Genomic DNA, 57,671 nt, shown 5'->3' with positions numbered 1-57,671 from the left:
AGCTATGTTCGGAGATAACCTGTCCTTCATTTCTGATACGACCATTGCGGCCTGTAACGGGCAGGGCTGTGCCATGAGAGATAAGTTCCGGGCTAACTTCAAGATTGCGCTGCCGGCAGCGCTGGCGGCCATGGTGGTGATTTTTCTTATGACTTCCGGAAATGTGCCGGAAGGGCGGATTGTACAGGATTATAATCTGATTCAAGTGATTCCTTATCTGCTTGTTCTGGTGGGAGGAATCATCGGCATCAACGTCTTTGTGGTTCTGCTCATTGGAATTGTATCGGGAGCTTTCATCATGCTGGTGACGGGCAATGTTTCCGGTGTGGATCTGCTGACCAACATGGGTTCAGGAGCGGCCGGTATGTATGAGACGATCATGGTGACTATTCTGGTGTCAGCTATCGGAGGCCTGATTGGAGAATACGGGGGATTTGATGCGCTGCTGCATTTTATAAAAAGAGTTTTCCGGAGCCGGAACGGCGGAAAGCTGGGGATCGGTCTGCTTGTGGGGGCGCTTGATATCGCAACTGCCAATAATACGGTAGCTATCGTTATGGCCAATCCCATAGCAAAGGATATGGCGGAAGATTATGGAATCAGTCCGCAGAATACGGCGTCAATTCTTGATACATTTTCCTGCATCTTTCAGGGAGTGATTCCTTACGGAGCCCAGATGCTCATCGCTCTGTCTGCATCGGCGGAGCTGGGCAGTGAATTATCGGCTTTTGATGTGATGCCTAATCTGATTTATCCATATATGCTGCTGATCAGTTCATTGATTTTTATGTTTTTAGTGCCGGATAAAAAGAGACCGGAAAAGGCTGAGAAATAAGAATTGTCTGAAAAACAGTTGCAAAACCGGTAAAAAGTAGTATAATAAAAATGTTTGTAATAATAAAAACGGGGAGCTTGCGTATCAAGCAGGCTGAGAGGAGACTGAATCGTCTCGACCCTTTACCTGATTTGGATAATGCCAACGTAGGGATATACAGGCACGAAGAATTTCGGCGGATATGTCAGTTTGGCATATCCGCCTTTTGGCGTCCCGGAGGGCAATCAGGCATATCAGAGAACAGGAGGAAATGTAATGCTTGGAAAATGTTTTGACAATGTGAGAAAGACCGTTCCGCTGGTTCACAATATTACCAATTATGTGACGGTCAATGATGTGGCGAATGTACTGCTGGCATGCGGAGGCAGCCCGATCATGTCTGATGAACCGAGGGATGTGGTGGATATCACTTCCATCTGCGGCGGTCTGAACATCAATATCGGTACCCTGAATGAAAGAAGTATTCAGGGAATGTTTGCTGCCGGAAAACGGGCCAATGCTCTTGATCATGTGGTTCTGCTGGACCCGGTGGGCGCCGGAGCCAGCGCGCTTCGTACTGATACTGCGGTGGAACTGATGAAGGAGCTGGAACTTAGCGCCATTCGGGGAAATATTTCAGAAATCAAGACGCTGGCCCATGGCAGCGGAACTACAAAAGGAGTGGACGCCGATGTGGCGGATGCCGTGACGGAAGATAATCTTGAAGAAGCGGTGGCATTTGTTAAAGAATTTGCGAAAAAGGCGGAATGTATCGTGGCGATCACCGGCGCCATCGATCTGGTCAGCGATGGCGAAGTCTGCTATGTGATTCGAAACGGCCGCCCGGAAATGGGCAGAATCACCGGAACCGGATGCCAGCTTTCCGGCATGATGACCGCATTTCTGGTAGCGAATCCGGATAACCAGACAGAAGCAGCTGCAGCTGCCGTCTGCGCCATGGGACTGGCCGGGGAGATCGGATGGAGCCGGATGCAGGAAGGGGATGGAAATTCCACTTACCGTAACCGGATTATCGATGCCATCTACAATATGAACGGAGACACCCTGGATAAAGGCGCCCGTTTTGAAATCAGATAGGGAGGACAGCTATGAGATTCGATAAAAAAGACCTGCTTTTATATGCGGTTACCGACAGAAGCTGGCTGGGAGGCCGCACGCTGTATCAGGATGTGGAAGCAGCAATAAAAGGAGGGGCTACATTTATTCAGCTTCGGGAGAAGAATCTGGATGAGGCGCATTTTCTGGAAGAAGCCAAAGAAATTAAAGAACTTTGCAAGAAATATCAGGTTCCTTTTGTGATCAATGATAATGTGGACATTGCTCTGGCTATGGATGCCGACGGCGTTCATGTGGGGCAGAGCGATATGGAAGCGGGAGCAGTGAGGGAAAAACTCGGTCCTGACAAGATTATCGGCGTGTCTGCCCAGACGGTGGAACAGGCACTTCTGGCGGAGCAAAAAGGCGCGGACTATCTGGGCGTGGGCGCGGTATTTCCGACCGGTTCCAAAGATGATGCCGTGGAGGTCAGTCACGAGACATTGAAGGCCATCTGTGAGGCGGTGAAGATTCCGGTCATTGCCATCGGCGGAATCAGCACAGGAAATGTGATGGAATTGTCCGGCAGCGGTATCTGCGGCATAGCGGTGATCAGCGCTATATTTGCAAAACCGGATATCGAGGCGGCGGCAAAAGAGTTGAAGGAACAGACGGAGAAGATGTTAAATGACAGGAGCAATATTTGATGTGGATGGTACTCTGCTTGATTCCATGCCTATCTGGGAAGACGTCAGCGTCCGCTATCTGAAGAGTCTTGGCGTGGAGGCGGAGAATAATCTCCCGCAGAAACTGGAACGGATGTCCGTGGAGGAAGGAGCGGCCTACATAAAAGAAAATTATGGGCTTAGCGAGACGGAAGAAGAAATCGCAGCCGCCACATTAAAAATCGTGGAAGATTTTTATTATAACGAGGCTCCTCTGAAGCCGGGAGTGAGAGAATATCTGGACAGGCTGAGGGCAGAAAATATTCCCATGGTGATCGCCACCTCCAGCGGGAGACCCCATGTGGAAGCGGCTTTGCGGCGTCTGGGAGTCCTTGACTATTTTGGCAAAATATTTACCTGCTCAGAGGTGGGCGAAGGAAAGACCCGCCCGCTGATTTATGAGAAAGCAGGAGAATACATCGGCGGAGACTTCAAAGATATTTATGTGTTTGAAGACGCGATCCACGCACTGGAAACAGCGAAGCAGGCGGGGTTTTACACGGTGGCGGTGTATGATCCTTCTGCTGATAAGGACTGGAAACAGCTTCAGGAGGAAGCCGATATTTCAGTGACAGACATGCGCCAGCTGATAGCAGATAAAGAAATTTGATGAAAAAAATGCGGTATGAAGTGTGAGCAAAAAATGCCCTCAGATTCCGCATAAAGAAAATAAAAAACGGCGGCACATTGGGGGCACCACCTTGTGTCGCTGCCTGTATCCGGCTGAGCGGTGGCTTTAAAACAGCGCCGGCAGCCGGAAATGCAGGGAATAAAATTAATGCGAAAGAAGGAATGAAAAATGAGAACAGCATTAACAATCGCCGGAAGTGATTCCAGCGGAGGCGCCGGCATTCAGGCAGATATCAAGACAATGATCTGTAATGGGGTATATGCCATGAGTGCAGTCACTGCTCTGACCGCACAGAATACCACCGGCGTAACAGGAATTATGGAAGTAACTCCGGAATTTCTCGGAGAACAGCTTGACAACATTTTTAGAGATATCCGCCCGGATGCAGTAAAAATCGGGATGGTTTCTTCTGCGGCTCTGATTAAAATGATCGCAGAAAAATTGAAGGAATATCATGCAGATAATATTGTGGTGGATCCGGTGATGGTTGCCACCAGCGGCGCAAAGCTCATTGAAGACGACGCTGTGTCTGCTCTGAAAGAATATCTGCTTCCCATGGCCGCTGTGCTGACTCCAAATATCCCGGAGACGGAAGTGCTTTCCGGCACACCGGTAAAAACGGAGAAAGATATGATTACGGCGGCAAAAACCATCAGCGAAACCTATCACTGTGCCGTCCTCTGTAAAGGCGGCCATCAGTTAAATGACGCCAATGATCTTCTGTACCGGGACGGCTCCTGTCAGTGGTTTTATGGAAAACGGATTGACAATCCGAATACTCACGGTACGGGGTGTACTCTGTCCAGCGCTATCGCGTCCAATCTGGCAAAAGGATTCTCTCTGGATGAGTCCGTGGAGAGAGCGAAACAATATATTTCAGGCGCGCTGGCGGCGATGCTTGATCTGGGGAAAGGCAGCGGGCCGATGCATCACGGATTTGATCTGAGGAGCGCATTTATTGAAGAAAGCACAGAAAATGTTGCCAAAGGTAACGCAAATCAGAAAACGACAGGAGGGCAGCAGTGATGGAAACAAAACGAACGGGAATTTTTGAAAATGGTTTGATCTGGTTCGGGGCGGCGGTCTCCCTGGCGGAAATCCTCACGGGAACATATATTGCGCCGCTGGGATTTCAGAAAGGACTGACAGCCATCCTGGTGGGACATCTGATTGGCTGCATCCTGCTGTTCCTTTCCGGCGTTATCGGGGGCAGTGTCAGAAAGAGTGCTATGGAAAGCGTGAAAATGAGTTTCGGACAAAAAGGAAGTCTGCTGTTTGCGGCATTGAATGTGCTGCAGCTGGTAGGGTGGACGGCCATTATGATCTATGATGGCGCCATTGCGGCAGACGGTATCATGCACACCGGCCGCTGGGTGTGGTGTCTGGTCATTGGAGCTCTGATTATTCTCTGGATTCTGGTGGGCGTCACCAATCTGGGAAAAATCAATACAATCGCCATGGCAGCGCTGTTCATTTTAACTATTGTGCTGTGCAAGGTGATTTTCTTTGACAGCGGGATGGCAGGAGCCGCCGTGGACGACGGTTCCATGAGTTTTGGAGCTGCGGTGGAATTATCGGTGGCGATGCCGTTGTCCTGGCTGCCGCTGATCAGCGATTACACAAGAGAGGCCGAAAAACCGGTGAAGGCAACGGCGGCCAGCGCCATTGTCTATGGACTTGTGAGCTGCTGGATGTACATAATCGGCATGGGCGCCGCTATTTTTACCGGGGAATATGACATTGCGCTTATTATGGTAAAAGCTGGTCTTGGTATTGCGGGTCTGATTATTGTCATTTTCTCCACTGTGACCACCACATTTCTGGACGCCTACTCTGCCGGCGTATCTTCGGAGACGATTTTTTCAGGAGTCAGAGGAAAATATGCGGCAGTGCTGGTGACGATCATCGGTATCATCGGAGCCATCGTATATCCCATGGATAACATTACCGACTTTCTCTATCTCATCGGCTCTGTATTTGCTCCAATGATCGCTGTGCAGATTGCGGATTTCTTCTTTCTGAAAAGAAATGCGGAGGCAAAAACTGTGCAGACCGCAAATCTCATAGTCTGGGCAGTCGGATTTATTGTATACAGAATACTTATGCGCATTGATCTGCCTCTGGGCAACACGCTGCCGGACATGGTGATCACGATTCTGCTCTGCCTGATCGCAGCAAAATGTACGGGCAGACGCCGGGAAAAATAAGAAAATGTTCTTGACGGCGGCAGAATATCTATATTATAATAAATGCCGGAAATAACATATTGCTAAAACCTACTGTGGATTTTTCTGGATTATGCCATTTTTCGCCACACAATCATTGAGAGGATGATTGTGTGGCGTTTTCTATTGTAAGGATATACATACAAAGAGGAGGAGATGAAAGATGAACGAAACATTTATGAAAGAAAAACCAGTGCTTCCACTGCTGCTATCCATGTCCCTGCCTATGGTCATTTCCATGCTGGTCAACTCTCTTTATAATATCGTGGACAGCTTTTTTGTGGCACAGATCAGTGAGGATGCCATGACGGCATTATCGCTGGTTTATCCGGTACAGAACTTCATCAATGCCGTGGCCATCGGTTTTGGTGTCGGCATCAATGCAGTGATCGCCTATCACCTGGGGGCACAGGAACACGAGAAAGCAAACCGTGCCGCCACCTGGGGATTTGTTCTGTCTCTGGTACACGGGGCGGTGATGATGGTCGGATGTATCGCCATCATGCCGGCGTTCCTTCGGATGTTCACCACGCAGGAACAGGTCATCGATTATGGGATCCGTTATTCACGGATTGCGTTTGCATTTTCTCTTATTATTGTTACCAGTCTTGCCTTTGAGAAAGTATTTCAGTCTGTAGGCCGGATGAAAGTAACCATGGGAGGTATGCTGGCAGGCTGTGTGACCAACATCATCCTGGACCCGGTGTTGATTTTCGGAATCGGGCCGTTTCCGGCCATGGGCATTGAGGGCGCGGCTCTGGCTACGGGTATCGGTCAGGTGCTGACAGTGGTTATTTATCTGGTCATTTATCTGGTTCGTCCGATACCGGTTCGCCTTGGCCGGCAGTACCTGACCCGCGAAAATGGACTGTTTATGCGCCTGTATTCCATCGGAATTCCGGCTACGCTGAACCTGGCGCTGCCGTCTCTGCTGATCTCTGCCCTCAACGCCATCCTGGCGGCCTACGGACAGATTTATGTGGTGATCCTCGGCATTTATTATAAACTGCAGACTTTCCTGTATCTTCCGGTCAACGGCATTGTGCAGGGAATGCGGCCGATCATCGGCTACAATTACGGAGCAAAAGAACATAAGCGCGTCAGCCAGATCTACCGGATCACGCTGACCATCAGCGCTGCCATCATGCTCGTCGGCACGATCATCTGCCTGGCGGTTCCGGGACAGCTCATCGCCATCTATACCACAAATCCGGAAACCATTGCGGCCGGCAAGATCGCGCTTCGCGTCATTTGCGCCGGATTTATCGTATCCGCTGTTTCCGTGACTTCCTCCGGCGCCCTGGAAGGACTGGGTAAAGGAGTGCCGTCCTTCATCATCTCCCTGTTCCGTTATGTAGTTGTCATCATTCCGGTGGCCTTCCTGCTGAGCCGCGTCTTCGGTCCGGCCGGCGTGTGGAACGCATTCTGGATCGCCGAAGCCATCACGGCGGCCATTGCCTTTGTGGTGTACAGGAAGGCGCTGCGGGGAGCCTCCACTTTTCAATTTTCTTAATATTTATTGAATTCTATTGCCTTTTTATCGTCAATCATCCATAATGAAGATATCATACAAAGAAAGCAGGTGATTGCCGATGGGCCTTCAGATTTCCGAAGAAGTGCCGCAGGACTACCTGTCGGAGGTGGAGCACATTCTCTCCCATGAAGACTTTATGGCGTTGGAACAGTTTACCCAGCATCAGTGGACGACGCGGTTTATGCACAGTGTGAACGTGTCATATCTGTCCTGGATTCTGGCCAGAAAGTTCGGGTGCGATGAGAAAGCTGCAGCGAGGGCAGGACTTCTTCATGACTTTTGCCTTTATGATTTCAGTGAGGAGACGCCGACCGGTGAACATCAGGCGTTTTATCATCCAAAGGCCGCCGCTGAGAACAGCACCCGGCTCTTTGATATCAGTGAAAGAGAAGAGGCAGCCATCAGAAGCCACATGTTTCCGCTGGGACCCCTTCCGAAGAATAAGGAAGCGTGGATTATAACTCTTGCAGATAAGATTTGCGCCACCATGGAATTTTGTCATGTGGCGATTGCACTGGCAAGGAAGAACCGGCTGGTAGTCAAGAGAGCTTCTGCGTGAAACAAGGTGAAGAGAATAATAGTGTCAGCCGTCAGTGTAATGTATTTTGATACAGCGCTGACGGCTGTTTTTGTGTGAAAACATATCCTGTTGGAACTCTTTCTCCTCCTTTTTCTTGACAAATAAAAACAGCGGTCTATAATAGTTCCTGAAAGAACAGTTCTTTTTATAACTATTTTAAAGCGGGAGGTCTTAGTGTGAATCGGACAACGGAATATCTGGGAAATATCCGTCGGATCATTAAGCTGCATGAAAGTATGCTGAAGGAGTATGTTTGTCAGGAGTATGCGATGACACTGACGGAAGCAGCAGTCATCAGCTTTCTTTACAATAACCCGGGGAAGGATACGGCTGCGGATATCGTGGAGCTTCGTATGCTGCAGAAGAGTAATGTGTCGCAGGCCGTGGAGTCATTGGTGAAAAAATCGCTTCTGGTCAGAAAGCAGGATGCCGGAGACAGAAGGAAGATTCATCTGTCTCTCACAGAGAAGGCGGAGCCTGTTGTGGAGACGGTGGAGAAGGTATGCCGGGAATTTCATGAGGAGGTATTTTGTGGAATCAGTCAGGAGAAACTTGACACATTTTCAGAGGTAAATGAACGGATAGGGGAAAATGTGCAGAAGGCCATTGAGAGAAGAGGTTAGCGTACTAGTGGAAGGAGAAAAAAGAAATGAGTGAAGAGAAAGATTTTCTTGGGACGGAACCCATTGGGAAGCTTCTGGCAAAGTTAGCGGTGCCGACAGTTGCCGCGCAGATCATCAATATGTTATATAATATCGTAGACAGAATTTACATCGGTCACATCCCGAAAGAGGGCGCGCTCGCACTGACCGGAGTCGGCGTCTGCATGCCGCTTATTATGATCGTGACGGCGTTTGCCGCCTTTGTTGCCTACGGAGGCGCGCCGAGAGCAACGATTTTCATGGGAAAGGGAGATAATAAAACAGCGGAAAAAATATTGGGAAACTGCTTTATCGTGCAGATTATTATATCCGTGCTGCTCACAGCGGCGCTGCTTCTGTGGAACCGTGATTTCCTGCTGGCATTCGGCGCCAGTGAAAATACCATAGATTACGGCGTGGCATATATGAATATTTACGCGCTGGGAACCATTTTCGTGCAGCTTACGCTTGGTATGAACGCCTTTATCACAGCGCAGGGATTTGCCAAAACGGGGATGCTTTCCGTATTGATTGGAGCGGTCATCAATATCGTTCTCGATCCGGTATTTATTTTCGGATTTCATATGGGCGTGAGAGGCGCTGCTCTGGCAACTATTATGTCTCAGGCAGTATCCTGTATCTGGGTACTTTTGTTTTTGTTTGGAAAGAAGACACATTTGAAGATAAAAACAGATAATATGAAGCTGGAAAGAGCTATCGTCCTGCCTTGTCTGGCACTGGGTCTGTCCAACTTTGTCATGCAGGCCAGCGAGAGTGTCATCTCTGTCTGCTTCAATTCCTCCCTGCTTCGCTACGGCGGCGATATCGCCGTGGGAGCCATGACTATCCTCACAAGCGTTATGCAGTTTGCCATGCTGCCGATGCAGGGGCTGGGACAGGGCGCGCAGCCGATCATCAGCTATAACTACGGCGCAGGAAATGTAAAAAGAGTCAAGGGCGCTTTTAAGCTGCTCTTAAAATGCAGTCTCATCTATTCCTGCCTGCTGTGGATGTTCGTTATGATCTTCCCGCAGGGGTTCGCATCAATGTTTACCTCAGACGCCGACTTGCTTTCTTACACACAGATGGCGCTGCGTATCTACATGGGCAGCATGCTTCTCTTTGGTATCCAGATGGCGTGCCAGATGACTTTTATCGCCATTGGAAATGCAAAAGCCTCCATTCTGGTAGCAGTTATGCGGAAGTTTATCCTTCTTATCCCGCTCATTTATATCATGCCGCACATTTTCACGGCAGATAAGGCAAGAGCGGTCTACATGGCAGAGCCGGTGGCAGATTTCTTTGCAGTATGTTTTACTGCTGTGTTGTTTTACTTCCAGTTTAGAAAAGCGCTGCGGAAGATGAGAAGGGAGCAGACGGTTCAGGCGTGATAAAAGATATAATCTAAAATATTTGATTTCAACAACAATCTATAAGGATGCAGGCGGAAATGTCTGCGTCCTTTTTTAATGGTAGTTTTGATATTGTTAATATGATAAAATAAGAAAAAAGTATTGTAAAAATAAAAAAAGTCCCGCAAATATATTGTAAAAATATATTTTATATAGTGTTATAAGAAACGACACCCGGGGATGCAGCTATCACTGTGAGAAAAGGGGAGAAGAAGATGGTTACATGTAAAGCAATACAGACCATGATTGACAGAGCCGTGGAAAAAGCGACGAGAGAGGCGGACGAAAGAGCTGAAAAGGCTGAACAACAGAGAATTTCTACACTCTGCGATAATATCCGCAGACTGATGGAGAAGCTGGACTGGTCTGCTGCGGAGGCCATGGACGTGCTGTGCGTTTCCGAGAGCGACCGGAAGGTGCTGGAGCGGGAGTTATCATAATCAACACAGGAGAGGAAAACAGCCATGAAGGAAAATGTCAGACAGTACATTTTAATATTGGAGGATGATGAGGATCTGTCGGAGGGAATCTGTCTCTCCCTGCAGAGCCCGGAGCTTACTTTTGTCCGCAGCAGGACCGTCGCGCAGGCGAAGCAGCTATTAAAGGAGCGGAAGTATGACCTGCTTATTCTGGATATTAACCTGCCGGATGGAAGCGGACTGGATTTCTGCCGGGAGATACGAAAGATAAGCCGGGTGCCCATTGCCCTGCTGACGGCAAAGGATATGGAACTTGATATTGTGAGCGGGCTGGAGAGCGGGGCTGACGACTATATCACGAAGCCGTTCAGTCTGATGGTGCTGCGGGCCAGAATCCGGGCGCTTCTCAGAAGAAATGTACCGGAACAGAGGAGTGAATATCGGAAAGGATGTTTTCATTTTCTCTTTGACCGGATGGAATTTTATAAAAACGGGCAGGCTGTTGACCTAAGTAAGACGGAGCGGCGGATTCTGTATCTTCTGGTGTTCCACGAAGGACAGATCATCACCAGAGAGCGGCTCATGGACTGGGTCTGGCCGGACGGAGCAGAGTACGTGGAGGATAACGCCCTGTCGGTGGGCATCCGGCGGCTGCGGGATAAGCTGGAGGATACGCCGTCCAGACCGGAATATATCCGGACTGTATATGGCAAGGGATATGTGTGGGAGATGGAATAATGGAAAAGTTTATGATTTGTATGGCAGTACTCGCAGCAGCGGCGGGTATTGCCATCGTTTGTATCAGGAGATATTACAGGAAGCGGATGCAGGCTGCCACGCAGATGCTGCTGGAGCGACTGGACAGAGCCATAGGCGGGGAGATGCAGGAGGAGATTTTTGATGAATCTGTGGACGCCGCCGTCACGGAGAGACTGAATCGTCTGCTGGAGCTGACTAACATGCACCAGGAACAGGCAGCAACGGAGAGGGATACCATTAAGTCCATTATATCAAATATCACGCATCAGATCCGCACGCCTGTGACTAATATCATGCTGTACACAGGTCTGCTGCAGGAGATTGTGGCAGCGCCGGGGCAGGATGGCGGGGTAACAGAAAACATCAGCCACTTGTTACTGAAACTTCAAAAGCAGGCGGACAAGCTGGACTTTTTTATGAAGGAGCTGGTAAAGTCCACCTACACAGAACAGGAAATGATTTCTCTTCACCCGGAGATGACGGATGTGCAGGAGATTGTGGCGGCTGCCTGCCAGACTGTGGAACTGTCCGCCATGAAAAAGGGAATCTTCATCGCTGTACAGCCGGCGGGAGACGTGCAACAGCATGGAAAAGAAGAAACAGCCGATGGGATTCTCTGCTACGCCGACAGAAAGTGGACGGTGGAAGCACTGGCAAATGTACTGGATAATGCGGTGAAATATTCTCCGTCCGGATCCCGGATAGACGTCAGGCTTCGCACCGGGGAATCTTTTCTCTGTGTGGAGATCGAAGACCGGGGATGCGGCATCCGGGAAGAAGAACAGGGCAGAATCTTTGAGCGGTTTTACCGGGCGGAAGAGGTCAGCGCGGAACCGGGTTTTGGCATCGGACTCTATCTCGTCCGCGAAGTGCTGTCCCGGCAGGGCGGATATGCGAGGGTGAAGTCTGCTCCGGGTGAGGGAACGACGATGTATCTTTATCTGTCCCGCTATACGGCAGGAGCTGGTTCCCCACATTTTTAATTCTGTCAGGATTGTCACTTTTGAGAAAGATTTGAGAAAGTTTCTTCTGTTATTGTAAGGATAGCTGGTGTACTGCTACATTTACATTTTGCAGAATGAAAATGTATCCTGCGTCATTATACCTGGCATGGATGATACAGTACGCTGGATTGAGACAATATAATAATAGAAGAAAGCAGGTGGAAGAATGAATATTCTTGAGGTAAGAGAACTGAAAAAATATTATGGTGAGGGAGAGAATCAGGTAAAAGCCCTGGACGGGGTCAGTCTGTCGGTGGAAAAGGGAGAGTTCCTTGCGGTGGTGGGAACGTCCGGCAGCGGCAAATCCACTCTTCTTCATATGATGGGCGGACTGGATACGCCGACTTCCGGGCAGGTTGTGGTGGCCGGAAAAGATATTTCTTCTCTGTCCCGGGATGAACTGACAATATTTCGCAGGAGAAAGATTGGATTTGTCTTTCAGAGCTATAATCTGCTGCCGCTCATGAATGTCTATGATAATATCGTTCTGCCCATAAAGCTGGACGGCATCCGGCCGGACGAAGCTTATGTGGATCAGATTATTGCCGCACTGGGCCTGGAAGAAAAGCGTCTTGCCATGCCCAATCAGCTTTCCGGCGGGCAGCAGCAGCGGGTGGCTCTGGCAAGAGCGCTGGCGGCAAAACCGGCTATCATTCTCGCCGATGAGCCCACCGGGAATCTTGACAGTAAGACGAGTATGGATGTGCTGGGACTGATGAAGACTTCCGGAGAACGGTTTGGACAGACCATCGTGATGATTACCCACAACGATGAGATTGCCCAGATGGCCGGGCGCATCATCCGCCTGGAGGATGGGAGAATCTGTGGACAGAGCGGGCAGTCTGACCGGAAACAGAAATCCTCTCAGGGAAGCAGAAGGGCAGGTGACTTCCATGCTTAAGGTATCCAATCAGAAGATTACGGCAGAGATTGCCTCCACAACCTACAAAGCCAATGGAAAGAGAAATCTTCTCACGATCTTTGCTCTGTTTCTCACTACATTTTTAATCTCCGTGATTATCGCCCTGGGCGTCAGCTACTGGAACACGATCTCCCAGAGGCAGATACGTATGGAGGGTATGGATTATGACGTGGAACTGACAGAGCCGGCGGAAGAGCAGGTGCAGATCATCCGCGATATGGATGAGGTCAGATACGCCGGACTGGCGGTAAAATGCGCCATCGTAGAAGAATACAACGGTAAAACGCTGGACAAAATGCGGCTTTACTGGCTGGATGACATCTGCTGGGAGAAGCAGACTGTCCCGGCGCTGGAAGAGTATGTGGGACGTTATCCGCAGAAAGAAAATGAAATCATGTTGTCGGGAAGTGCGCTGGCAGCCATGGGTATTGACAAACCAAGGGAAGGTATGTCCATCCCGGTTACCTACTATACGTTAGCGTCGGAGGAAGAAGACGCTGCGGCAGAAAATGTGCAGGCGGCAGGCGACCAGAGCATCCAAAAAGAATTCATTCTCTCCGGCTGGTACACCGATTACACGGGTAACGACAGAGGATATGTGTCGGAGGTGTTTTTCAGAGGAACCGGAGTGAAGCAGACGGACCTTACTCAGGGGGCGCTGAAGATCACGCTGAATAATCCGCTGTACTCGGAGAAAGATATTATCCGGATGCAGCAGGCGGTAGGAATCAGAAGACTGCAGATCATCGAGGGAGATTATGACATCATCAGCAGTTTCCTTAAGATGTCTGTGGTACTTGCCGGACTGCTGCTGATGATTTTTGCCAGCGGCTGGCTGTTTATCTACAATACGCTGTACATTTCCATTACTAAGGATATCCGTTATTACGGACAGCTGAAAACCATCGGCATGACTTCACGGCAGCTTAAAAATGTGGTGTACCGGCAGGCGTTTTTTAATTCCTGCATCGGTATCCCGGTGGGGCTGCTGGCTTCTGCGGGGGTGTCGCGCCTGGTGATTCCGGGCATCCTCCACATGGTCAATCCAAGCGTGCCGGCCAGTCAGGTAATGCCGGTCAGCGTCTGGATCTTCCTGCTGGCGGGAGAATTTGCGCTGTTGACTAATTTCCTGAGCAGCCGGAAGCCGGCGAAGCTGGCGGGGGAGGTTCCCCCGGTGGAAGCGATGAAATATGTGGCGGGTTCTGCCGGGAAGCCGAAGCCGCGGCGCGCGTCGAAAACAGCGCGGGCGCCGAAGCCACAACGTTCCGGGAACCTTCTGTTTTCCATGGCGAAGCAGAACATGTTCCGGGATAAAAAGCAGGCTGCGGTCATTTTTCTTTCCTTTATTATAGCGCTCTCTGTTTTCGTGACGGTCAATGTCATCATCGTGGGTAACGAGGCCGCGCGGGTATTGAATGAGAGCATGGATTACGATATTTGTTTTAAGAATGAGACCACGCTGGACGACGACAGAAGGCAGCTGATCACGGATGAAGACATAGAAAATGTGCGGAACATCTCAGGAGTGAAGGAGGTTCGCAAGGTAACGTCCACCGTGGCGGTGGTGCCGTATCAGGAAGAGGTGTATGGCGAGTATCTGCGGGAGATTTATAAGACCAGGCACAGCCCTGGCAATTATGAGGAAGATATGGAGCAATATAAAAATGATCCGGCCTATTCGATGTTTAATTCCCGGCTGATCGGTCTGGATGAGGCAGGTTTTGCACTCGTTAATGAGAAACTGGGAAATGTACTGGACAAAGACCAGTTTATGCGGGGCGAGATTGCGGTATCTCCTAACTTTTTTCTGGAGGGAGACTCCGGCATGAAGGGGAAGACAGTACATTTCTATCTGCCGGACGGACTCCATCCGGACAAGGAAGAGACGGTGAAGATCGCCGCCGTGGGAGAGAGCGATATTAATCCGGCTTATTTTGCCGGCGGCTATATTCCGGAGCTGATTGTCAGTGAAAATTATGCACAGAAGCTGATGGGAGAGACCTTTACGGAGCTGATTGAGGTGGTGTACGACGAGCCGCTTTCCGCCGGGACGGAAGAAGCGGTGCGGGCGGTGTTTGCCGGCGAAGATGACATTACTTATAATTCCAAGCTGGAAAGATACAACGAGATGAAAGAGTCGGAGAATCAGGTGAGAGTGCTGGGAGGCAGTCTGGGGATGATTCTTGCCATGCTCGCCGTGCTCAATTATCTCAATGTGATGGCGGCGGGAATCCAGGCGCGGCAGGATGAGCTTGCCACTCTGGAAAGTATCGGCATGACGGTAAAACAGACAAAGAACATGCTTCGACTTGAGGGAGCGGGTTATGCCCTGATCTCCATCGCCGGCGCGCTGATTCTGGGGATTCCTCTGAGTTTTGCCGCCTTTCAGGCCATGAACGTCTATTTTATTTCCTATTCTGTGCCATGGGCTGCCAATCTGATTCTCTTTGCTGTAGTTTTGCTGGTATGCATCACTGCGCCGGTCGGACTTTACAGAAAGACCCAGAACCGCAGCGTCATTGAACGGCTTCGAAATGTGGAGAATAATTAAATGAACAGACGGGCACAGTGGAGATGATGATCTGCTGTGCCCGTTTTTACTGAAAAATGTAGTAAAATTAATTTTCATAATGAAAAAATTTGAAATTTTACTTTCATTTTACCGTTGCGTGATAGAAGCCCTTACATTTTTTCGGTAGAATACAATTGTTTCCGGGATGGAGACAGAAAAACATGAAATGAACAACATAAAAAAGGAAAAAATGTGGAGGAATGAAAATGTCTATTACGCAAAAAGGAGCTGCGACGCAGTCTCAGAAATTAATGATTTTTGTATTATCAATGTCCCTGTACGGACTGGCAACTTTATTTACAGAACTGATCCCGAGCTTTCAGGTGGGAATCGTGGAATTTTCAGTAGAATTTTTCCTGTTTATCCCTCTGGTACTTGCCATGTTATTTGACCCGCTGTCAGCGGCCCTCGGCGCAGCAACCGGCGAGCTGGTGTTCAGCGAGATCATGCTGGGACAGTTTGGCGGACTTGGCGAACTGGAGAAATTCATCACCGTGACCATCGGCGTGTACATTGCCGGACGTCTGGTGCGTAACCCGAAAAACCGTGTGATGGTTGGCATCGCTGCATTCGTTGGAACAGGCGCACAGCTGCTTATGGGAACCATCGTGGACATTTTAAAAGTACAGTTTGCCGTGACAGACTTTGAAGCTGTAGCTGGTCTGCCGGAAAGTGTATTTGCCACCGAAGGATTTGCATTTTTAAATGACCTGTTATTCTCCGGAATCCTGTTCTGCCTGCTGCCGACCCTTTACCTGGTGCCAAAGCTCTACGGAAAGATCGAGCCGCTGCTGGGCATGCAGCCTCGTACTGAAGAGACCGGTCTGGGCGAGATCAGCGTGAAAAATATCATTGTCTGTCTTGTAGCTTTTGTCTGTGCCATCGGCGCGGAGATGATGGCAGAAAGCGGACTTTCCCTCATCGACTGGGAAGCTGGATGGGCCGGAAGCGGCACCGCTCTCGCTGTGGGAATGATTGTCGCCGCCGTGATTGCCATTGCGCTGCTCTTTGTCATGAGAAAAAATGCACAGCCCGTCAGCGAGGCCAAATAGGGCAGCGATGGGAGACATAGAAAACAACATGGAAACTAAACATAACATGGATGCCATTGCTGAAAATAACGAGAATACTATTGATAGCATGGATACGATCATTAAAATAGAAGACTTAACATATACATACCCGGGCGCCGTTCAGCCGACTCTGAATCATGTGCATCTGGAGATTGAAAAGGGAGATTTTCTCGCCATTGTCGGCAACAACGGCTGCGGCAAATCCACCCTGTGCAAGGTGCTGAACGGCCTGATTCCCCATTTCATTTCCGGTACATTTTCCGGAAATGTATGGGTGGAAGGAGAAAACACAAAGAATGCCGATGTGGGTACGCTGGCCCGGAAGGTGGGATACGTATATCAGGATTTTGAGAATCAGATTGTCCGCCCGACGGTTCTTGACGACGCTTCCTACGCCTGTCTCAATTATGGCATGAAGGACTATGAACAGCGGGGCAGAGAAGCGCTGCACCAGTGCAGTCTGGAAGGAAGAGAGGATGAATATATCTGGCAGCTTTCCGGCGGCCAGACCCATCTTCTGGCGCTGGCAGGCGCCGTTGCTCTGGGACCGGAGGTGCTGATCCTCGACGAGCCCATCGCACAGCTAGACCCGGGGCACGCAGACCGTATTTACGAGGTGCTGCGGGAATTAAATGAAACCTACGGAAAGACCATCATTGTTATCGAACACCACACCGAGTACATAGCCGATTACTGCAAGCATGTGCTGCTCCTGCGGGACGGTCAGGCGGCGTGGATGCTGCCGGCCAGGGAGGCTCTGGCCCGGGTGAAAGAACTGCAGGAGAGCAATATCTTTCCGCCGCAGGTGACCATCGCCGGCTTCCGGTTGCAAAAGAACGGCAGGCTGACGCAGACACAGATGCTCCCGACCACCGTGGAAGAAGGAAGAGAAGCCATGGCGGCGCTTTCCTATGCGGGAGGAAAAAGTCCGAAGGGAGAAAATGTGCCGCAGACCGCGGCGCCGGAACCATCGGAGAAAACAGTGGCGCAGTTTAAAGATGTGACGGTCTCCTACCGTTCCGTCAAAGGCGAGCCGCATACGGTCTTCGACCGGCTGAATCTCTCCATACACAAAGGAGAGAAGATCGCCCTCATCGGCTCCAATGGCGCCGGAAAGTCCACCCTCATGAAGATGATGGTGGGGCTTTTGAAGCCATCGCAAGGTATCGTGGAGTTAAACGGTACTTCCGTAAAAAATGTAAAGCCGGAACAGTTGTCCCGGCAGATTTCTCTGGTATATCAGAATCCGGAGGAAATGTTTATCAAAGATTCCATTTACAGTGACATTGCCTACGCCATGCAGGTGCGAAATGTGGAAAACTGGCAGGAAAAGACGGAAGAACTGCTGAAACGGTTCCGCCTCTCCGAGCTTTCAGAACGGGACGGCCGCCTGTTATCCGGCGGACAGATGCGCCGGGCAAGCCTTGCCATCGGCGTGGCGCTCAACCCGGGGATTCTGCTTCTGGATGAGCCGACCGCCAATCTTGACATTGCCACCAGAAAAGAGATCATGCGGACGTTAAGCGACATGAAAGAAGTCACCGACACAGTGATGATCGCCACCCATGATATGCAGCTTGTGTGTGAATGGGCGGAGCGGATCATCGTGCTCTGTCAGGGACAGGTGGCAGCGGACGGCACAAGGGATGAGATATTCGGTAACGTGGCCCTGATCTCCAGAGTAGGCATTCGGCCGCCGGAGATCTTTACCATGGGGCAGGCCCTCGACCGCCGGGCGTTATGCTACACGGTGGACGAATTTTTAGACGCCTTTTCCTGCGAAGGCAGACAGGAGGAATAGAAGATGATGCAGAAGTTATCAGAGAACGTCCTTGATAAGTTTTCCATGGACTTTCTCAGAAATCAGGTTTTAAAAAATGCATATGGAAACGACGATACGGTCATTGCCGTGAGAGACCCGCGGATTCTGCTGGTGTGGTACCTGTTCTTCGGTCTTGTGCCGTGGTTCGTCAACGATCTTCCGTTTCTGCTGGGCTGCTTCCTGCTGGTGATGGTCACCACCATCCTGGCAAAGGTCGCCGGACTGGTGCTGTTGCTCTTTGCAGTCGGCGTCTTTTCCCAGACCGGATATCTTCTCATCGCCACCTGGATCTTTGGCGGCGACGCCTCGGCCATCGCGCCTCTGCTGGTGCTCACCCTGAAAGTAGCCACCATATCACTGGCGTCCGTGACCGTATTTTCCGGTCTCGATCCTGACCGGCTCTCCAACGGCCTCATGTGGTTCGGCTGTCCGGAACGGCTTTCCTTCTCCATATCCTACGCTTACCGGATGCTGCCGATGCTCATGGAAGAATTTCAAAATGTACTGCTTTCCTATCGGCTGCGGGGCAACCCGCCGGCCCACGAGACAGTGCCGGGCAAGATCAAATACCTGATTTATCAGATTAAGATTATCATTCATGCATTTTATCCGCTGATGCTCAACACCGCCAAGCGGTCAAGAACAACGGTGGAGGCACTGGAGATCAAAGGCTACCGCTACGCGGCAGTGAACAAGGAAGTGCGGAAAATGAAGCTGTCTTCCTTAAAAGTGACCTATGATGATCTGATTTTCCTTGCCATCTCATTTCTCTGGGTGGCAGTGACGGTGCTGGTATCTACCTTGGTATAATGCATAATTGATATGGACAACAAGACAGGAGGAGCATACAATTGTACATAGATTTTCACACCCACGGAAAACTGGCAAAAAAACTGCCGTTTTCCGAAGAATATACCCACTGGCTTTTTTCAGAAGCCCGTCAGGCAGGACTTGACGCCCTGTGCCTGACAGAACATTTCAACACGCTGGGATTTGACCGGCTGTACCGATTTATAGCAAAACACTCCGAGAGAGAGGGAGACACCCTTATCTTCGACGGACTGCGGATCTTTCCGGGAATGGAGACAGACATCGCCGAGGGCGGACACATTTTATCCATCGGCCCCATGGAGGCGATTCTGGAACTGAACCGGCGGCTGGAACCCCATAAAGAAAAAGGACATTTCCTTCCGTTCCAGGAGCTGAGAGATCTGTTTGACCAGTATCCGGTCATTGTGGGAGGCGCCCACCCCTTCCGTGAGGGCGGGCATATCCCGGAGCTGCCGGAAGAACAGCTGGCACGGTTTGATTTCTTCGACCTGAACGGAAAAGACGTGGCAGAACACCGGATGCGCACCGAGAGACTCACCTATCATCTGGGAGAAAGCCTGCACAAACCGGTGGTGGGCGGCAGCGACACCCATCAGGCCGTACAGTACGGCTGCATCCGCACCAGATTTGAGAAGACCTGCACCACCGTACCGGAATTATATGAGGAAATGCAAAGCGGCAACTATGAGATCGCCATCTCCGACCAGGCAGCCTTCCAGGTGAAGACCGCCAACCTTCTGAAACGGGCGCTGAAAGAAATCCACGCCCTGGGCGGCGATTACGTGGCTCTCCTCATGGGAAAAGAGAGCGAAATAAGCGGAAACGCTCTGAACTTTAAGGAAAGGAAACGCAGAAATGCATCTTAAATTTCCAGTTACACCGGAAAAACTGACGCCGGCAGAACAGAAACTGCTGGAATATATCGAGGGAAACCGGGAGGAATTCCTCTTTATGACCATCGGTCAGCTGGCGGCCAAACTGGAAGTGTCGGAAGCGACCATTTCCCGGTTCGCAAGGCACCTGGGCTGCCAGGACTTCAAACAACTGAAAAACATCGTCATCGAGCAGAACCATCTGGAAGGACCGGCCGGCAAAATGGCCGGAACCCTTTTTACCGACGGCAGCGAGAGCAGCTTCCAGGCAGCCAACTATCTGCGCCAGCAGATGTTCTATCTGGAGAAAACCATGCAGCAGCTGGACGAGCAGACCTTTGATGCAGCCATAGGCGAGATCCTGTCCGCCCGCCGCATCTGGATCCACGCCAAAAGCGCATCAGCCTCCATGGGACAGCTCCTGTTCTTCCGCCTGCGGCGGCTGGGCCTGCCAGTTTCGCAGCTACCATCCGGCGGAACCGAGATGATGGAGGGACTGGCCCAGGCCGAAGAAAAAGACTTGGTCATCTTCTTCGGATTCTCCAAAGTATCCTGGGAAGGACAGGTCATCCTAGACTGCCAGAAGACCTCCGGCTACCGGACCCTCTGTTTCACCGGCCGTCTCCACACACCAAAAGAAGAACAGGCCGACGTGAACCTGTACGTTTACCGCGGTGAAGCCGGAGAATACCATTCCATGACGGCTGCCGCCGCCCTGGTGGACGCCCTCGTGGTGGCAGTCTCCGAACGCCTGGGTGCAGACGGCGCCAAAAACCTCCAGAAAATCCATAAAATGAAAAAAAGATACCGGATGTAACCGGACGGTAACGACATTTTATAAAAAATGACCGCCGGGCAGCAACCGCCTGGCACACTTCCGAAAGCAGATAATACATTTTCAGACAGAGTATTCGATATGCTTTCTCATAATATAATTTCTTATAGAGATACCTTTTCGAACCACCTGCTGCGCTTTCACCACCGTATATCCCCTTTTCTCAAAAAAAGGTCTCGCGGTGATGGAAGCGTGGGTGGTAAAGGTATCGTTTTTTCTTTTTTGCACCGCACTATTCTGTAAAAGTCGTCCACGGGACAGACAAAAATCCTCTTCCAGCCGGTCGCATATCGCTGTGGCCACACCCCTCCCCTGATAATCCTTATGAACATAAAGCCGGTCCAGATAGCCGGTATCATCCATGTCGCCAAAGCCGATGATGAGAGCGTTGGCCGGGCTGCCGCAAATCTGAATGGAGATATTGCCCATCTTTTGATTCAACTCACAATAAGGTCCGCCGGAAGCAGAGCTGGCACTGTCAGGTGTACGGCTGTCGATATCATCTGCGCCATCGCACCCCTGCACAGCCACATAAGTATTGTGCGCCAGAAACGATTCATTCCACGCGTCCAGATCCACATGTCCGTCCGCCCAGGCGTCCAGCTGCTCCTGCGGATAGTCCCTGGCGTTGACAGTGTGGATGGTCTCGTAGAAAAGCGCAGCGAGAGCGGCGCAGTCAGATGGGTGATATTTTCTCAGGTACATAAGAAGTCCTCCTTTGATGATTCGATAATAATAAGATAATAAAGAGAGGGAGAGAAAGCAAGGAAAATCAAGGGGATTTTATCCTTTATAACTGCGATATAACTGAGAAAACAAACCATGAGAAAACAACCGGCAATATCGGTTTACGAAAGATAATGAGTTTGATAAAATTAATAAAAGATTATCAGGATATACAAGAGATGGAGGAGAATGAGGTGTGGAAAATAATAAGATCAAAAATAAAATCGCTTCTACAGTAGAATATTACAATAAAAATGCAGACCATTTCATGGATGAAACAGTGGCAGTGAATTTTACTGAAATTCAAGAGATGTTTCTAAACTTACTTCCTCATGGAGGAAAAATATTGGATTTTGGCTGTGGCTCCGGGAGGGATACACTGGAGTTCCTCAAACGGGGATATCAGGTAGATGCGACGGACGGATCAGCCGAGATGTGTAAATTAGCGACAGAATATACAGGGATTCCGGTTCGCCAAATGCTGTTTCAGGAATTAAGCGAGATAGAAAAATATGATGGGATTTGGGCGTGCGCGTCAATCCTGCATTTACCTAAGAACGAACTGAAAAATGTGCTGGACAAAATGAAAACAGCATTAAACAAAAGCGGGATTATTTATACATCTTTCAAATATGGGACATTTGAGGGAGAGAGAAACGGAAGATATTTTACAGACTTTACGGAAGAATCTTTTGAAAAATTTGCAAAGCAGATAAAAGGACTTCAGATCAAAAAAAAGTGGATTACAGGCGATGTAAGAGTCGGGCGGGAGAAAGAAAAATGGCTGAATATCATAATGCAAAAACAGACTATATCTTAAAAATTGATGGAGCATATGAGAATACGCTGGATGTTGAGGGATTTGCTCAGATGATGAAGGATCCCTCCTACTGTTATAAATTTTATTGGCTGGAAGCGATTGTGAATTTGATTTCTCAAGATATAGCAGAGACTACTTTCGATGAGATTATCGATGAAATGATTGCTAACGCATGGTATTCCGTGCGCGAATTCCATATTCATTTGAGCGGCATGCAGGCAGATGGTCAGGTTCGAGATGGTTTGGAAAGAGCGATTCTGTGTTTGACAGAACTCAGTGATCTTCCGGCCAATGCTTCGAAACTAGAAATCAAGAACGCTATCCGAGAATACAACGATGAACTAAAGAAGACGAAACAACAGCTGACACATATGGTTCCCTATCGCGCACTGGCAGGATTTTTCATAAAAAGCGGTGAGAAAGCAGAGTGGAGCAGTGTACGGCGCATGACTGAATATATTCATCGGATCAATCAGACAGTGACCATTCTTCCCTATACACTGGGAGAGAGCAGTCAGCTGAAAAAGGAAGTATATTTTCATCCCACTTGGATGAAAATGATACAAGATAACACAGTAAATATTCTGGGTTGGATACAGTATGAAAAAATAAAATGGCTTCAGAACAATAATCCGGAGGTTCCGGGGCTGGTTTACAAGCTGGCGCCTATGGATGAGAAAATGCGTAAACTGACCAATGTGCGAAAACTATGGGGAGCAATTCTGGAAATCCATGAAATAAAGGATGTATTTACAGGCAAACCGGTCCTGCCGGAAAAATATGATGTAGACCATTTTATCCCATGGTCATTTGTGATGAATGATGAACTCTGGAATCTGATGCCAATGGACTCAACACTGAATTCATCAAAGAATAACCGCCTGCCAAAGTGGGATCCGTTTTTCAGACTATTTGCAGAAAATCAATATATGATGTATGAGATGATACAGGACAAGCCGGAATTACATAAAAAGTTTGAAAGCTGCTATCGCGATAATCTTCATTCAATCTGGGCCATTCAGGAATTATATAGAAGCGGAAATAGCCGGGAAAGATTTTTTCATATTTTGCAGGAAAATATGAAACCGGTATACGACTCGGCAAGGCGCCAGGGATATGAGGTGTGGGAGAGGTGAAGATGGGATGGAGGGATAAGTCTTTATTTACAACAAATACCGGCATGATTCATGTGGTGCTCGTATTATCAGGACTGCCCGCTATGGTAACTATCGTCATGTTCGCTTGGGCCAGGCACAAAGCAAATGCGCTCTTGGTATGGTGTTAGTGAGGACAGTGGGTAGTTTGTTTAACCTCTTTCTGGTGGTGTGGTGGTTGTTTTGAAAATGTTTTCGAAAAGACAAAAGTAAATCAGAATAAAGGATAAATAGAAATGTAAAAAGCGTTTATGTATGAGAGATGTTTTAGATGGTTGTATTATTGGCTTTAGCATGGAATGATAGGGATAAAGATGAATTATTATGCGGAAAGTATAATTAATAGGAGTTTTTCTTTAAATTAGTACGCATCTTTTGCCGTGGATTGGGTGGTTTTGTCCTGTGGGATTAGAGCCTGTAAGGACTTATTTTAGAAGGCTTTTAAGGGTTCTGACTTTTTGACTAGGGATGTAAAAAATTGTGATTTTTGAAAGAATCGCGTAGTGCAACGGAATAAGTAGGTTGAATTGATCGTTTTTTTTCGTATGTTGTTATAGATAGTAAAAAATGTCGGTATATGCTAGAATAGTATATAAATTGAGGAGCCGAGTATGAGGAAATATATAGTTATATAAATCGATTCTTGCTACAGCTTTTAAAGATGATATAGATTGGAACAATGGAGGAATTAAAAACGATGATTTTATCTGATAATGAAACCAAGGTTGATTTACTGAATAATGAAGCGATAGCAAAGACAATAGTTTCTCTTATTACGGAGAGTAAGGAACAACCAATTTCTATTGGTATTCATGGAGACTGGGGAGCTGGAAAATCCAGTATTCTTGAAATGGTAGTAAATGAAGCAGAGTGGGTTTCCTTAGAGTCAAAAAAGAAATACTCGTGTATTCGATTTAACGGATGGAAACATCAGGGATTTGAGGACTCAAAAGTAGCTTTGTTAAGTTCTATAGTTTCAGAGCTTGAGAAGAAAGAAAAACTAAGTTCTAAGTCTGAAAAAACATTAAAAAAACTGTGGAAAAATATTAATTGGATGGCTGTGGCTAAATCAGCAGGAAAAACCGCTTTAGGAGTTGCGACAGGTACAGCACCGCTTACGTTATTGTCTTCAACAATGGATGTTTTAAAGTCAACAGCAATGACAAAAGAAGGGATTGATAAGGCAATTGAATCTATTGGAGGATATTTGAGAGATGCGAAAATTACAGAAGATACATCAAGTAATAAAGAATTTTCTGAATTTCAGGAAAATTTTGCTGAACTACTAGAAGATGCCTCAATCGAGAAACTTATAGTGTTAATTGATGATCTTGATAGATGCCTGCCTGATGTGGCGATTAATACATTAGAAGCTGTAAGATTGTTTATGTTTACCAAAAAAACCGCATTTGTAATTGCAGCAGATGAGAGTATGATTCGCTATGCTGTTAAAAAGCATTTTCCCGATGCAACAAACGAAAACCAGTTTAATGCAGGTGAGGCTTTTGCAAATAAGTATTTAGAAAAGTTGATTCAAGTTCCTTTTAGAATTCCCGCATTAGGCGAGGTAGAATCATGTATATACATAATGCTTCTTATGGTTGGTTCTGTTTTGTCAGACGAAAATAAAAACTATATAAAATTGCGAGAAGAGGGGCTATCTAGAATCAGAAAGCCTTGGAATGTGAAAAGTTTTATGGTTGATGATGTGAAAAAAATTCTAGGATCTGATTATGAAAAATCATCAAAAGAAGTATTGATTGCCACTCAAATATGTCATCTATTAGCTCAAAATACAGATGGTAATCCTAGAAAAATAAAAAGATTTATAAATATGCTCTTGCTGAGATATGAGATTGCTAAAAATCGTGGTTTTGGAGATGAATTAGAACTTGCTATTTTGGCAAAGATGATGCTGGCAGAATATTATGCACCAGATTTTTATAAGACTTTACCTGATCATTTAGATTCTGAGGGTAAATGGGATGAAGTTCCAGAGATACTCAATGATATAAGAACAATGAGCGAAGGCGAAGAAAAGAATGGTACAGAAGAGAAAGAAAGATGGTATGATTGGAATTGGATTTGTAAATGGCTTGGTACAGATCCAGAAATTATGGATAAGGATTTAAGACCATATTATTATGCATGTAAAGAAAAAATTGATTACTTTTCAGGCCAGACTTTTAGAAATGATTTATCAGAAATTGTCGATTTACTTTTTAGGGATAAAATGATTATTGTGAGCCGTGTTGAGGATTTGAAAAACTTAACAAATCAAGAATCAGATCAAGTATTCGGGACTGTTACTCAAAAAATTATGGAAAAAGGTCAATTTGAAGTGAAACCTAAAGGTGTTGATGGTTTGACTATATTGGTACAGAATAGACCTGAACTTCGTAAAAAATTAATTGAGTTTATAGATTTTATTCCCGCAGATAAGGTGGGTGTATGGGTTTTACAGGGCTGGGACAAAGCTATTCCAAAAGATTGTGATGAAAGAAACAGATTAAATCAATATTTTGATAAACTGAAAAACAATGGTACTAAAGTTGTTAAAGAAGCTTTAAAAAAGATATGAGGTATTTAATAAATGGGAACATCAACACATAATGGAGGGCAAAAAGGTGGAACCCCTTTAGTACCTTCATGGCTGGATCAACTGGATACAAATCCGCAAAATGAGTCTGATGACAATGAAAGTCAAATGCCACCAGTAGGTGATGCAGATCGTTTTAGGACACCACGAGGAGAATTTACGAGGTATATAAATTCAGGAGGACGAAATAGAAGTTTAGGGCGTAAAAGTGTCTCCAATTATATAAGAAATTCTTTGGGTGGCAGTTCAAATGCAACACAAAGAATGGGATCTGCTAGAAACAGTTCCGCAAAGTTGTTGAATGTTGCAGGTATATTTGCGTCAGGTGGCGCAAAAGCCGTTGAACAGTATCTTTCTATAGAGAATCTCTCGCATAAGACAGCAAGTGAGGCATTGATAGCTATTACAGATTTTATCTGTCCAGATGGAGGGCCAGAAGATGAAGGAATTGCGAGATCAGCTTATATTTCCGCAATCGAAGAATCGCCGGAAATGGCCACAATTAGATTTGCGGATTTGACTTCAGAACAGATTATGGTAATCGTGGAACGGACTATGGCAAATGCGATATTTAATAGAATTACGAATGATATTGGTAATAAGATCATATTGTTGCCGCAAGATCGGGATATATCAGACAGCCTAATTGTTCAAATGAAGGAGTTTGTTAAAGGCGCAGTATCGGATGCTGTAATCAGTTTAGAGATCAAAGCTGGAAATATTCGACAAGAAGATTCTTTAAGGATAGTGGATCAAGTGTATAAAACAGCATTTGATATTATGGTAAGCGCAGGTGAAAATGAATGAATCGATATAAATTAAGAGCAAATTATGATATTGAAAATATAGATTCGCATAAAGTAGATGGTACAATTATTGTTGATGTGCCAATGCTTTCGAACGGAAAACTAAATTATGGATTAAGTAATGTTAAAAAGAGTTTATATAAAGAAAATATTTATCCGTCTGAAATTGGATTTGATATAATATCTCTTGCTACGATGGTTTATATGGCAGATACTCGAATTGAGAGAGCTGTACATGGGCAGGATTCATGGACAAGAGAAATTGAACTTGAAATTCCTGTGTCAAATATAGCATTATGGCAGACACAGATTTCTACAATTGAACGTATGTTAAAATTCCTTACGGGGGATTTATGGAAAATTGTGCTGTTCAATAGAACATGGAAATTTCATAATCCAGAGGAAGTTGGAGAAAAAACAGATAAGTATGATAAAGTGTCATTATTTTCAGGAGGTATGGATAGCCTTATAAGTACTATTAATCTGATGGAGAATAGGAAAAATACTCTGTTAATAAGCCATGCTGGTGAAGGTCTTACTAAAAACGCACAGGAGAATATTGTAAATAGATTTGATACGATATATCCAGATATTTTACATACTTGGTTGGACTTATGGATGGTATTTCCTAATAATTATATTCCGGAAGGTGGTAATGATAATAATACAAGAAGTAGATCATTTCTTTTTATTGGTTTTGGTATTTTTGCAATGACAGGTATTGATGATGTTAGCGAACTTATGGTTCCAGAAAATGGGTTGATTGCTTTGAATGTACCCTTGGATGAAACACGAGTTGGATCATTTAGTACAAGAACAACACATCCATTTTACCTTTCCTTATGGAATGAATTAATTTCAGGTTTAGATTTAAAAATGTACGTGATAAATCCATATTGGAATAAAACAAAGGGGGAAATGGCAGCAGAATGTAATAATAAAAAGGTTTTATATGAGACAATGAAAATGTCCTTCTCATGCTCGTCACCGGGAAAAGCCCGGTGGAGAGGTTTAAGCCCTCAGCACTGTGGTTATTGTGTTCCATGTATTATTAGAAGAGCTGCAATGCACAGAGCATTTGGAAATGATGAGACAATATATACGCAGATATCTATTTACGAAATGCAAAATAAAAATTCAGAGGGAATAGGAATTCAGCTACGTTCTTTTCAATATGCAATTGATAAAATAAAAAAAGATAGAGAATGTGCTTTATTATATATTCATAAGCCGGGTCCACTACCACAAAATGATGAGTATTTGAAAGAGCTGGCTGATACATATACCCGAGGGTTGTTGGAAGTAGATACTTTTATACAGGATAGTTTAGAAGAAGAGGACAAAGATAATGATTTGTGATGCACATTGTCATTTGGATTTAATGAATAATATGCTAGGGTTCATAAACGAAGTGAAAAATTCTGATATGAGTTTATTTGCAGTAGGAACTACACCGAGAGCATATAAGAGAGAAGTACAGTTTTGTAAAAATACTCAAAATATTTATGTAGGTTTAGGAATGCACCCGCAATTAGTATCCAGTGGTTATGATGATATACAGGTATTCAAAGAGTTTTTTGAACAAAATCATTATATCGGTGAGATAGGATTAGATTTTAGTAAAGGCTATATTCGGACTAAAGAAGCACAGATAGAAATATTTAGCGAAATTATCAGGCTATGTGAACAATATGGTGAAAAAGTGATTTCCATTCACTCACTTAAATCTGCAAATGCGGTAATTGAAATTTTAAAAACATATAAAAGGCAAAATAGTAATAAATATATTTTTCATTGGTTTACAGGTTCTATGTCACAATTAGAAAAAGCAATTGAATTAGGTTGCTATTTTTCGATTAATCCGAGGATGTTGAAAACAAAATCAGGAATAGAAGTGATAAAAACAGTGCCTATTGATCGTGTTCTACTAGAGACAGATGCTCCATTTGCATTTAAAAGTCAACATGTAAATGATATAGAAAAGGAACTCCAAAAAACTCTTTTAAAAATATCAGATATAGTTGGATTCGATATATCGGATATAATCTATAAAAATTTCAGAAATATATTTTGCTACTAAACATTTCTGCTATAACAATATGGATAGTGTCCTATCTGGCGGCTTAAAATTTAAATAGGCTGAGGAAATGTTTTAGATTTTATATTTATTTTAAGATTTATTGTTTAGAATAAAAAGTGGTAAATATAGAAAATGATTGAAAGATAAAGTGTAAGCACCTGAGCACCTATATGCATTCGTGGTTTCGCATTTCTGTGCCATAATTATAAACAAGTACTTTGCTCTAATTTTGCCAGAGAGCAAGAGTTTTACTTTATTTATGAGAAGTATCTTATACAGATAAAAACTATTTCAAAGAGGAATAATATAAACTGGTACAGGAATGCTGCTAGAGAGTGTTTTCTGGCTATATCGGTATTTGGAACATGATATCACAGCATGGATATATTGATTTTGATGAGCAAAAAGGGAAAAATATTTTTGTTAGATTATTCGAAATATTCGGGCAAAAGAAAAGATTGCTGGTTTAAAGGGATATCAGTTTATATCGATAGTCTTTATTTTACAAGTTAATCCGTGAACAGTAACTATTAAATACTGATATTTTTTTGTTAGTTGAGAGTAGGTAGAATAGTATTTAACTTACGAAAGGAGATTTTTATCTCTAGAGAAGACCAATATATTACCTCAAACTTTCAGGAAATATTTGTATTACAGTCAATGGGTGCTTACTTCTGGTATGTTTGTATAGGATTGACAATGTATACATGAGATGTATAATGATAATGTGTCACTGTGGGCCAATAGGTAGGCCGCTCACCTTTATTGTATCAATATAGATACCATTAAAGTGAGAGATATGTGTTCGAATCACATCGGTGGCATTATTTTTGTATATATAAAGAGGTGAGAATTTGGATATAAATCGTAGTACTGCTTTAAAATGTTTTAAAAATGAAATTGGTCAAGCTAATCATATGCTAATTACTATTATGGTAGGATTGGATGGAATAGTTCCATATCAGGTAGAGGCACAGGAGGAATTTCATACGTCTTGGAATCCAAAGTCTAAAAAGAAATCTGTTGAAAGGAGCAAAGTCTTTGCTAAAAAAGCTACAATGGCTTGGTTGGTGGACTGTATAGATATGTATTTGCGATTGATTAATCAGTCTCCCCTGTTAATTGATAGCAAACAATTAAAACAGTCTATAGATAGTAAGGAGAATAGTCGGAGTGTTTATAAAAGAATAAATATTATTTGTAGTCACTACAATATACAATCAATAGATTATGCTTTGGTAGATTTGCTAATATGCTGGAGAAACAGACTGACTCATTTTCAAGCAGAAAATGATATAATGTCGAATAATAGAAAAATTTTGCAGAATAATGTGGAAAACATTAAGGAAAAACATTGCGGATTGGATGCAAATCAAACATTAGAATCTTTTGACAATTGTGCATTTCCAACATTTAAAGAAATTACCTCGTTTGTCCGGGCATCAATTAATTTGATATCTGAATTTGATAAGTGTTTACTTAATGATATAAATTTAGTTACATATGCTGATAGAATTATTGTAAAATATCTAAATGATAGAAAAGAGTATAGATTGAATAATATTTTTTCTAAAGACTCACAGACTGCAGAAAAATCACTTCGGCAAATTCTCTTTCAAAATGGATTTATATCAGAAAATCCAAATGATGTAGATGAATTTTGTAAAAATATTTCTAATTTAAGTGTTCAAAATGCAAAAGAAGCTTTATTAAACGGAACATTTTTATTCGAGAAGAGCTGTTAAATAGTATTCAAAAATAGTTGTATAAATAATATGGCAAGTGATGTTACTAAGCTTAAGATAAAAGGAGACAAAAGAAAATGAACAAACAACAATTAGCTACGAAAATTTGGGAATCAGCAAATAAAATGCGTTCCAAGATCGAGGCAAATGAATATAAAGATTATATATTGGGGTTTATTTTTTATAAATTTCTCTCGGAAAAAGAAGTAAAATATTTAAAAGAAAATGATTGGACAGACGAATATCTTCCGGAACTTACAGAGGAAGATGATGAAACGGTAGAAAGTGTTCAAAAAAATATAGGGTACTTTATTTCCTATGAGAATTTATTTTCCACTTGGCTTAAAAAAGGTAAGGACTTTAGCGTACAGGATGTAAGAGATGCGCTGTCAGCCTTCAGTCGTTTGATTAATCCAACTCATAAGAAAGTGTTTGAGGGGATTTTTGATACCCTTCAGACTGGTCTTTCTAAATTGGGAGATAGTGCCGCTTCACAATCAAAAGCCATTAGTGACTTAATCCAACTGATTAAAGATATTCCGATGGATGGTAAACAGGACTATGATGTTTTGGGCTTTATATATGAATATCTGATTAGTATGTTTGCGGCAAATGCAGGGAAAAAAGCAGGTGAGTTTTATACTCCGCACGAAGTGTCTGTGCTGATATCTGAAATTGTGGCTAATCATTTGAAAGACAGAACTGAGATTAAAATATATGATCCGACAAGTGGTTCTGGTTCGCTGCTTATCAATATCGGTAAGAGTGCAGCTAAATTCATGGAAAATGAAAACAACATCAAGTATTACGCCCAAGAGTTAAAACAAAATACATATAACATAACACGTATGAATTTAGTTATGCGTAATATTTTACCAGATAATATTGTTACGAGAAATGCGGATACCTTAGAAGATGATTGGCCTTTTTTTGAGGATAACGATCCGAGTGGAACATACAATCTATTGCCTGTTGATGCAGTAGTATCAAATCCACCGTATTCTCAAAACTGGAACCCAACGGATAAAGAAACCGATCCTCGTTATTCTGATTATGGTCTTGCACCTAAAGGAAAAGCTGATTATGCATTTTTACTGCATGATTTGTATCACGTTAAAAGCAACGGTATTATGGCAATCGTTCTTCCTCATGGGGTGTTATTCCGTGGTGGTGAAGAAGGGGAAATTCGTAAAAATTTAATCGAAAAAGATAAAATTGATGCCATTATTGGCTTACCTGCAAATATTTTTTATGGCACTGGTATTCCGACCATTATTATGGTCTTAAAACAAAAACGTTCTGATAATGGTGTTTTAATTATTGATGCGTCCAAAGGCTTTGTGAAAGAGGGGAAGAACAATAAACTTAGAGCTTGTGATATTAAAAAAATTGTAGATGTGGTGACAGAGCGTGAAAGTATAGAGCATTTTTCAAAAATTGTAAGCAAAGAAGAGATTAGAAAAAATGATTATAATCTGAATATTCCGAGATATGTGGATTCATCGGAAAAGGAAGAGTCCTGGGACATCTATGCCTCAATGTTTGGTGGTATCCCTGTGTCTGAATTAGACGGACTAAAAGAATACTGGAGAGCATTTCCAAATTTAAAAGAAAAATTATTTGAACAGATATCTTCTGCTTATTGTAAGCTTACAACAGATGACGTAAAGAAGGCCATTAAACAGCATAATGATATTTCAGTATTCAAAGATAAATATATCAACGTGTTTAGTGGCATTGAAAAATTTTTGTATCATGAGCTTATTGAAAACATGGGGACGCTAAACATCTCTCAAACGGAGCAGATTTTAGCTGACGACATTTTTACCAGATTATCGAATATTCAATTGATAGATAAATATGAAGCATATCAACTTCTTGATGATGCCTGGAATAAGATTGCTGTTGATTTGGAAATGGTACAAACGGAAGGATTTGAAGCGGTAAAAATAGTGGATCCAAATATGGTTATGAAAAAGAAAAAAGGGAAAGACGAAGAAGTACAGGAGGGCTGGATTGGTCATATTTTGCCGTTTGATCTTGTCCAGAATATCCTACTTATTGATGATAAAAATGTGCTGAAAGAGAAAGAAAATCGATTATCTGAGATTAGTTCGGAGTATGAAGAGATTATCGATTCTTTGACAGAAGAAGAAAAAGAAGCAGATTTTGTCAATGATGCAAAAGACAATTTTATTACTGCAGAGCTAAAAAAAGTACTGAAATCTAATAGCCTTGATTCAGAAATCATGGATAAACTGCGTGCTGCAAATGCTATTATTGTAGAAGAAAAAGCATTGAAAATAGAGATTAAAAAGCTTTCTGCACAATTGGAAAGTAAAACAAAAGAAACCATTGAAAGTCTTACAGATGAACAGGCAATCGAGCTTTTAAAAGAAAAATGGATTACACCACTTGTTGAAAATCTGATGAAATTGCCAGATCATATGGTAAATGATTTGGTTTCTGAAATAGATCGTCTTGCTAAAAAATATGACACAACATTTGAACAGGTAGAAAATGAAATAGCAGAAACAGAAAAATCGCTTTGCTTGATGGTGGATGAGCTTTGCGGAAATGAATTTGATATGTTAGGTCTAAATGAATTTAAAAAGTTGCTTGGAGGTGAATGACATGGAACAAAAGAAAAAAACACCTCAAGTTAGATTTAAAGGATATGATGATACTTGGGAACAGCGTAAGCTGGGAGACATTGCTGATATTGTAGGTGGTGGAACGCCCAGCACTTCAAATGATGATTATTGGGACGGAGATATTGATTGGTATGCTCCTGCCGAAATTGCCGATCAAATTTATGTCTCTTCAAGTGAAAGAAAAATTACTCAGCAAGGGTATGAGAATAGCTCTGCTAAAATGCTTCCTGTCGGAACGGTGCTGTTCACTTCTCGTGCAGGCATCGGGAAAACGGCGATTTTATGTAAGGAAGGTTGTACTAATCAGGGCTTTCAATCAATCGTTCCTCATGAAAATATGCTTGATCCATACTTCATCTTTTCAAGAACAGATGAGCTAAAAAGATACGGAGAAATAAAGGGTGCTGGCTCAACATTTGTAGAGGTGTCTGGTAAACAAATGGCGAGTATGGAGCTTATGATGCCTAAAACAATAGAAGAACAAAATGCAATCGGTTCGTATTTTCAAAACCTCGATCATATCATCACCCTTCACCAGCGTAAGTATGATCAATTAATTAAGATGAAAACAGCGATGTTGGAAAAAATGTTTCCGAAAAATGGTTCTTTGTATCCAGAAATCAGATTTGAAGGATTTACTGGCGCTTGGGAACAGCGTAAGCTAGGAGATATTTATGGATCAATTGGAAATGCATTCGTAGGAACAGTCACTCCATACTATGTAGAGGATGGACATTTTTATTTGGAATCTAACAATGTAAAGGATGGACAGATAAATTATAACTCTGAGATTTTCATAAATGATGAGTTTTATGAAAAGCAAAAAGACAAGTGGTTGCACACTGGAGATATGGTAATGGTTCAATCTGGACATGTTGGACATGCCGCTGTAATTCCTGAAGAATTGGATAACACAGCAGCTCATGCTTTAATTATGTTTAGAAATCCAAAAGAGAAAATTGAATCATATTTTTTGAATTACGAATATCAGACTGAGAATTCAAAAAAGAAAATAGAAAATATTACGACAGGTAATACAATAAAACATATTCTTGCATCTGATATGCAGAAATTTGTTGTTGATGTTCCAACGTATGCGGAGCAGAAAGCAATTGCTGATTATTTTCAGCATCTTGACAACCTCATCACCCTTCACCAACGTAAGTTAGAGAAGTTAAAGAACATAAAAAAAGCTTGTCTTGAAAAGATGTTTGTTTAAAAAGGGGGAATTCAAATGGCTTTTGATAAAGAATCAGACTTTGAGCAGGCCGTGATAAAGTTGCTGTCACAAAATGGATGGAGCAGTAAGGTTTTAAAAAATTATAGCGAACAAGATTTGCTGAGAAACTGGGCAGAGATTCTTTTTGAAAATAATAAGGATATTGATAGATTGAACAATTGCCCTCTTACTGACAGTGAGATGCGGCAGATTATAGAGCAAATAGAAACTTTGAAAACTCCTTTGAAGTTAAACGGATTTATTAATGGTAAGAGTGTGTCTGTTGTAAGGGATAACCCGGACGATACCTTGCATTTTGGAAAAGAAGTAAGCCTTAAAATATATGATCGTAGAGAGATAGCAGGTGGTGACAGCTGTTATCAAATTGTACAGCAGCCGAAATTTCCTACGAAATCAAAGATATTAAATGATCGCCGTGGGGATTTAATGCTGTTGATTAATGGGATGCCAGTGATACATATTGAACTGAAAAAAAGCGGGATTCCTGTCAGCCAGGCATATCATCAAATAGAAAAATATTCTCATGAGAGTATTTTTACAGGCTTATTCTCTTTAGTACAGATTTTTGTTGCAATGACGCCAGAAGAAACCGTATATTTTGCAAACCCTGGCAAAGAAGGAACTTTTAATCCGGATTACTATTTCCACTGGGCAGACTTTAACAATGAGCCTATAAATGAGTGGGACAAAATTATTTCTACTTTGCTTTCCATTCCTATGGCCCATCAGTTGATTGGTTTTTATACTGTCGCAGATGATTCTGATGGAGTGTTAAAAGTCATGCGTAGTTATCAGTATTATGCGGCAAGTGCTATTTCTGATAAGGTGGCAAAGACGAAATGGGACGATACAAATCAGCTTGGCGGATTTGTATGGCATACAACGGGTTCAGGAAAAACAATGACAAGTTTTAAATCTGCTCAACTGATTGCAAGCTCTAAAGACGCTGACAAAGTTGTTTTTTTAATGGACAGAATAGAGTTAGGGACGCAATCATTAAAAGAATACAGGGGATTTGCCAACGAAAATGAGGATGTTCAGGAAACCGAAAATACAGGTGTGCTTATCACAAAATTAAAAAGTAGTAATCCGGCAGATACACTGATTGTAACTTCGATTCAAAAAATGAGCAATATCAAAGAGGAGAACGATGGTCTGAACGAAAAAGACATTGAAACGATAAACCAGAAACGTATTGTGTTCATTGTGGATGAGGCACATCGCTCTACCTTTGGTGATATGCTCATCACCATAAAAAATACTTTTCCAAAGGCTATCTTTTTTGGATTTACCGGGACACCGATTCACGAGGAAAATCAAAAGAAAAAGAACACCACAACAACGGTATTTGGAAATGAGCTTCACAGGTACAGTATTGCAGATGGAATACGTGACAAAAATGTTTTGGGGTTTGATCCTCATAAAGTGATGACTTTTAAAGATAAAGATGTACGAAAAGCAGTTGCTTTAGAAAAAGCGAAGGCTCAAAACGAGCAAGAGGCAATAGAAGACCCGAAAAAGAGTAAAGTATATTATAAATATATGGATAAGACCAAAGTACCAATGGCAGGATATAAAGATGAGCTTGGTGGATATGTTAAAGGAATTGAGGATTATCTTCCTAATTCTCAATATCGCACAGAAGAGCATATCAATGCTGTGGTGAAAGATATACTGGAAAATTGGGTTACACTCAGTCATAATGGCAAATTTCATGCAATTTTTGCAACAAGTAGCATCCCAGAGGCGATAACCTATTATTCTGTGATAAAAAATGCAAGTTCAAATTTAAAAGTAACTGCTTTATTTGATCCCAATATTGATAATAATGGTGGTGCTGTGTATAAAGAAGAAGGACTGTCTCAAATTATTAAAGACTATAAAGATTGTTATGGACAAAATTTTACGATTCCAACATTTGCGAAAATGAAAAAAGATATTTCAGCACGTTTGGCCCATAAAAAACCTTATGAGAGAATAGAAAGAGAGCCAGACAAACAAATTGATCTTCTTATCGTGGTCGATCAAATGCTGACAGGTTTCGATTCAAAGTGGATTAACACGCTTTATTTGGATAAAATGTTGGAATATGAAAATATAATACAAGCATTTTCTCGCACAAATCGTTTGTTTGGCCCGGATAAACCCTTTGGTACAATCAAATTTTATCGCAGACCGCACACAATGGAAAAAAACATTGAAGCAGCTGTAAAATTGTATTCCGGAGAAAAACCATGGGGATTGTTTGCACAACATCTTCCTGAAAATTTGAAGGCGATGAATGATATTTTTGAAGAAATATCTTTACTTTTTTCAAATGCGGGTATTGATAACTTTGAGAAACTGCCAACAGATATTACTGTATGTCGGAAATTCGCAAAATGTCTGAAAGAATTAAATGACCATTTAGAGGCTGCTAAAATTCAAGGTTTTAAGTGGGATGTATTAAGTTATCAAGATAATGAATCTGGAGAAGTTATAGATATGCTTTTTGATGAGCAACAATATTTAGTTTTAGTTTTGCGTTATAAAGAGTTGGCGTCAGGAGAAGGCACATCAGGTATCAGTGATGATGTACCTTATGACCTTGTAAGTTATATTACAGAAATTGATACAGGTGTAATTGACTCAGATTACATGAATTCCCGCTTTGAAAAGTATATGAAGTTGTTGCAGTTAGATGGAGCAACACAGGAGTCGATTGAACAGGCGGAAACTGAGTTGCACAAAACATTTGCAATGCTTTCTCAGGAGGAACAGAGATATGCAGATATTTTCCTGCACGATATACAACGTGGGGAGGTACAGGTAGAAGTAGGAAAAACTTTCAGAGACTATATTACAGAATACCAGTCTAAAGCAAAAAATGATCAAATTCAAAAAATTGTAACCGCTTTGGGCGTGAATGAAAGTATGCTGCGTAATATCATGAGCCTTAAATTAAATGTAAATAATATTAATGAGTTTGGTAGATTTGATGAACTGAAAAAGACAGTTGACAAAGAAAAAGCCAAACAATATTTTGAAGCATTGGAGGGAAAAAAGCTGATTCCACCTAAAGTAAATATTAAGATAGACAATTTGCTGAGGGATTTTATTTTATCGGATGGTATTGATATTCAATTGGCAGCTAATAAAAACAAAGAAACATTCTCATATTCAGAAGAGATAATGAATACTGAATCAATGTTGAAAGTTGCCGAAAAAAGTGAATATGGGAAAAAGTAGTAAAAAAATATGAGGATACATAGGGGGAGAATGAAAAATGAAGAAATTCAAGAAATATAATATAGATCCTACGGATGAGAATATATTAAAAGCTTTGGAAAGTGATACATACGAAAGAGCAACGCATATAAAAAATTTTATTGAAGGGTTGGATTTAATCGATACAAATATGTTTATCAGCTTGGATGCAAGATGGGGAGAAGGAAAAACTTTCTATATAAGACAAATGGAAATGACATTAAGATATTTATCAAAAAAGCATTTTGGAAAGGATGTAACGGAATTAGAGCCGTACTTTTCAAAATCTCGGTTAAAAACTATTGAATTGGAAAACACATATTTACCAATTTATTATAATGCATGGTTATATGATTATCATAAAGATCCATTGATGTCTTTAACATATGTGCTTGTAAAAGAATGTGGAAAATACGTGTCAACGGTTATGGATAATAGTAGTATAAAAGATAAATTTTTATCATTATTGTCTTCATTTTCTTTAACATTTCCGTTTTTGCAAATATCAGGAGATTGGAAAAATATTAAGGAAAATTTAAACGGGAAAGATATATTGGAAGAAATAAAAACCGCAGAAGAAATTCATTGAATATTACGGTGCGGCGGAGCCGCCTGTCCGGTGTGGCGAGAGCCACCTGTCCGGACTAACGGAGCCACCTATTGATAGTTACTCGGCCTGAGCAGGATCCAGACCATATACCTCTCTCATGGAAAGGTCTTTTGATGGATCGATGCTCTCGATGTTGATTTTATATGAATCGTATGAAATGCGATCCATGATGGCATCTGCAAGAGTGCTCTCACCGCTGCAGATCTGCTGGTACCACTCGCTTTCCCGGAACTGGGAGCAGAAGATGGTCGATGACTTCTTCCTGCGTTTGTGGATCAGTTCAAAAAGATTTCTGGCTTCGGACTCGGTCAGCTTGAGCAGGAGCCATTCATCAATAATTAACAGAACCGGTTTCGTGTACTTCTTGAGTACGTTGGTAAATGTACCGGCATCCCTGGCTGCCTGCAGATCCAGCAACAAATCCGGAAGGCGGACATATTTCACAGTGTAATAGTGTTTACATGCCTCCATACCGAAAGCACATGCCATATAGGTCTTACCGCTTCCGGTGGCACCGGTAATAAAAATGTTGCGGTACTCTGAGATGTATTCACAGGTTGCCAGACGGCTGATCAAGGCTTTGTTCAGCTTCCGGCCGGATTGATAGTCGATGGCTGCGATGCTGGCGTCTGGCTGCTCCAGTTCTGCCTGACGGATCAGCCTTTTCAGGCGGTTGTTTTTCCGGTTTGTATACTCAACATCAACCAGCATGCCGAAGCGGTCTTCAAACGGAACTTCCTTCATTGCAGAATCATTCATCTGGATCCGGAATGCATCTGCCATGGATGACAGGCGCATCTCGATAAGTTTATCAATGGTACTCTGATTGGTCATGATCTTTTACCTCCGTAGTATCTGGCACCTCTTGTAATGCCACGTGCCTGTGATTGCGTCTCAGATGAAATGGAATCCAGATTCTGGAAAACAGGATCGGAATCCTCTTTCATGGCAGCTAATAAATTTTTGATACTTTTATAACTGGGTGTTCTGGAATAAAGGAGCGCTCTTGAACAAGCTTCTTCCAGTTTGCTGGGAGAATGCTTCTCAGCCAGTTTCAGCAGCCCCATACAGCTTCTGTAAGTCTGCTGTTCCACCCTGCCGGAGGTCAGGATTGCATCAACCACCTTCCTTGTGTTGATTCCAATCGAATCTGCCCATCTGCGGAAACGGTCACCGTTCCATTCCAGATATTTCTGATGATCTGGCGGCATATGTTCCATTACCGTGGAGTATTGGCCGCTCCTGCCATGGAGACGGCGATGCGAGGCAATCCGGTTGTGATGATAAAATATTTCAATCGTTGTTTCTGTTATGCGCACATCGACCTTATCTTTGATATACTGATAAGGCACGGAGTAGTACATCTTGTCTACTGCGATGTGATAGTTGAACTGGACAGTGGCCTGTTTCCGCTCCGCCAGTTCGAAGGGTGTGGCAGGCAACGGTGCCAGCAATGGCTTTTCTTCCCCAAGAAATAAACTGAGCCTGCTACAATCCTTCTTTTGAAACTTTCTTGCATTGTAGGCATCCAGCTTTTCGCGGATCGCAGCGTTTAATTCTGCAAGAGAGAAAAACTGTTCATTGCGGAGGGCTGCAGTGATCCATGTGGAGATCTTACCAACGGAACCTTCCACATTTGGTTTATCCTTGGGCTTCCGGACTCTTGCCGGAATAATGGCGATATTATAATGTTCTGCCATCTCATGATAAGTAGTGTTCAGCACGGTCGTATACCAGTCGCTTTTCGAAGGGTTCACTGCCGTAGAACAGTTATCAGGAATAAGCATCGGTGTAACGCCGCCGAAGAATTCAAACATCTGGATATGCGCTTTGATCCAGTTGTCTGTCTTCTGGTTCAGGTATGCCTTTACAAAGGTATACTGGCTGTAAGTAAGGACTCCTACAAATATCCATGCCTCCGTGATCTCACCGGTGTCTGGATCGATGAGCTGTGCCGGATCACCGGCCCAATCTACTTCGATCTGCTCACCCGGTTTCCGTGGGATGTGCATGGTTGCCCTGCGTTTTTCTTCATCCTTCTGAATGTAGTAGCAGAACTGGGAATACATGAGAGGTTCTTCGCCATTCATACGGCATTCCTCACAGTATTCTACCCATAGGAGCTTCTTATTGACTCCATTACGCAGGAGTTCTCTGCGGATGTAGTCATAATCAGGCATCCGTTTATTGGTTGCTGATTTTGTCTTGGGGAAAAGCATTTCCTCAAGTGTGCTGTCGGTCATGTCATGATCCAGTGGCCAGGAAAGTTTTATTTCCGCAGCCTTTTTGACGACCTTAGCAACTGTGTTACGGGACACACCGCAACTATGTGCGATGTTCCGTTCGCTGAATCCTAAGCTTTTTAGGCGAAGGATCTCTCGGTATTTGGTCATAATGGTGACCTCCTTTAACTGTATTCACATCAGACGATGTGTTCTTACAGTATAAAGGAAATCTATGTAATAGAGCCTAAAGTGGCTCTGAATTACCGGAATATGTGGCTCTCATTCTCCGGAATGGTGGCTCTCAAAGTCCGGACAGGTGGCTCAAAGAGCCCCGGAATAATCATTCATGAAACAGTAAAACAAATTTTAAATGAAATAATTGTCGAAAATGCTTGTAAATTAGTTATATTTATTGATGAATTAGATAGATGTAGACCTAATTATGCAATTGAGACATTAGAACGTATAAAACATTATTTTGATGATGAACGTATAATTTTTGTTGTATCTGTAAACAAAGAACAATTAGTTCATACAATTTCTAATTTTTATGGAGATTCATTTGATTCAACAGGGTATCTGAACAAGTTTTTTGATATGAATATTTATCTTCCGGAAATACCGCAATACTCAAAAAGAAGTACTATATTGCAGACAAACCAAGGACAGTATCATTTAAAGAAAATAACCGAGGAATTAGGGGAATATTATAATTTATCATTGCGTGATATGATTATTTTTCACCAAAATATAGAAAGTACATCTACACAGCGTTGTAATGATTATTCTAAAGAAGGTTGCATTTTATCTATATTTATACCAATAATATTAGCGTTAGATATAGTGAATCAAACAGAAAAAAAGAGATTTTTGGAAGGGGAAGGAGGTACATTTAAAAAGTTGTGTCAGAATCTTCCTAGTCTGCGAAAATTAATTTGCCTTTTTGGAGACAAGAGTGGAAATGATAATGAAGACTATCGGGTTGGGTTTGAAAAAATCTATGAGGTATATGAGTGTGCCTTTGCTCCAAATAAGACATATGAGGGTGAATTAGATATATCTCGTGATTTAAAAGAAATATGTATTCAGGTATGTAATGGAGAATAAAAAAGTTTTGGCAAATGTCAACTTCGTAGAAGATATTTTTTATGCTTGTTTCTTTTATAAAAAATTGTATAGATTTATTATATAGGGGATTACACAACTAGAAGCTGGAAATAGACTAATGTAGGTGTATTATTGAACAAGGAGAAGGAGCAGAATGAATTTTTTTAAAAGATTTAATGATTATAGTTGTATTTATGACAATAAAAAAGCATTGACGACATTGTCTCATTATACTAATTCAATAGATGCCGCGCTAAATATTTGCAAAGGTTGTTTTTGGATGACAGAGATCATGGATTTTGGAAATGATGATCCTAAAGAAGGGGTTCTTATTTTAGAAAAGGTTTTTGATTACATACAAAATAATATAGAGAGTCCAGAAATTAAGAAATATGTGACTGAATTTATAGGAGATGAACAATCAAGAAAAAAGTTTCTGAAAGATGATCATGCTACATTTGTGTTATCTACTTGTAAAAATAATAATTCAAACAAAATGTGGGAAAATTATGCAAAGGAAGAAGGGTATAGGATTGAAATAGATTTTAAATAATTTTGGGAATCAATAAGTGTTTCGATTAAAGGATTAAACAAAAAGGATAGGAATAATGAGATTGTTAAATATGCTCCTATAATTTATGAAGAGAGGAAACAAGAAAATATTGTAATGAAAGAATATATGGATCTGATAAACTCACAAGCCTTTGGAATAGTACTGAAGGAAAAAGTAAAATATACATTACAGCATTTGATGTATGTGGGGAATTTTTATAAGGATAGTTATTTTTTTGAGGAAGAAGAAGTTCGTTTTTTGATTAACACAATGATATATAGAGATGGGGGTATTGTAGATCTAATGCCAAAAAGGGAACTTAATAAAAATAATAATAAACATTATATTGAAATAAAGTTTGATCCGATGGCGATTATATTGGTAGAATGTAAAAACGAAAAGGCAAAAATTGAATTTTTATCAAAATCAGGCGTTGAATGGAAAAACAAGGTTAAAGTGTTATCGAAATAGCAATTCTACTAAGATCCATATTTTTTGAAAAATATTAACACTTACTCTTGTTATCGAAGTGTCGTCCTTTTCTAATTTTATAGTATATCAGTGTTGCAAATTGGATATTATGAATATATTATGGAACGTTTAAATGGGGGCCTTTTCTATTTTATAAAAATTAATATTTTTTACTTGTTATGAATGATAATCATCAAATATATTTAAGTTGTGGGTTTAATAAAAGATAGATATAATTATATCAAAAACTTAGGGGTGATTTTGGTGCATAAAGGTTCTACAAATGATATGAGGTTTCGTTTTGAGAAAATTGTTGCAGATATATTTGACAGTTATAATTTTACGACTAAGTTAACTTCAGGAACCAATATTAGAGGATATGATATATTAGCAAAGAAAAACAATATGAATTATATAGTTGAAGTAAAATTCTCACGGACTAATCAAATGCCTAATTCAACTTTATTTGATACTGCTTGTCGGCTAAAAGTATTTTGTGGAAACGGAGATATATCAAATCTCAATACCCCTGTTTTAGTTGTTGGGGCAAAGATTATTTCTAATCTTCGTAAAAGAATAGAAAATATTGGAGTGGTTGTTCTTGATATCCAAAATCTTCTATTTCTTGTACGAGATAATGAGGATCTCAAAGGTGAATTATTATCAATACTTGACTTTTCTGTCAATGACCTTTTACCAGACAAACCTAACACACAAATATTTAAACAGGGACATGAATTTGTCGCGCCATCTAAGACAAAGGGTGAACTTCTAAAAGAACGTGTATCTAATTGGAAAAATTCTATTGGTAATGCCGCATATGAGGATTTATGTTTTGAAACTTTAAACTACTTATTTAATGATGAATTATCTTTATGGCATAGACAAAAAACTTCGAGTTCTCAATTATACAGATTTGATTTAATCTGCAAAATAAAAGACGGTGATGTAAGCGGTTTATGGACAACCATATTGCAATGTTTTAATAGCAAATACATTATTTTTGAATTTAAAAATTATAAAGAAAAAATTACCCAAAAAGAGATATATACTACAGATAAATATTTGTACCTAAAAGCTTTAAGGGGAGTGGCAGTCCTGGTTTCTTGTAAAGGTGCTTCTACAAATGCCAATAAAGCAATTAGAGGCACTCTGCGTGAAAATGGAAAATTAATTATAAGTGTTAGCAATGCAGATCTTCTTAAAATGATTGATATAAAAATGAATGAAGGGGTTCCCGCTGATTATTTATATCAAAAATTTGATGAATTACTTATTGACTTGGAGAAATAAAATAACCTTTCTTGGAAAAATCTTTTTAAAAAGTTTAATTAGTTTTTGAAAATTGAGTTTTTTCAAAGGTCAAAAAAATAAAGTATTTAGCACTCGTCCCTTGACTTGGCTAACAAACTGTGTTATAAAATATGCAGAGGTTGTTATAGAAAGAATATAACAGCTTCTGCATATATGTTTTTATGCGAACATTTTTCAATCATTATTCCAAAGTAAGGAGGAATGAGCATGAATATTAATAAATTTACCCAGAAGTCTCTGGAAGCAGTGAATCAGTGTGAGAAGCTTGCCTATCAGTATGGCAATCCGGAGATTGACCAGGAGCATTTCCTGTACAGTCTCCTTACCATAGAAGACAGCCTGATTCTCAAGCTTATTGAGAAAATGGAAGTGAATAAAGAGGCGTTTTTGTCTCAGACCCAGCAGCTGATCGAGAAGAAGCCGAAGGTGTCCGGCGGACAGGTTTATATCAGCAAGAGTTTAAATGAGGTGCTGGTCAGTGCGGAGGACGAGTCCAAAGCCATGGGCGATGAGTATGTGTCTGTGGAGCATCTGTTCCTGTCGCTGCTGAAGCATCCGAATAAGGAAATTAAGAAGCTGTTTCAGGCGTACGGCGTGACCAGGGAGCGTTTTCTGCAGGCGCTGTCTACTGTGAGAGGCAATCAGAAGGTTGTGAGCGATAATCCGGAGGCAACCTATGAGACGCTGGAGAAATACGGTTATGATCTGGTGGAGAGAGCGAGACAGCAGAAGCTTGATCCGGTCATCGGCCGTGACGGCGAGATAAGAAATGTAGTGCGGATTCTTTCCAGAAAGACCAAGAATAACCCGGTACTGATCGGTGAGCCTGGCGTTGGAAAGACTGCCGTTGTGGAAGGACTGGCGCAGCGTATCGTCAAGGGCGATGTGCCGGAGTCCCTGAAGGATAAAAAGGTATTTGCCCTCGATATGGGTTCCCTGGTGGCGGGCGCCAAATACCGGGGCGAGTTTGAGGAGCGTCTGAAAGCGGTGCTGGAGGAGATTAAGGCCAGCGACGGACAGATTCTGCTGTTCATTGATGAGCTGCATACCATCGTGGGCGCCGGTAAGACGGAAGGCGCCATGGATGCCGGTAACCTGCTGAAGCCGATGCTGGCAAGGGGCGAGCTGCATTGTATCGGCGCCACAACTCTCAATGAGTATCGTCAGTACATTGAAAAGGACGCTGCTCTGGAGCGTCGTTTCCAGCCGGTCATGGTGGATGAGCCGACAGTGGAGGATACCATTTCCATCCTGAGAGGTCTGAAGGATCGTTACGAGGTGTACCACGGAGTCAAGATCACGGACTCTGCGCTGGTAAGTGCAGCGGTGCTGTCCAACCGGTACATTTCTGACCGGTTCCTGCCGGATAAGGCCATCGACCTGGTGGATGAGGCCTGTGCCATGATCAAGACAGAGCTTGATTCTCTGCCGACGGAGCTGGATGAGGTGCAGAGAAAGATCATGCAGCTGGAGATTGAGGAGGCGGCTCTTAAGAAGGAGACCGACCGTCTCAGTCAGGAGCGTCTGGCGGATCTGCAGAAGGAATTGGCGCAGATGCGGGAGGATTTCCAGATTCAGAAGGCAACCTGGGATCAGGAGAAGTCCGCCGTGGAACGTGTTTCCAAGATTAAGGAAGAGATTGAGGCGCTGAATAACGAGATTCAGATTGCTCAGCGCAATTATGATCTGAATAAGGCCGCCGAGCTGCAGTACGGTAAGCTGCCGGAGCTGCAGAAACAGCTGGCGGAAGAGGAAGAGAAGGCGAAGAGGGACGATGCTTCTCTGGTGCATGAGAGTGTCACCGATGAGGAAATCGCCAAGATTATCAGCCGATGGACGGGCATCCCGGTCGCCAAGCTGACCGAGAGCGAGAGGAACAAGACCCTGAACCTGGATAAGGAGCTTCACAAGAGAGTGGTCGGCCAGGACGAGGGAGTGGAGAAAGTGACGGAGGCCATCATTCGTTCCAAGGCCGGTATCAAAGATCCGACCAAGCCGATCGGTTCTTTCATGTTCCTGGGCCCGACTGGTGTCGGAAAGACAGAGCTTGCCAAAGCGCTGGCAGAGAGCTTGTTTGATAATGAGCAGAACATGGTTCGGATTGATATGAGTGAATATATGGAGAAGTATTCTGTGTCCCGTCTGATCGGAGCGCCTCCTGGATACGTAGGATACGAGGAGGGCGGTCAGCTCACCGAGGCAGTCAGAAGAAAACCGTACTCCGTTGTTCTGTTTGATGAGATCGAGAAGGCCCATCCGGATGTGTTCAATGTGCTGCTGCAGGTGCTTGACGATGGACGGATTACTGATTCTCAGGGCAGGACCGTAGACTTTAAGAACACGATTCTCATTATGACGTCCAACATCGGTTCCCAGTATCTGCTGGACGGCATCGGCGAGGACGGAAGTATCCGTCCGGAGGCGGAAGATATGGTCATGAACGACCTGCGTGCTCATTTCCGTCCGGAGTTCCTGAACCGTCTGGATGAGATCATCATGTTTAAACCGCTGACCAAAGACAATATCGGCGGCATTATTGAACTGATGCTTTCGGATGTCAATAAACGTCTTGCAGACCGGGAGCTGAGCATTGAACTCAGCGACGCGGCAAAGGATTTCGTCATCGAGCATGGCTACGAGCCGGCTTATGGCGCCCGTCCGCTGAAGCGTTTCCTGACCAAGCATGTGGATACGCTGGCAGCCAGATTGATTCTGGAAGGAAATGTACGGGAAGGCGACGTTATTCTCATTGATGAGCAGGGTGGAAAGCTTATGGCTTCCGTGAAAGGACAATAGAATAATAAAAAGACGGTATTCCCCGGTTGTGACCAGCAGCCGGGGAATATTTTTTGGAAAAATGTTCCACACGGATTGCGTTGCGGCGGAGTGGCAGATGTTACTGGGGCGACTTGCCGCAGGCGATAATTCCGCTTGCAAAAAACAGGTTGCCATCCCCCGGACGAATGGATATAATGAAATCGCAATGATACATTTGAAGAAATGTACAGACGTACAGGAAGGGCAGGATAAAGATATGGCAAATTTTGCATCCGATAAGAAAGAGTTAAACTGGGCGGTTTTGGGAACCGGCGTCATCGCCAATCAGATGGCGTCTGCTCTGGCAGACATGGGACGACAGCTTTACGGCGTGGCGAACCGTACCTATGAGAAGGCCGTTACATTTGCGGAGAAATACGGAGTACAGAAGGTGTTTCCGACCTACGAGGCGGTTTTTGATGATCCGGAAGTGGATGTGGTGTACATTACCACGCCGCACAACACCCATTATCCGTATATGAAGGCGGCGCTGGAACATGGAAAGCATCTGTTCGTGGAGAAATCCATCACTTTAAACAGCCGGGAGCTGTCCGAGATGCGCGCCCTGGCGGAGGAGAAGGGGCTGGTGCTGGCGGAGGCCATGACCATCTGGCATATGCCGTTATACAAGAAGCTGTGGCAGATTGTGGACATCGGCAGGCTGGGAAAGGTGCAGATGATCACCATGAACTTCGGCAGTTTCAAAGAATACGATATGAATAATCGTTTCTTCAATATGAATCTGGCAGGCGGAGCGCTTCTTGATATTGGCGTCTATGCTTTGAGTATCGTCCGCAGTTTTATGGAGAGCTGTCCGGACAGGATTGTCAGCCAGATGAAGCCGTCGCCGACGGGCTCCGATGAGCAGGCGACCATGCTTCTCATGAATAAGGAAGGTCAGATGGCGACGGTGGCGCTTTCCATGCATTCCAAACAGCCGAAGCGCGCCATGATCAGCTGTGAGAAAGGGTATATCGAGATCATGGAATATCCCCGCGCCGATCGTGCGGTCATCGTGGATGCGGAGACCGGCGAGAGAGAGGAGATCGCGGAAGGCAGCACGGCAAATGCGCTCCAGTACGAGATGATGGATATGGAAGCGGCCATTCTGGAAGGAAAAACCGATGTGATGCGTCTGTCCGACTCCTGCGACGTGATGGATATGATGACCGGACTCCGGAAGGAGTGGGGCATGAAATATCCGGGCGAGGAGTGGTAGAGCAGTACGAGAGTCTGCTTCCGCTCCACAGGAAGGTAAGCGACCTGCTCAGCGAGCTGGGAGATTACATGGAGAACATGTAAAAGGGATTATGCGGAGAACATGTAAAGGAAAAAAATAAAATGAAAACGCCTCACAGACCGGGGATGCATTGGTGGATGCGAAGGTCTGCGAGGCGTTTTTCTCTGATGGACAGAGGAATCTCTTAGCCGCATGGATTCCATAGGATTCTGTCTGTCAAGAGAACTTTTGTACTACATTACTCATACTGTTGCGGCAGGTTATTTTTTTGCGTTAATATCATCCATATACCGGTTTACAGCGCTGATCAAAGCCATTACGGAAGCATTGATGATATCGTTGTCGATGCCGACGCCCCAGTAGGTCTTGTCGTTGGAGCCGTCGATGGCCACGTAAGCGCAGGCCTTGGAACTGGAACCGGTCTCCAGAGCATGTTCCTCGTAGGTAGAGATGGTGTAATCAATCTCAGAGTGACGTTTCAAAGCGTTGCTGACAGCGTCCAGACGACCGTTTCCGGTGCCGTGGTATACTTTGTGAACGCCGTATTTGTTGATGGTGAGCTCTGTCCAGATGCCGGTTTCTTCCCGCTTGAAATGTACGTCAAGCAGCTCGATCGGTGCGTTGATATTGACGTATTTTTCTTTGAAGACGTCCAGTACCTCCTCCGGCTGAAGCTCTTTGTGAGCGTGGTCGGAAACATCTTTGACAGTATAGCCCACTTCCTCGCGCATCTGCGGTGGAATCCGGATGCCGTAGGTCTTATCCAGAAGGAATCCGATGCCGCCCTTGCCAGACTGGCTGTTGATACGGATGACGTCTGCCTCGTACTCGCGGCCCAGATCTTTCGGGTCAATGGCCAGATACGGAACGGTCCATTTGTCGCAGTCGTGGGTTTCACGCCATGCCATACCTTTGGCGATGGCATCCTGGTGGGAGCCGGAGAATGCGGCAAATACAAGCTGTCCGGCGTATGGCTGTCTCTCATAGACATGCATTCTTGTGACTTTCTCGTATTCTTCCACGATGGCCGGCAGATTGCTGAAGTCAAGGTTCGGATCCACGCCGTGGGAGAACATATTCAATGCCAGTGTGACGATATCCACATTTCCTGTCCGCTCTCCGTTGCCGAACAGGGTGCCTTCCACACGGTCTGCGCCGGCAAGAACCGCCAGCTCCGCATCGGCAACGCCGGTACCACGGTCGTTATGCGGATGCACGGATAACACCACGCTGTCTCTGTATTTCAAATTGTCGCTCATATACTCGATCTGGCTTGCGTACACGTGCGGCATGGAGTGGGAGACGGTTGCCGGCAGGTTGATGATAGTCGGCCAGTCTTTGGTCGGTTTCCACACGTCCAGCACAGCGTTGCAGATATCCAGGGCGAAGTCCATCTCGGTGCCGGTGAAACTCTCCGGTGAATATTCAAAACGGTAGTTGCCGCCGTCCTCCTCGGTCAGTCGTTTCAGCAGCTCTGCGCCGTCCACGGCAATCTGGATGATGTCTTCTTTGGATTTCTTGAACACCTGCTCCCGCTGAGCCACGGAGGTGGAGTTATATAAATGTACCACCGCCTGTTTAACGCCTTTGATGGCTTCAAAGGTCTTCTTGATGATGTGTTCGCGGGCCTGTGTCAGCACCTGGATGGTCACGTCATCCGGAATCAGGTTCTGCTCGATCAATGTCCGGCAGAATTCGTATTCGGTCTCGGAAGCAGCCGGGAAGCCCACCTCGATCTCCTTAAAACCAATCTTAACCAGTAACTTGAAGAATTCAATCTTTTCTTCCAGGCTCATCGGGATGATCAAAGCCTGATTGCCGTCCCGCAGGTCAACGGAACACCAGACCGGCGGTTTTTCGATATGATCTTTTGCTGCCCACTTACAGGTGTGAGCCGGTGATGGGAAATACATTGGTTTGTACTTATCTGCATGCTGCATAATTCATAATCCTCCTTCATAAAATGTGCGCCAGGCGCGATATTGAAAATGTGTTGTAATTTATCCGTGATAAGGACCGGCGTGAGAGGGTGTTTGATGAAATAAAAAACCGCCTCTTTCTGATAAAGAAAGAGACGGAGAAAACTCACGCGGTACCACTCTTATTCATACAAAATGTATGCGCTCATCACAGATACGGACTTAAATAAGCCTTATATCCTCCTGCTGTAACGGTCAGGCTCCGGCTATGCCTACTGCATCCTGTACATTTGCTGCTGCAATGTTATGATTCTGCGTCCTTTTATTATCTGCATGTTATCTTTATGCATCTTCGGTATGGTTTATACCGGGGATAATAAAAGGATGACGCAGCAGATGCGGTTCAGCACGCTGCTCAGAGGCGAGTTCAAATCTGTCATGCAGCCGCTTCGCACCACCCAGCGGTTCTCTGAATACACTCGAAATTCTACTATTCCTCTTCGTTGCATTTGACTTTTATACTTTAGCATGAAAAAGGTATGGTGTCAATACATAAATTATTCTAATCTGTTGCCCGCAGACGCTCCACGATGCTGTCCTTTTCCAGATTCCGGAAACAGAGGTACGGAAGCAGGACGGCGAAGATCAGCAGCACCGGCGTGCAGATGATAAGCGGCAGCAGGGTGAACTGGAAGGTGGTGTAGCCGCCGGCGGTGAGGGCGCGGACGATGACTCCCACGGTGAAGATACTCAGGATGTAGGATATCACCAGTGTGATTCCCGCGTAATATAAGCCCTCAAAGATGAGCATCTTTCGAAGCTGCCGTTTGGTCATGCCGATGCTCTGGATCATGGCAAATTCACGGCGGCGGGAGATGATGGCGGTCACCATGCTGTTGACAAAGTTCAGTATGCCGACCAGGGCGATGACAACGCTGATGGAGTAGCCGATGACGGAAGAGGAACGGCGCTCGTCTTCGTACTGCTGCGCCATGGTCTGGCGGGAGGTAATGGACATGCCGGAGGCGTAGCTCTGCTGGTATTCGGTCAGCATGTCAGAAGCCTCGTCGATACCGGCGTCCTCCACGTTGAAATAGTATTTGCGCAGGTTGTTGTCCGGCCACATCTGGGTGAAAACATCCGCCTGCATGACAAGTTGCACGGAGAATACCGGTGTGTAGCCGGAAACCATCGGCTGCAGAGGGGAAAGCACCGCCATGACGGTAAAGTTCCGTCCGTTGATGTTCACTTCCTCGCCGACAGAATAGGTCGGCAGTCCGGTCTGAGGGCCAGCGGCAGGGCCGATGGCGAGGATGTAATCGCCGGTGGCGAATTTCTCAGGGTCATAGCTGCCGTCCAGGATGTAGTTTTCACTGGCGGCGGCGTCAAGAATCAGGCCGTCAGCGCCGTAAATGGTGTGCGGCACTGCATTTCCTGCGAGGGCGGAGTCAAAGACTTCCTTCCACATCGGAAAACTCGGGTCAAAGGAAGCGTAATCGTCCAGAACGTCCTGGGTATAAAATGTGGAGAAATTGTTCCGGGCTTCCTCGCTCAGCGGCATGGAAATATCCTGGGAGTACAGGCGGCCTTCCGTCTCCAGGGTGTCAAGGCTTCGGATGTCGGAAAGCAGGCTCTCGCTGATGGTATTGCTGGCCGGGTCGTAACCGGAAACGTTGCTGTTGGTGGCGTCGTCGATCTGGAAGTCGGCGACAGTTAAATCCATCAGATATTTATCCATGTCAAAGCTTGCGTTGCTGGCGTAAAAATAGCTCATCAGCACCAGTCCGAGGGTGAGGGAGCAGATGACCATGACGGTCCGTTTTTTATTGCGCCACAGGTTGCTCCAGGCCATGCCGGCGATGGAGGCGCCTTTTTTGGATTTCTTCTGTTTTTTCTTCACGGAAGTATCCGCGTCGGTATAGCGCAGCGCTTCCATCGGGGAGACTTTTCCTGCGCGGCGGGCCGGAAGCAGGGAAGAGCAAAGCACGGTCACGTAGGCAAATACGGCGGAACCGATGAAGATGATCGGATTGGTGGACACGATGGTATTCGGATTGTCTCCGCCGATCATCACCGGCACGAGCACGATGCCCAGCAGGTAGCCGATGACCAGTCCAACCGGAATACCGATCAGTGACAGCCGGTTCGCCTGTCCCCGGATGATTTTCTTGATCTGTTTTCTGGTGGTTCCGAGGGTTTTCAGTCTGCCGTAGAACTGGATGTCCGAGGCAACCGAAATCTGGAACACGTTATAGATGATCAGGTATCCTGCCAGGAAAACCAGCAGCATGCCGGCGTAGGTGGACAGGTTTTCCATGAAAATGCTTTGCTGTACGCCTGCGTCGTAGGCCAGGTTGGTGGAAAACTCCACGTCGGTGATGCCGGTGTCGGAAAGCACCTGTGTCATCTGCCCCTCGATATCATCAGTGTCTGCAAATGTAACGCCCATCATGCGGGTGCCGAGCACCTGTCCGTCCGACGGGCCGGCGGCGTAATCGCAGGCGTTTAAGGCAAATTCTTTGCTGACCCAGGCCATGCTGGCGTAAGAAGATTCATTTCCTTCCCAGATACCGCACAGAGTAAATGTACTGGAGGTCATCTCCGGGGAAGTGATGTCTTTCTGCCATTCCAGGGTGATGGTGGCGCCGAGCTCCGGCGTGACGCCCAGGCGCTGCAGAGTCAGAGTGTCCAGGGCGATTTCATCTTCGGCCTCCGGCATCCGTCCGGTCTCCGGCCAGGCAAAGCTGTCTCTTGCATACTGGTCGCTGGCGTAGCGGATCTCCACCTGCCGTCCGGCCAGGGAGGTATTCTGTGCGTTTCCCAGGATGATGGAATATCCGGAATGTACTACCAGCGGATGAGCGGCGATCTTCTCAATCTCCTCATCGGTGATGCTCTTTGTGGATGTGTGGGCGGTGGTTCCAGACTGACGGAGATACATTTCCGTCATATTGCGTCCGAGACTCTGCGCCAGTGTAAACAAAGTGGTGAACATCATGGTCGTGAGGATGATGGCGAGGACAGCCACCAGATTACGGCGTTTATTGTTCCGGAAGCTGCGGCGGGAGAGAGTCTTAATCATGGAACCCTGCTGGCTGCCTTTGCCGCGGGAAGCTGCCTGCTCCGCATCGCTGCGCTTCCGGATGATGGATTCTGTCTGTTTATTCATCGTGCATCACCGCCTTTACTCATGGATACGTCCATCTTCGATGCGGATGGTACGGTCGGCCTGGGCGGCGATTTCCGGGTTGTGGGTGATCATCACGATGGTCTGATGGAACTTCTCGCTGGTGAGCCGCAGAAGTTCGATGACCTCATCGCTTGTCTTGCTGTCAAGATTACCGGTCGGCTCATCGGCAAGAATGATGGCCGGCTTGCTGGCAAGAGCTCTTGCGATAGCCACCCGCTGCTGCTGGCCGCCGGAAAGATTGTTCGGCATATTGTAAAGCTTCTTATCAAGGCCAAGCAGGGAAATAATCTCATCAACGAAAGCATCGTCTGGCTGCCTGCCGTCCAGCTGAATCGGCATCACGATATTTTCATAGACATTGAGGATAGGGACCAGATTGTAATTCTGGAAGATAAAACCGATCTTCTGGCGGCGGAACACCGTCAGCTCGTCATCGCTCATGGAATCCAGAGAGACGGAATCCACCTGCACGCTGCCGGAAGTAGGCCGGTCCAGACCGCCCAGCATATTTAAAAGCGTGGATTTGCCGCTGCCGGAAGTACCGATGATGGCAACAAACTCGCCCTCCTCGATGGAGATGCTCACGTCATTCAACGCTTTTACAAGACTTTCTTTTTCACCATATTGTTTCACTAAATGGGATGTACTTAAAATACTCATGTTGTCTCTCCTTTGTCTGTTTATGATGTTTTGATTATATCGCTATACAAAAAACAGACAATAGAAGCTGCGTAAACTAATATGCAGGAGGAAAAAATTAAACGAATAGCATTAAATATTTGTAAAAGTCATAAAACTCCAAACCTTGAAGGTTGATTTGTTCATTTATAATTGATATAATTAAAAAGAAGATAAATTTTATAAGATATAACTGATAAAAATTGCAAAAATAAAAGTTTTTTAGTTATAACGGAGAGAAGGTGGATGCATTGATTAAAAGAGAATCTTATATGGAACGAATCCGCCCGTTTATGGGAAATGAATTGATCAAGGTGTTGACGGGAATACGGAGAAGCGGAAAATCCGTCATGTTGGAATTGATTCAGGAAGAACTGATGGAAAATGGCGTTGAAAAAGAAAACATGATATCCATCAATTTTGAGAATATGGCAAATGCCGGATTTTGTACGGCAAAGTCATTGCATGATGAAATTTTGCGTCGAATCAATAAGAAAGAAGGCAAAATATATTTGTTTTTTGATGAGATACAGGAAGTAGAGGAATGGGAAAAATGTATTAATTCTTTTCGGGTGGAGATTGACTGCGATATTTATATTACAGGTTCCAACGCGAAATTACTTTCCGGAGAACTTGCCACTTATCTGGCGGGGAGATATGTGGAATTTATCATCTATCCATTCTCTTTTAAAGAATTCATTGATTTGTATCATACCATAGAGCCGGGTTCAGATGAGAGGGAATGTTTTCGTAAATATCTTATTGCAGGAGGGATGCCGTATCTGAGTAATCTTCATTATGACGAGGAAGCGGGAAGACAATATTTGCGGGATTTATTTTATTCCGTGGAACTAAAGGATGTCGTACAGCGAAATAATATTCGGGATGTGGATATGCTGGAACGGATTATCGCCTATGTGACGTTAAATGTTGGAACGACGTTTTCGGCCACATCGATTTCCAAATATTTGAAGAATGAAGGAAGAAAAGTATCACCGGAAACGGTATTAAATTATCTGAAAGCCTGTGTGGATGCCTTTCTCTTTTATCAGGTAAGACGTCGGGATTTGCAGGGAAAGAAGATACTTACCGTAAATGAAAAATATTATGTGGCAGATCATGGAATACGGGAGGCTGTTTTTGGAGGAAACATGAAGGATATTAATTTGATTCTGGAAAATATTGTTTTCTTAGAATTATTGCGCCGGGGATATTCTGTCACTGTTGGCAAAATGGGAGATAAAGAAATCGATTTTGTCTGTGAAAAACAGGGAAACCGACTTTATATACAGGTGGCGTATCTTCTGGCTTCAGATGAAACGATACAAAGAGAATTTGAAGTCTACGCCGGCATTCCTGACAATTTTCCCAAATATGTGGTGACGATGGATGAGTTTGATATGAGCAGAAATGGAATCAAACATCGCAATATCCGTGAATTTCTGCTGGAAGAAAAATGGGAATAAAAATAAATATTGACATTTTTCTTCCAGAGATTCATTTACCGATAAAAGAGGGACTTACGGCACCGGTATGATAATTTTCAGCACAAAGATGCCGCCTTCGCATTTGACGGTGCACTGTCCGTCGTATTTTTCTGCCGTGCTTTTGATGTTGGACAGCCCGAAGCCGTGGAGGAAGGAGTCCTCCTTGGTGGTTCTGCCTGAGGTGTCCGCGCCCGGCAGGGCGTTGTTTTCCACGGCGATGACCATCATATCGTGGATGCGGCGGGATTTTACGGTGATGACACGCCGGGGGATGGCGAGTTTTTCGCTGGCTTCGATGGCGTTGTCCAGGGCGTTGCCGAAGATCGTGCTGATGTCCAGCGGATCCAGGAAGGCGCCGTCCTCAAAGTGGATGACCGCCGTGAAGTCGATCTGTTTTTCCCGGGCGGTCTTGGCCTTGTCCCGGATGATGACATCCAGATAGGCGTTGCCGGTGCGGTAGTAGTTCTCATAAGAAGCAATCTGCTGCTGCAGGTGCTCGATGGAGGCGCGGACGCCCGGGCGGCCGCCAGCCGGTACATTTTCTGCGCCGGGTACGGCGGTACCCGCGCCCGGCACCGCATTTTCCAGCACGAGAAGGTGATTCTTCATATCGTGGTAGATGCGGCGGATGCGGGTCTCGTCTTCCATTTTTTCCTCGTAGTAGGCCTGGCGCATCTCCAGCTCCTGGGCGTGCCAGGCGGTCTGCATGGCGCTGCACATGTAGGAGGCCAGGTAGATGCAGCCGAAGCTTGAGAAAATGGACGCGGCACAGATGGGATACACGATGATCATGCGCTCAGGCATGAAATAGATGATAGTAAATATCGAGACCACGGAAGCGAGCATCAGGGTATCCACGATGAGCCACATGCGGTTGGTCAGGGTGTACGTGGTGTTTTTCAGGTATTTCCGCAGAAACAGCCAGGCGCCGGTCCAGAACAGCAGTCTCGCCAGAAGTGTGGCGGTGTGGATGCCGGTGCTGAGCAGTAAAGCGCCGTGGGGCCATTCCGATATGTTGTCTCCGATGTTGTCACCGGAGAGCCCGAAAAAAATGTTTGAGCCGATATCCTGCATCATATAGTTGACAGCGATGACCGCCGGATAAAAAATCAGAACGGCGGTAAGTTTTTCAACCCAGCGTCCGCGGTGAAAAATGATCAGATAAATGCAGAATCCGATGAGGGTGCCCAGCAGGTTGGCAAGGTCGTTGGAATAGACGATGACCACCGCCAGAAAACTGCAGAAGAAGACCGCCAGGACACGCACGATCCAGTTTTTCCGCACAGGAAGAAATGTATGCAGAATCCAGAAAAACACGAAAACATAAAGCCATTCCAAAATGAAGGAAAGAATATCAAGAAACTGTATCATAGCATATCCCCCCAGTAATCGGTCAGCTGCTCCATGAAGCTTTTGCGCCTCGGCTGGCTGATGGGGATTTTTTCACCGGTGATCAAGGTGATCTCCAGCTTTTTCACCCCTTTTACATAGGCGAGATTCACGATATAGCTGGTATGACAGCGGGCAAAGTTCTTTGCCTGCAGCTCCCGTTCCATTTCTTTCATACTGCGGTAGCAGAGGATGCTTTCCTGCTCGGTGTGAAAGAGAAGGTTGCGGTTGAAGGTCTCTATGTAGCGGAGATTTTTCAGAATCACCTTATATTTGCCTGTGTCATTGGAGATGACGAGGGCCGGTTCCTGCTCTATGTGCCGGCGGCGGATAAACTTGTCAAGCTCTGCCTTGAGACGGCCGTACTGCAGCGGCTTTATAATGTAATTGGTGGCCTGGTATTTGTAGCCTTCCAGTCCGTATTGGGCGAGAGTGGTAAGGAAAATGATGCCGACGCTCTCATCCTTCTCGCGGATCCGCTCCGCGGCCCGAAGGCCGTCCACCAGTTTCATCTGTATGTCAAGAAAAATCAAATCAAAGGACGGGTCATATTTTTCTATCAGGTCAAGTCCATCGTAGAAGACAGAGGTTTTGATCTCCTCACCCGTCTCCAGAATATACTGCGAAAGAAGCTCTTTCAGATGATTCACAAAGACTCTTTCGTCGTCGCAGATGGCGATGTGCAGCATATGGGTGTCCTCTCTTTCTGTCTAGTCTCGACGTTTATTGTAACGGCCTGCGGGCGATTTTTCAAGGGGGAGACTGTCCGAAAACTCGGATAATCCGATTTGAAAAAATATAGGTTGATACGCTTTTATAAGTGTTCAATATAAAAAGAATTGTACATTGAAAACTGAATAAAGTACACAGAAAC

General features: G+C 44.4%; 46 protein-coding genes, 1 tRNA gene, 1 riboswitch and 1 other annotated feature (1 of these 49 running past the window's edge). Of the genes, 39 read left to right on the top strand and 8 right to left on the bottom strand.

Going from position 1 to position 57,671, the window contains the following annotated elements; translation table 11 throughout:
- The 20 genes from B5F87_RS12065 to B5F87_RS11970 all read left to right on the top strand — a co-directional run.
- Positions 1-835, top strand: the 3' portion of a protein-coding gene (locus B5F87_RS12065; protein WP_087281371.1) for a Na+/H+ antiporter NhaC family protein. It extends 494 nt beyond the left edge of the window; 835 of the gene's 1,329 nt are visible here — the last part of the coding sequence; the start codon falls outside the window, past its left edge; the stop codon is at positions 833-835.
- 59 nt (positions 836-894) lie between these two features.
- Positions 895-1,005, top strand: a riboswitch (TPP riboswitch).
- An 85-nt stretch (positions 1,006-1,090) separates the two neighbouring features.
- A complete protein-coding gene (gene thiM, locus B5F87_RS12060; protein WP_087281432.1) occupies positions 1,091-1,912 on the top strand; it encodes a hydroxyethylthiazole kinase in 822 nt (273 codons plus the stop codon).
- 11 nt (positions 1,913-1,923) lie between these two features.
- Positions 1,924-2,577, top strand: a complete 654-nt coding sequence (gene thiE / locus B5F87_RS12055) for a thiamine phosphate synthase (RefSeq protein ID WP_087281369.1) — start codon at positions 1,924-1,926, stop codon at positions 2,575-2,577.
- Positions 2,558-3,205, top strand: coding sequence for an HAD family phosphatase (locus tag B5F87_RS12050; RefSeq protein WP_087281368.1), 648 nt, complete (start codon positions 2,558-2,560; stop codon positions 3,203-3,205). The genes thiE and B5F87_RS12050 overlap by 20 nt, the downstream gene beginning before the upstream one ends.
- A gap of 189 nt (positions 3,206-3,394) precedes the next feature.
- Positions 3,395-4,252, top strand: coding sequence for a bifunctional hydroxymethylpyrimidine kinase/phosphomethylpyrimidine kinase (gene thiD, locus B5F87_RS12045; RefSeq protein ID WP_087281366.1), 858 nt, complete (start codon positions 3,395-3,397; stop codon positions 4,250-4,252).
- Positions 4,252-5,433 carry a putative hydroxymethylpyrimidine transporter CytX gene (cytX, locus tag B5F87_RS12040; RefSeq protein WP_087281364.1) on the top strand — a complete coding sequence of 394 codons (1,182 nt, stop codon included), beginning with the start codon at positions 4,252-4,254 and terminating at the stop codon, positions 5,431-5,433. Before thiD ends, cytX begins: the two co-directional genes overlap by 1 nt.
- A 181-nt stretch (positions 5,434-5,614) precedes the next feature.
- The gene (locus B5F87_RS12035) at positions 5,615-6,964 is read left to right on the top strand and encodes an MATE family efflux transporter (protein ID WP_087281363.1); all 1,350 of its coding nucleotides are present in this window, start codon (positions 5,615-5,617) and stop codon (positions 6,962-6,964) included.
- 79 nt (positions 6,965-7,043) lie between these two features.
- The gene (locus B5F87_RS12030; protein WP_087281361.1) at positions 7,044-7,544 is read left to right on the top strand and encodes an HD domain-containing protein; all 501 of its coding nucleotides are present in this window, start codon (positions 7,044-7,046) and stop codon (positions 7,542-7,544) included.
- 197 nt (positions 7,545-7,741) lie between these two features.
- Positions 7,742-8,188: a MarR family transcriptional regulator gene (locus B5F87_RS12025; RefSeq protein ID WP_087281359.1), complete on the top strand. Its 447-nt coding sequence runs from the start codon at positions 7,742-7,744 to the stop codon at positions 8,186-8,188.
- 26 nt (positions 8,189-8,214) lie between these two features.
- Complete coding sequence (locus B5F87_RS12020; protein WP_087281357.1) at positions 8,215-9,597, top strand: MATE family efflux transporter; 1,383 nt, start codon at positions 8,215-8,217, stop codon at positions 9,595-9,597.
- Positions 9,598-9,833: 236 nt separating this feature from the next.
- Entirely contained in the window at positions 9,834-10,058 is a 225-nt protein-coding gene (locus B5F87_RS12015; protein WP_087281355.1) for a hypothetical protein, read from the top strand.
- 24 nt (positions 10,059-10,082) lie between these two features.
- Complete coding sequence (locus B5F87_RS12010; RefSeq protein ID WP_087281353.1) at positions 10,083-10,775, top strand: response regulator transcription factor; 693 nt, start codon at positions 10,083-10,085, stop codon at positions 10,773-10,775.
- Positions 10,775-11,779 (top strand): HAMP domain-containing sensor histidine kinase, encoded by a 1,005-nt coding sequence (locus B5F87_RS12005; protein WP_087281350.1) that lies wholly within the window; start codon positions 10,775-10,777, stop codon positions 11,777-11,779. The genes B5F87_RS12010 and B5F87_RS12005 overlap by 1 nt, the downstream gene beginning before the upstream one ends.
- Before the next feature lie 187 nt (positions 11,780-11,966).
- Positions 11,967-12,701 carry an ABC transporter ATP-binding protein gene (locus tag B5F87_RS12000; RefSeq protein ID WP_087281348.1) on the top strand — a complete coding sequence of 245 codons (735 nt, stop codon included), beginning with the start codon at positions 11,967-11,969 and terminating at the stop codon, positions 12,699-12,701.
- Positions 12,613-15,273: an ABC transporter permease gene (locus B5F87_RS11995; RefSeq protein WP_242964451.1), complete on the top strand. Its 2,661-nt coding sequence runs from the start codon at positions 12,613-12,615 to the stop codon at positions 15,271-15,273. Before B5F87_RS12000 ends, B5F87_RS11995 begins: the two co-directional genes overlap by 89 nt.
- 227 nt (positions 15,274-15,500) lie before the next feature.
- Entirely contained in the window at positions 15,501-16,346 is an 846-nt protein-coding gene (locus B5F87_RS11990; RefSeq protein WP_087281344.1) for a cell division protein FtsQ, read from the top strand.
- A gap of 28 nt (positions 16,347-16,374) precedes the next feature.
- A complete protein-coding gene (locus B5F87_RS11985; protein WP_242964448.1) occupies positions 16,375-18,168 on the top strand; it encodes an energy-coupling factor transporter ATPase in 1,794 nt (597 codons plus the stop codon).
- A 3-nt stretch (positions 18,169-18,171) separates the two neighbouring features.
- On the top strand, positions 18,172-18,999 hold the full coding sequence (locus B5F87_RS11980) for an energy-coupling factor transporter transmembrane component T (protein ID WP_087281342.1): 828 nt from the start codon (positions 18,172-18,174) through the stop codon (positions 18,997-18,999).
- A 41-nt stretch (positions 19,000-19,040) separates the two neighbouring features.
- Complete coding sequence (locus B5F87_RS11975) at positions 19,041-19,886, top strand: PHP-associated domain-containing protein (RefSeq protein WP_087281340.1); 846 nt, start codon at positions 19,041-19,043, stop codon at positions 19,884-19,886.
- A complete protein-coding gene (locus B5F87_RS11970) occupies positions 19,876-20,709 on the top strand; it encodes a MurR/RpiR family transcriptional regulator (RefSeq protein ID WP_087281338.1) in 834 nt (277 codons plus the stop codon). Before B5F87_RS11975 ends, B5F87_RS11970 begins: the two co-directional genes overlap by 11 nt.
- Positions 20,710-20,790: 81 nt before the next feature.
- Here B5F87_RS11970 and B5F87_RS21435 read toward each other — a convergent pair whose 3' ends face one another.
- Entirely contained in the window at positions 20,791-21,432 is a 642-nt protein-coding gene (locus B5F87_RS21435; protein ID WP_242964435.1) for a GNAT family N-acetyltransferase, read from the bottom strand.
- A 217-nt stretch (positions 21,433-21,649) separates the two neighbouring features.
- Here B5F87_RS21435 and B5F87_RS11960 point away from each other — a divergent pair, with 217 nt between their 5' ends.
- The 12 genes from B5F87_RS11960 to B5F87_RS11910 all read left to right on the top strand — a co-directional run bounded on the left by B5F87_RS11960 (position 21,650) and on the right by B5F87_RS11910 (position 38,386).
- Positions 21,650-22,273, top strand: a complete 624-nt coding sequence (locus B5F87_RS11960; RefSeq protein WP_343215761.1) for a class I SAM-dependent methyltransferase — start codon at positions 21,650-21,652, stop codon at positions 22,271-22,273.
- Complete coding sequence (locus tag B5F87_RS21200) at positions 22,234-23,409, top strand: HNH endonuclease domain-containing protein (protein WP_204246071.1); 1,176 nt, start codon at positions 22,234-22,236, stop codon at positions 23,407-23,409. The genes B5F87_RS11960 and B5F87_RS21200 overlap by 40 nt, the downstream gene beginning before the upstream one ends.
- 715 nt (positions 23,410-24,124) lie before the next feature.
- Positions 24,125-26,008: a Qat anti-phage system ATPase QatA gene (qatA, locus tag B5F87_RS11950; protein WP_158097043.1), complete on the top strand. Its 1,884-nt coding sequence runs from the start codon at positions 24,125-24,127 to the stop codon at positions 26,006-26,008.
- A 12-nt stretch (positions 26,009-26,020) separates the two neighbouring features.
- On the top strand, positions 26,021-26,833 hold the full coding sequence (qatB, locus tag B5F87_RS11945) for a Qat anti-phage system associated protein QatB (RefSeq protein WP_087281334.1): 813 nt from the start codon (positions 26,021-26,023) through the stop codon (positions 26,831-26,833).
- Complete coding sequence (gene qatC / locus B5F87_RS11940; protein WP_087281332.1) at positions 26,830-28,191, top strand: Qat anti-phage system QueC-like protein QatC; 1,362 nt, start codon at positions 26,830-26,832, stop codon at positions 28,189-28,191. Before qatB ends, qatC begins: the two co-directional genes overlap by 4 nt.
- Positions 28,181-28,912: a Qat anti-phage system TatD family nuclease QatD gene (gene qatD / locus B5F87_RS11935; protein WP_087281330.1), complete on the top strand. Its 732-nt coding sequence runs from the start codon at positions 28,181-28,183 to the stop codon at positions 28,910-28,912. Before qatC ends, qatD begins: the two co-directional genes overlap by 11 nt.
- A 729-nt stretch (positions 28,913-29,641) precedes the next feature.
- Positions 29,642-29,736, top strand: a tRNA-OTHER gene (locus tag B5F87_RS21005).
- A 30-nt stretch (positions 29,737-29,766) separates the two neighbouring features.
- Complete coding sequence (locus B5F87_RS11930; RefSeq protein WP_087281328.1) at positions 29,767-30,657, top strand: hypothetical protein; 891 nt, start codon at positions 29,767-29,769, stop codon at positions 30,655-30,657.
- 77 nt (positions 30,658-30,734) lie between these two features.
- Positions 30,735-33,290 (top strand): type I restriction-modification system subunit M, encoded by a 2,556-nt coding sequence (locus B5F87_RS11925; protein WP_087281326.1) that lies wholly within the window; start codon positions 30,735-30,737, stop codon positions 33,288-33,290.
- 1 nt (position 33,291) lies between these two features.
- Entirely contained in the window at positions 33,292-34,530 is a 1,239-nt protein-coding gene (locus B5F87_RS11920) for a restriction endonuclease subunit S (protein WP_087281324.1), read from the top strand.
- A 15-nt stretch (positions 34,531-34,545) separates the two neighbouring features.
- A complete protein-coding gene (locus tag B5F87_RS11915) occupies positions 34,546-37,779 on the top strand; it encodes an HsdR family type I site-specific deoxyribonuclease (protein WP_087281322.1) in 3,234 nt (1,077 codons plus the stop codon).
- A 37-nt stretch (positions 37,780-37,816) separates the two neighbouring features.
- Positions 37,817-38,386 (top strand): P-loop NTPase fold protein, encoded by a 570-nt coding sequence (locus B5F87_RS11910; RefSeq protein ID WP_087281320.1) that lies wholly within the window; start codon positions 37,817-37,819, stop codon positions 38,384-38,386.
- Positions 38,387-38,464: 78 nt separating this feature from the next.
- Here B5F87_RS11910 and istB read toward each other — a convergent pair whose 3' ends face one another.
- Both istB and istA read right to left on the bottom strand, forming a co-directional pair.
- Complete coding sequence (istB, locus tag B5F87_RS11905) at positions 38,465-39,241, bottom strand: IS21-like element helper ATPase IstB (protein WP_087281318.1); 777 nt, start codon at positions 39,239-39,241, stop codon at positions 38,465-38,467.
- Positions 39,238-40,800 carry an IS21 family transposase gene (gene istA, locus B5F87_RS11900; protein ID WP_087281316.1) on the bottom strand — a complete coding sequence of 521 codons (1,563 nt, stop codon included), beginning with the start codon at positions 40,798-40,800 and terminating at the stop codon, positions 39,238-39,240. The genes istB and istA overlap by 4 nt, the downstream gene beginning before the upstream one ends.
- A gap of 81 nt (positions 40,801-40,881) precedes the next feature.
- Here istA and B5F87_RS11895 point away from each other — a divergent pair, with 81 nt between their 5' ends.
- The 6 genes from B5F87_RS11895 to B5F87_RS11870 all read left to right on the top strand — a co-directional run bounded on the left by B5F87_RS11895 (position 40,882) and on the right by B5F87_RS11870 (position 48,113).
- Entirely contained in the window at positions 40,882-41,739 is an 858-nt protein-coding gene (locus tag B5F87_RS11895) for a P-loop NTPase fold protein (protein ID WP_158097042.1), read from the top strand.
- A 154-nt stretch (positions 41,740-41,893) separates the two neighbouring features.
- Complete coding sequence (locus B5F87_RS11890; RefSeq protein ID WP_087281312.1) at positions 41,894-42,292, top strand: hypothetical protein; 399 nt, start codon at positions 41,894-41,896, stop codon at positions 42,290-42,292.
- A gap of 114 nt (positions 42,293-42,406) precedes the next feature.
- Positions 42,407-42,763 carry a hypothetical protein gene (locus tag B5F87_RS11885; protein WP_087281310.1) on the top strand — a complete coding sequence of 119 codons (357 nt, stop codon included), beginning with the start codon at positions 42,407-42,409 and terminating at the stop codon, positions 42,761-42,763.
- Positions 42,764-43,027: 264 nt separating this feature from the next.
- On the top strand, positions 43,028-44,056 hold the full coding sequence (locus B5F87_RS11880) for a restriction endonuclease (RefSeq protein WP_087281308.1): 1,029 nt from the start codon (positions 43,028-43,030) through the stop codon (positions 44,054-44,056).
- 228 nt (positions 44,057-44,284) lie between these two features.
- On the top strand, positions 44,285-46,873 hold the full coding sequence (gene clpB, locus B5F87_RS11875; protein WP_087281306.1) for an ATP-dependent chaperone ClpB: 2,589 nt from the start codon (positions 44,285-44,287) through the stop codon (positions 46,871-46,873).
- A 238-nt stretch (positions 46,874-47,111) separates the two neighbouring features.
- Positions 47,112-48,113 (top strand): Gfo/Idh/MocA family oxidoreductase, encoded by a 1,002-nt coding sequence (locus B5F87_RS11870; protein WP_087281422.1) that lies wholly within the window; start codon positions 47,112-47,114, stop codon positions 48,111-48,113.
- 281 nt (positions 48,114-48,394) lie between these two features.
- Here the strand turns inward: B5F87_RS11870 and B5F87_RS11865 are convergent, their stop codons facing one another.
- From B5F87_RS11865 to B5F87_RS11855, 3 genes are all read right to left on the bottom strand, one after another.
- Positions 48,395-50,074 (bottom strand): 2-isopropylmalate synthase, encoded by a 1,680-nt coding sequence (locus B5F87_RS11865; protein ID WP_087281304.1) that lies wholly within the window; start codon positions 50,072-50,074, stop codon positions 48,395-48,397.
- Between the two features lie 127 nt (positions 50,075-50,201).
- Positions 50,202-50,566, bottom strand: a binding site (T-box leader).
- Positions 50,567-50,615: 49 nt separating this feature from the next.
- Positions 50,616-53,222 (bottom strand): ABC transporter permease, encoded by a 2,607-nt coding sequence (locus B5F87_RS11860; protein WP_087281302.1) that lies wholly within the window; start codon positions 53,220-53,222, stop codon positions 50,616-50,618.
- A gap of 15 nt (positions 53,223-53,237) precedes the next feature.
- Complete coding sequence (locus tag B5F87_RS11855; protein ID WP_087281300.1) at positions 53,238-53,903, bottom strand: ABC transporter ATP-binding protein; 666 nt, start codon at positions 53,901-53,903, stop codon at positions 53,238-53,240.
- A 269-nt stretch (positions 53,904-54,172) separates the two neighbouring features.
- Here B5F87_RS11855 and B5F87_RS11850 point away from each other — a divergent pair, with 269 nt between their 5' ends.
- Positions 54,173-55,387, top strand: a complete 1,215-nt coding sequence (locus B5F87_RS11850; RefSeq protein ID WP_087281298.1) for an ATP-binding protein — start codon at positions 54,173-54,175, stop codon at positions 55,385-55,387.
- Positions 55,388-55,441: 54 nt separating this feature from the next.
- On the opposite strand, the gene B5F87_RS11845 is transcribed toward B5F87_RS11850, so the two are convergent.
- Entirely contained in the window at positions 55,442-56,779 is a 1,338-nt protein-coding gene (locus B5F87_RS11845; protein WP_087281296.1) for a sensor histidine kinase, read from the bottom strand.
- Positions 56,776-57,486, bottom strand: coding sequence for a LytTR family DNA-binding domain-containing protein (locus tag B5F87_RS11840; RefSeq protein ID WP_087281294.1), 711 nt, complete (start codon positions 57,484-57,486; stop codon positions 56,776-56,778). The genes B5F87_RS11845 and B5F87_RS11840 overlap by 4 nt, the downstream gene beginning before the upstream one ends.
- Positions 57,487-57,671: the final 185 nt, after the last annotated feature.

The organism is Eubacterium sp. An3 (assembly GCF_002159465.1).
Lineage (GTDB): Bacteria > Bacillota > Clostridia > Lachnospirales > Lachnospiraceae > Anaerobutyricum > Anaerobutyricum stercoris.
This window is presented reverse-complemented; position numbering and strand designations above follow the sequence as displayed.

Bases quoted from the DNA above. Each gene is read 5' to 3' on its own strand.
- thiM (WP_087281432.1), top strand. From the start codon at position 1,091: ATGCTTGGAAAATGTTTTGACAATGTGAGAAAGACCGTTCCGCTGGTT.
- thiE (WP_087281369.1), top strand. From the start codon at position 1,924: ATGAGATTCGATAAAAAAGACCTGCTTTTATATGCGGTTACCGACAGA.
- B5F87_RS12050 (WP_087281368.1), top strand. From the start codon at position 2,558: ATGACAGGAGCAATATTTGATGTGGATGGTACTCTGCTTGATTCCATG.
- thiD (WP_087281366.1), top strand. From the start codon at position 3,395: ATGAGAACAGCATTAACAATCGCCGGAAGTGATTCCAGCGGAGGCGCC.
- cytX (WP_087281364.1), top strand. From the start codon at position 4,252: ATGGAAACAAAACGAACGGGAATTTTTGAAAATGGTTTGATCTGGTTC.
- B5F87_RS12035 (WP_087281363.1), top strand. From the start codon at position 5,615: ATGAACGAAACATTTATGAAAGAAAAACCAGTGCTTCCACTGCTGCTA.
- B5F87_RS12030 (WP_087281361.1), top strand. From the start codon at position 7,044: ATGGGCCTTCAGATTTCCGAAGAAGTGCCGCAGGACTACCTGTCGGAG.
- B5F87_RS12020 (WP_087281357.1), top strand. From the start codon at position 8,215: ATGAGTGAAGAGAAAGATTTTCTTGGGACGGAACCCATTGGGAAGCTT.
- B5F87_RS12015 (WP_087281355.1), top strand. From the start codon at position 9,834: ATGGTTACATGTAAAGCAATACAGACCATGATTGACAGAGCCGTGGAA.
- B5F87_RS12010 (WP_087281353.1), top strand. From the start codon at position 10,083: ATGAAGGAAAATGTCAGACAGTACATTTTAATATTGGAGGATGATGAG.
- B5F87_RS12005 (WP_087281350.1), top strand. From the start codon at position 10,775: ATGGAAAAGTTTATGATTTGTATGGCAGTACTCGCAGCAGCGGCGGGT.
- B5F87_RS12000 (WP_087281348.1), top strand. From the start codon at position 11,967: ATGAATATTCTTGAGGTAAGAGAACTGAAAAAATATTATGGTGAGGGA.
- B5F87_RS11995 (WP_242964451.1), top strand. From the start codon at position 12,613: ATGGGAGAATCTGTGGACAGAGCGGGCAGTCTGACCGGAAACAGAAAT.
- B5F87_RS11990 (WP_087281344.1), top strand. From the start codon at position 15,501: ATGTCTATTACGCAAAAAGGAGCTGCGACGCAGTCTCAGAAATTAATG.
- B5F87_RS11985 (WP_242964448.1), top strand. From the start codon at position 16,375: ATGGAAACTAAACATAACATGGATGCCATTGCTGAAAATAACGAGAAT.
- B5F87_RS11980 (WP_087281342.1), top strand. From the start codon at position 18,172: ATGATGCAGAAGTTATCAGAGAACGTCCTTGATAAGTTTTCCATGGAC.
- B5F87_RS11970 (WP_087281338.1), top strand. From the start codon at position 19,876: ATGCATCTTAAATTTCCAGTTACACCGGAAAAACTGACGCCGGCAGAA.
- B5F87_RS21435 (WP_242964435.1), bottom strand. From the start codon at position 21,432: ATGTACCTGAGAAAATATCACCCATCTGACTGCGCCGCTCTCGCTGCG.
- B5F87_RS21200 (WP_204246071.1), top strand. From the start codon at position 22,234: ATGGCTGAATATCATAATGCAAAAACAGACTATATCTTAAAAATTGAT.
- qatA (WP_158097043.1), top strand. From the start codon at position 24,125: ATGATTTTATCTGATAATGAAACCAAGGTTGATTTACTGAATAATGAA.
- qatB (WP_087281334.1), top strand. From the start codon at position 26,021: ATGGGAACATCAACACATAATGGAGGGCAAAAAGGTGGAACCCCTTTA.
- qatC (WP_087281332.1), top strand. From the start codon at position 26,830: ATGAATCGATATAAATTAAGAGCAAATTATGATATTGAAAATATAGAT.
- qatD (WP_087281330.1), top strand. From the start codon at position 28,181: ATGATTTGTGATGCACATTGTCATTTGGATTTAATGAATAATATGCTA.
- B5F87_RS11925 (WP_087281326.1), top strand. From the start codon at position 30,735: ATGAACAAACAACAATTAGCTACGAAAATTTGGGAATCAGCAAATAAA.
- B5F87_RS11920 (WP_087281324.1), top strand. From the start codon at position 33,292: ATGGAACAAAAGAAAAAAACACCTCAAGTTAGATTTAAAGGATATGAT.
- B5F87_RS11915 (WP_087281322.1), top strand. From the start codon at position 34,546: ATGGCTTTTGATAAAGAATCAGACTTTGAGCAGGCCGTGATAAAGTTG.
- B5F87_RS11910 (WP_087281320.1), top strand. From the start codon at position 37,817: ATGAAGAAATTCAAGAAATATAATATAGATCCTACGGATGAGAATATA.
- istB (WP_087281318.1), bottom strand. From the start codon at position 39,241: ATGACCAATCAGAGTACCATTGATAAACTTATCGAGATGCGCCTGTCA.
- istA (WP_087281316.1), bottom strand. From the start codon at position 40,800: ATGACCAAATACCGAGAGATCCTTCGCCTAAAAAGCTTAGGATTCAGC.
- B5F87_RS11890 (WP_087281312.1), top strand. From the start codon at position 41,894: ATGAATTTTTTTAAAAGATTTAATGATTATAGTTGTATTTATGACAAT.
- B5F87_RS11885 (WP_087281310.1), top strand. From the start codon at position 42,407: ATGAAAGAATATATGGATCTGATAAACTCACAAGCCTTTGGAATAGTA.
- clpB (WP_087281306.1), top strand. From the start codon at position 44,285: ATGAATATTAATAAATTTACCCAGAAGTCTCTGGAAGCAGTGAATCAG.
- B5F87_RS11870 (WP_087281422.1), top strand. From the start codon at position 47,112: ATGGCAAATTTTGCATCCGATAAGAAAGAGTTAAACTGGGCGGTTTTG.
- B5F87_RS11865 (WP_087281304.1), bottom strand. From the start codon at position 50,074: ATGCAGCATGCAGATAAGTACAAACCAATGTATTTCCCATCACCGGCT.
- B5F87_RS11860 (WP_087281302.1), bottom strand. From the start codon at position 53,222: ATGAATAAACAGACAGAATCCATCATCCGGAAGCGCAGCGATGCGGAG.
- B5F87_RS11855 (WP_087281300.1), bottom strand. From the start codon at position 53,903: ATGAGTATTTTAAGTACATCCCATTTAGTGAAACAATATGGTGAAAAA.
- B5F87_RS11845 (WP_087281296.1), bottom strand. From the start codon at position 56,779: ATGATACAGTTTCTTGATATTCTTTCCTTCATTTTGGAATGGCTTTAT.
- B5F87_RS11840 (WP_087281294.1), bottom strand. From the start codon at position 57,486: ATGCTGCACATCGCCATCTGCGACGACGAAAGAGTCTTTGTGAATCAT.